Source organism: Terrimonas pollutisoli, assembly GCF_029360765.1.
Taxonomy (GTDB): Bacteria; Bacteroidota; Bacteroidia; order Chitinophagales; family Chitinophagaceae; genus Terrimonas_B; species Terrimonas_B pollutisoli.
In genome coordinates, this window is the sequence record NZ_JARKNA010000004.1 from 346,028 (window position 1) to 403,698 (window position 57,671).

Sequence of the window (57,671 nt, forward strand, 5' to 3'; positions counted from 1 at the left end):
AAGAAGGTGGTTTTTGGTTGTACCAGATGGTAGGGCCGGACGGCACCGGTTCCTGGTGCCGGGCTGATTTCAAAAAAATTGACGCACCGGATAGTTTTTTAGCTGTCGACAATTTTTGTGATGAGAGCGGAAAAGTAGACGCCAATTTCCCGTCGATGTATTGGACAAATGTGTTCAGCAAGACCGCTGATGGAACAACGGTAAAGGTGGAGATCAGCTTTGATACTGAAGCCGGTCTTGAAAAGATACTTGAGCTTGGCTTTGAAGAAGGATTTACCGCAGCCCTGGGTAACCTTGATGAGTTGTTGGCGAAATAATTGTTGAATAAATGATGACCCTGCGGAGGACGATTGATCGTTCCTGTGGGGTTATTTAAAGCCGATAATAAGATTCGCACATTGGGAACGAAAAACTGATCTGGAAAGAGTGAAAGAGATAAATTTTCCAGATGTTCGAATCTTTCTTGGGTATATAAAGGAAGAGTTTTTCGACCACTTAAACAATGCTATGATTGAAGTTCAAAATTGTATACCTAATCTTTCTTTCAAATCTTTAGGAATAAGTCTTAAAAGAGACGTTGCAGATATCGAGAGAAGCGATCAATACAAAGACTATAGCTTATATATACGCAATGGAGTTCAATCCTTGACTTATTATTCACCCTTTTTAGATAATGATATTTTTTCCAAAAAAGTATTTGAGCTAAAAGAGCTAATGCTAAAAAGCATGAAACAGCTTGATCGAGAAGGTTGGAAGGAAAGATACAATTCGCCATTTGACACTAAATCATTTGACTGGAACTATGATGAAATAAATGATAGGTAACATTGAGCTTTGCGTTATTTGGGCTGACGGAATATCCCATCAGCTTCATGCAGGCGGATGAACATTCGTCCCGGCTGCTCGAATGACAAATGAACTACATAACCCATCTTCATCTTTTGTAATTTTATTCAGCAAACATACGGGCTGAACGCTTTCCAAATTCCCAAATAAACGCAAAGCTCTGCCCGTCGGCGGTCATTGTGGAGCGACACCGCAACTAATCAAAGGCAAATAAAAAGCAAACTATGAGAAAGCTAATTGCAGCAATAAATATGACACTTGACGGATTTTGCGACCATACAGTAATAATCCCGGATGAAGAAATACATCAACACTACGCTGAACTGTTAGATAACGCAGATGTTGTTCTATATGGACGGACAACCTATCAACTCATGCAATTTTGGCAAACGCTGCTAAAAAATCCTTCAGGAGAAAAGACAATGGACGACTTTGCTGCAGCGATAGACAAAATTCCAAAAATTGTTTTTTCGCATACGCTGAAAAATACAGACCCGATAGCTATCGGGTGGGACAGTGCTAAATTGTCAAATCAACCACTTGAAGAAGTAGCTTTAGAACTAAAACAACAACCGGGTAAAGACATTTTAGTTGGCAGCCGGAGTTTAATTATACAGCTAATGGAACTTAATTTGATTGATGAATACCAATTTTGTGTTCACCCGGTCGTTGCAGGAAGCGGTTTGCCATTATTTGAAAATATAAGCGACAGGACTATTTTTAAACTCATAAAGACTAAAACCTTTATCAGTGGTGCAGTAACGCTTTACTATGAACCGACAAACAAAAAAAACAACGAACCGCTAACATAGGAGTCTTGTGTATATAGGCGATAGAGAAGTATAGGATCATTTATTATTTCTTTTGAAAATAAAAGATAGAGGAAGGGTTTAGTTTCGCTTATCTCCGCTGATAGCGCCATAAAACGAAGCATAGCTGTGTTCAAATGCTCTTCAACTAAATCATTGTGGCTTACCCGGCAATTTCTTTTTAATATAAGAACTCCAGGCGCCAAATCGCTTCATTGTGTTTAACCAGTAATTGATATCGGAATCTACATCAGTAAAGGGCTTTCCATCATAGATCTCTGCGGTAATGTCCACGAGGCTCCAGTCGAGTTCGTTGAAATGCCATTTGAAAGCATGCGAAGCATTTTTGTTGAAGCCTCCATCACCGGGAACAAGGTTCCCAAAAACAATTTGTCTTTCACTCACGGGCAAGGCCAACTGGGCATCGGCTTGTTGAATTAATTGTTGATTTTTGGTGCGGACAACAAAGCCAGTGTCCCGCCAGTTGGCATGGTCGCTGTTAAAGCCAACCAGGTAATAGGTGTAGCTGTCGTCGTTGTTTTCTTTTTCCTTTTTGCAGGAGATAATTAGTAAGACTGTCAGCAGGAGGGCAGGTAAGAAATACATTTTGTTCATAGCAGGCGATTATAAAAGGAATGACAACTGTTGTATGAAATACGTTGCAGGTGGTCAATCTTTTGCTCCCGGCTCAAAACATTTCTCCGAACAGGCTGAGATGTTTATTAAATGCAGGGTAGTGAAAAAAATTATTGTAATCACAGGGATCATTGATAGAGGATTATTCTTTATCTTTTTGGCTCAATCCATTCGTTCAATGACTTTATTCATCGTTCTCCTTGCATTAATTGCATTGGTAGTTCTTATCGCTGTTTTCAAAGTAAATCCCTTTCTTGCTTTTCTTGTAGTTTGTGTTATTGCAGGTTTATGCCTCGGCATTCCTCTTACCGGCATCACCAAATCTGTAGAAACAGGGATAGGAGCTATTCTTGCGGATACGCTCATCATCATTGTTATCGGTGCCATGCTTGGCAAACTGATAGCAGCAAGCGGAGCTGCTCAGCAGATCGCTACCACGATCATGAAAGGGATGGGATTAAAAAATATTCATTGGGCGCTGGCACTAATTGGTCTTGTTATCGGCATACCGCTGTTTTATAATACCGGCTTTGTTTTAATGATCCCCCTGATCTTTTCTATCGTTTACCAATATAAGCTTCCTGCTGTTGCCACTGGTATATCATTGCTCGCCGCATTGTCAGTAGCGCATGGTTTTTTGCCGCCGCATCCTTCGCCTGCAACATTGGTGGGGCAATTTAAAGCGGACCTGGGAGAAACCATGCTATACGGAATCGTCATAGCGATTCCAACTATCATTGTCGCCGGTCCCATATTTTCCCGAACACTCAAGAACATTGAATCGAAACCTCTTGAAACTTTCAAACCTCCTGATCTGAAACAGCAGGAGCTTCCAGGTGTTATGAATAGTTTTCTCACGGCACTGCTTCCGGTAATCCTGTTTGCAGTTATGACCATGCTTCCTATGATCACCGATTCGAAATATGAAGATGTTATTTTTTTCTTTTCCCGTGCGCCTATTGTAATGCTGATTGCTTTGATCGTAGCCACATTTACTTTAGGAATAGGACGTGGCAAGAAAATGCAGGCCATAATGAATATTTACAGTGATTCAGTTAAAGATATTGCACTGATCCTTCTCATCATTGCAGGTGCTGGTATTTTTAAACAAGTACTTGTTGATAGCAAAGTGGCGCATGAAATTGCAGGGTTGCTTAGTAACAGTTCATTATCTCCATTGGTGCTTGGCTGGCTCATAGCAGCATTGATCCGGGTGGCTGTTGGATCGGCGACGGTTGCGGGTATTACGGCTGCCGGTATTGTAGAGCAATTAGTAAAGGATACAAATACAAGTCCCAGCTTAATGGTGTTATCCATCGGCGCGGGCAGCCTGATGTTTTCCCATGTCAACGATGCAGGCTTCTGGCTTTTCAAAGAGTATTTTAATCTCAGCATAAAAGATACCATCCGTTCATGGTCTATCATGGAAACCATCGTTTCTGTTTTGGGGCTGCTTGGCGTGTTGCTTCTTGACATTTTTATTTAGATCTTATCCTGTCAAATTCAATGCTGAACAATAAGGAATTGGGGTGTAGTGTTCAACTATTTATGACTGTTAGTTTTTAACATTCAAAAAAGTTGCCGATAAAAAAACAAGCTGAATAGTTATCTTTATTTCTAACTCTGGTTAAAACTGCTAATAACTGTGATGAGAAGTGAAGGCGATCTGATATTGTGGCGTTCTTTTAAAATGGGCGACTGGGACGCTTATGGCCGTCTCTACGACTCTTATTTCAGTTTATTGAATAATTACGGTTACAGGTTTACTAACGAAAAGGAATTGATAGAGGACGCAGTGCATGATCTGTTTGTAAGATTGTGGACAAGCCGGGAACGTTTAAGCATACCTGCTTCGGTCAAGAATTACCTGTTTAAGTCACTGCGCAATATCCTGCTGCGCAAAATGAAAAGCGAAGAAAAATATACCGATATAGACGGGCAGGAGTACCCTGTTTCATTTACAATAGTATACGATAACGAAGCGCTGAAACGCATTGAGCATATTGAGCTGCAGGCTAAGATCAAAACATTTATCCAGGCCTTGCCGGCCCGCCAGCAAGAAATAATTTACCTGCGGTTTTATGAAGGGCTTTCTTACGAAGAGATCGCCGATGTAATGTCCATCAGTGTCAATTCATCTTATAAGCTTTTATACAAGGCGCTGGAACGGTTGCAAGCCACGTTAGGCGCTCCCTCTTCACTTTCAATTTTGCTTTGCCTGAAATTTTTTTCTGCCTCAAAGGGATAATTTTTACTAGTCCCGGTGTAATAGGTAGAAAATACCTGTTTAATGAGCCCTGTTAATTACGCTGAATTTCAAGTAAAGGATTTTCTCGAAGATGATTTTTTTGTGCAATGGGTGATCAATCCCAATGTAAACACCGATTCATTCTGGCAATCGTTTATAGAAAATAACCCGCATAAAAGGGAGACCGTGGAGCAGGCGGCTGAAATGATAAAGATCTACCGCAGGCAGGCTTTTTTGGGAAACGAGCAAAACAAAGATCTTGTATGGCAGCGCATCTCAGAATCGGTAAACCATGTTGAAAAAAGGAAAAAAGTATTCCGTTTGCCGGTTTTCATTCGTGCTGCAGCGGCTATTATCATTGTTGCGGCGGCGGCGCTTTGGCTTGCTAATTATTATAAGTCTGATAAAACCGTTACCATCGCCACTACCGCGGGCGAAGTAAAAACTATAACGCTGCCCGACCATTCAAAGGTTACATTAAACGGGAATACTACACTATCCTATAGCAGGAGCTGGGATAATGAAATGCGGCGGGAAGTTTGGATCAGTGGGGAAGGTTATTTTGACGTAAAACACCTCAACAAAGACACCCTGCACATCAATCCTTCGGACAGGTTTATTGTGCACTGCGACGATGTGAATATAGAAGTGCTCGGAACCACTTTCAATGTGAAGGCCCGCAGCGGCAAGACCAATGTGGCACTGCTTACGGGTAAGATCAGGATTGATTATGTGAACAAAACAAATAATTCGCTGATCATGGCGCCGGGCGACTATGTGGAATACGCCGGTAAAGAATTATTGGTAAATAAGAAACTGTCCAAACCTGCACAGGTTACTGCATGGACCAATGCGAATGAAATTTCATTTACCGATGCTACGCTGCGGGAGATAACAGAGACGCTGGAAAACAGGTTTGGCTACACGGTAAATGCACAGGATACTGCCCTGTACAGTTTGAAAATAGAAGGGGATATAACTGTAAGCAATGTAGCCGACCTGTTGGATGTAGTGGCTACTACCTTAGACGTAGCGATAGAACAAACCGCCAATAAGCATATAACCATTTCGAAATAATATCAATAACTGCCAAAAAATAAGCTGCTTTTATGAGTACCAGAACCAAACTGCTGATTCCACTCTTTTTTCTTTGCGGGATGAATATTTATTTCAATTCTTCTGCACAGGAATTCGCCAGGTTAAATTATAAACGATCCGATTCCGACTCACCGCCTGATCAGCATCCTAATTCAATTTCATTGAAAGATGCTGTTAACGAGGTAAAAAAAATCTATAAAATAAAAATCGCTTACCGTGAGGGCTTGCTGGATGGTAAAATCGTTCCTGCTTCTCTTATCAATGAAATAAAAACCTATGATGTTGAGTCTGGTTTAAAACTATTGTTAACCAATTATCAGCTTAATTATAAAAAAACAGGCAATAACCAGTTCTCGTTATTTGAAATTGTTAGTTCGGGTAATAGTAACGGTGTGTCTGCTACGTATGTGATACCTGTTACCGGTAAAGTGACTTCCTCAAAAGACGGGGTTACCTTACCCATGGCTACTATTTCTATAAAAGGAAATCCCGCCATTGCCACTACATCAGATGAAAATGGAAATTTTAAACTCAGTCTCCCGGATGAGTATAAAGATAAAACGATCATACTTGTAATATCTTCCGTAGGCTATGCAGCCAGGGAGGTCACGATTACGGAACAAATGCAGGGTTTGCTGATACAGTTAGATGAAGCCAACAGGAACCTGGATGAAGTGGTGGTTACAGCGCTGGGTATTAAGAGAACAAGCAAATCACTTACTTATTCTGTCACGGAAGTAAAAGGCGAAGAGTTTACGCAAGCCAGGGAAAATAATATAGCCAATGCGCTGACAGGTAAAATAGCAGGTGTGAATGCTACAGGGTTATCAACCGGGCCAGGTGGCTCCAGTCGTGTTATTATCAGGGGCAACGGTTCGATTTCAAGCGAAAGCCAACCCTTGTATGTGATCAATGGTATGCCCATAGATAATAGCGTACCTGGTGGAAGTTCAAGGCCCAATGGCTTTGGCTTGACAGAAGGTACAGACCGTGGTGATGGTATTGCTGCTATCAATCCGGATGATATCGAATCTATCACAGTATTGAAAGGTGGGACGGCTGCAGCTCTTTATGGTTCAAGAGGAGCGAATGGTGTAATCTTAATTACTACTAAAAAAGGGAAAGCGCAAAAAGGAATAGGTGTTGAATATAATTCTACGCTTACAATGGAGAACGTTTCTGTTTTTCCCGATTATCAATATGAATATGGACAGGGTGATGGAGGAGTAATGCCCACAACGCTTCAAGATGCACAGGCCACAGGTCGGCGTTCTTTCGGCGCAAAGATTGACGGATCTACGAATTACATGGCAGCCGATGGAAAGAATCATCCTTACTCGGCTCAAAAAGATAACCTGAAACATTTTTATGAAACAGGCACTACGTTCACTAACACCATAGCATTTTCAGGAGGAACTGAAGCGCTTGTCTACCGGTTATCATTATCTGATCTGAATGCAAAAAGTATTTTACCCAGTAATAAATATAATCGCAAAACAGCCAATCTGAACATCAGTGCTAAACTCAGCAATCGTTTAAGAATCGAGTCGGTGATTCAGTATAACCTGGAAAAAGGTAATAACCGTCCGATAGCCGGCGATGCGTTGGGTAATCCTAACTGGACGCCTTATGAAGTGGCTAATACAGTTGATGTACGCTGGTTGAGCCCAGGCTATGATGCCAATGGAAATGAAATTGTTTGGAATGATGCGGGCATTGTAACCAATAGTTATTTTATCGCTAATAAATTTAAACAAACAGATACCAAGAACCGGTTTATCGGGCAAGCTTCCGTGTCTTATGATGTATTAAAAAATTTAACGGTGAAGGGCATAGTGACAAGAGATTTTTATAATTACAATTTCACAAGCATTTTACCAACCGGTACTCAATACGTACCTAATGGAGAGTATGCCGGTATTAAATCTGATGTGTCTGAAACCAACGGCATGATAACGGGCACTTATAAAACGAAGTTTATTGATAAAATAGGGCTTTCAATACTCGCTGGGGCCAACAGCCGCCGGTTTAAAAACAATCAACTTAATTTGACCGGGCAGTCATATACAACACCTTATTTTTATAGTTTTTCAAATTTATCAACTTCTTCTACCAGACCAGTCACCAGTAATATCGCCACCAATTCCATATTCGGATCAATTGATATAGATTATAAAAATTTACTTTTTTTAACAGCAACGGGACGCCAGGATTGGTTTTCTACGCTCAGCCCTGAGGATAACAGTATTTTCTATCCAAGTTTTGGTGCCAGTTTTGTATTATCTGATGCGATTAAATTGCCAGATGTTTTTAACCTTGTCAGGCTAAGAGCTTCCTGGGCGCAGGTTGGCGGCGGCGGACCGACCCCTTATGCTATCAATCTTACTTACAGCAGTGTACCCAGTGCCAGCTCAGTTCCACTGCAAAATGTTACTTCTTCTTCTATTAGCAATGCTAAGTTGAAACCATTTACATCTACCACTTCGGAAATAGGCTTAAATATGCAACTGATGAGAAGTCGGCTAAACATAGACCTTGCGTTTTATGATCGTAAAACAGACGATGATATAGTTGACATTGGCATATCTAATACTTCCGGCTATACCGGCGTCTTTTTAAATTCAGGTGAACTAAGTAATAAAGGCGTGGAAGTATTAATAACAGCGATACCTGTTAAAGCCAAACATTTCAGTTGGACTACCAGTTATAATTTCGCTTATAATAAAAGTGAAGTGCTGAGGCTGGCCGATGGTATTAGTACATACCCACTGGGTAATTCAGCCAACGGTAATGCTTATATCAAAGCTAATGTCGGCCGCACATTTGGCGCCATCTATGGTTTCCGCAAGCTCAGAGATGCAAGTGGTAATATCGTCTTTGATATAAATTCCAACCTTCCGCTCCAGACAGATAATAACCAGGAATTAGGAAAAGGTGTGCCCCCGCTTACGATGGGTTTCGGTAACGAGTTCAGGTACAAAAATTTTTCATTGGACATTTTGGTAGATGGAAAATTTGGCAACAGCATATTTTCGGTGATGGAAGTATATGCCACACGCTTAGGACTAATGAAGAGCACCCTGGAGGGTAGAGAAAATGGCCTGCTATTAACCGGAGTAACTAAAACAGGAGATAAATATAGTTATACTGTTCCGGTAGCCAGTCTTCGCCCTGCTTATTATAACGCCCAAAACAGGTATACAGAGTTGTTTGTGCATGATGGCAGCTTTGTAAAATTGCGCCAGGTAATTTTATCTTATCGCTTGCCGGTGTCTAAAATGGGTTTCTTAAAAAATAATGTACAGTCCGCAAGCATTGCTTTTGTTGGTCGCAATCTGCTTACGCTTTACAAAAACACAGACACCTTCGATCCGGAACAAAGTTTAACCAACGGCGCTGCCCAGGGTATTGAATCTATTGGATTACCCCGTACCCGCTCTTATGGCGTAAACCTTCTGCTCAAATTTTAATCTTTAAAACCGACAATGATGAAACTGCTTAAACAAAAATATACCAGCCTTTTATCGTTAGCACTTTGTATGCTGTTGATACAATCCTGCGATAAAGATTTTAAAGAGATCAATACCAATCCTGATGCGGTTTCAACCCCGACGCCGCAATATATTTTCAGTAAGGCATTATATGATGGTGCAAGATTCAGCGGTAATACGGAAACCTTGCTTTTAGGTACCATGCAATACACCACAAGCTATAATGATGTGGAAGGTTTTGGTTCTAAATATGTAGCTGCGCGGCTTGATCTGACCATGGGTATTTTTAATAACGCTTATCCAAACCAGATCAATGAAATTGGTGAGGTGATCAAAGTGGTGAAAGATGATCCTGCTAAAATAAACCTATACGCTGTAGCCCGTATCTGGAAAGTATTTTGTTTCAGCCGCATCACCGACCTATATGGAGATGTTCCTTATACCCAGGCAGCACAAGGGTATAACGAATCTCTTTATCAACCCGCCTATGACGCACAAAAAGATATTTATACCGATATGCTGAAAGAGCTGGATGAAGCGGCAAAAAGTTTGGATCCGGCCAACACAAACACATTTGGCGCTGCTGATCTTATTTATAATGGTAATACAGCTCAATGGAAAAAATTCGCTTACTCCCTGATGTTGCGTCTTGGTATGCGGATGACTAAAGCAGATGCCGCCGCGGCGCAAACATGGGTAACCAAAGCTATAGCAGGCGGTGTTATTACAGACTATGCGGATATTGCGAAACTGAGTTATGTCGGTTCGGGCCAGGACATTAACAAAAATCCGATAGCCTTAGTAATGATCAATGATAATTATATAAAGGCGGATGGAATTAGTAATAATGAAGGAGGAAAATATCAGCAGGTGTTTATCGACTCTCTCAAAGCAAACAACGATCCAAGGCTGAAAGTTATATCAGTGGTATATGTAAATGGAGTGGCCAGTTCTGAGGAAAGTATTCAAAAGGGAATGCCTTCGAATATCAATGGTACAAAGCCATCCAATTTTGTTACATTCTCAGAGCCTAATCAAAATACTGTTTTGAAGCTGTCCGCTCCTCTATTATTATTTACTACTGCAGAAACTAATTTTTTACTGGCTGAAGCAGCATTAAAAAACTGGTACGCTGCGGAAACGGCAAGCTCTTTATATGAAAAAGGTATAAGGGCAGCTATGAAGCACTGGGATCTGATCAGCGGCACCACGGGTACAATAGACGCCGGCAGGATTGATTCTTATGTAGCTGCTCATACTTTAAATACCAGTGGCACTGTTGCCCAACAAATGGAACAGATCTACAACCAGTTTTGGGTCGGTATTTTTCCTGACGCACAGGAAGTGTATGCCAATTATCGCAGAACCGGTTATCCCGCACTTGTTCCTAATAATTATCCGGGTAATGCTACAGGTGGTAAAATTTTCAGAAGACTTTTATATCCTAGTTCCGAACAAACCCTGAACAGGGCATCATACAATGAAGCCGTTAGCAGGCAGGGTGCTGATGACCTGATGACAAGAGTATGGTGGGATAAGCCGTAGTGAGATGCTGAACAGCATCTTGTTTATTCTTATAGTTTTTTGGCATCAAATAAAAACTGCTTTGGGGTTAATAAAACAGTGATACACTATAATTCATTATTGCCTGTGAAAACTGCTACAAATTACTTTATGTCTTGCCCTTCTCCCGGCGGGGAAGGGCAAGACATTTTGAATGGCAAAGTTTATAATTATTTAAAAAAATAAGCATGAAGCCGAGCATGATATTTTTTTTCCACACAAGGCAGGATTGTTTGCGAGGTTCCATCTGACCAAAAAAAAATAAAATATATACAAATGAAAACACAACGAAGATCAGCGCTGAAAAAATTGTTTGCTTCTGTTGCCGGCACTGTGGGATTAGGGTTTTTGGCAAATGCCAAACCAACCATGGATAAGGACTCAGATGAAAAAGAAGTATTTAATGTAACAACAACGGGTCAGGAAAAAATCCCCTTGTTTTCCGGCTCTACCAAATTCAAACAGCTTGTTTTTATAGCGGGCAAAGGGGCGCATTTTGAAGGCGATATAAAAGCACATACCGATCATGTACTGAAGGAACTTGAAAAGGAATTGATCAGTGCAGGGTCTTCAATGGAAAAGGTGCTGAAGGTAACCGTGTTTTTAAATGATATAGCGGACTATAAAGCAATGAACGAAGTGTACCAGGGCCGCTTTGGAAAAAAACCTCCTGTTCGCACTACCGTAGCGGTTGCCAAAGGTGGTGTGCCGGGAAATTCTTTGGTTGAAATGGATTGCATCGCACATACCTGAAGAGAAAGGATGTCGGATGTAGGAGGTGGGATGTCAGAGGAGAACTTGACAATAAAGCCGCTCCAATTTTAGAGTGAGCGTACTTCTGACTTCAAACCTCTGACATCGTACATAATCGTTTATTAAAACTTAACTAAGAAAGATGCAACGAAGAGAACTTTTAAAATATTTATCACTTACTCCATTAGCAGCAGGAGTAACAGGATTGCCGCAATCTGTATCTGCAGCCCCAGCTCCGCCTGGGGCAAAGAGAGACCTTTTCAAAGAGTTAGGTGTGCGTACTTTTATTAATGCTGCAGGCACCCTCACGATGATGACCGGTTCATTAATGCATGATTATGTGCTGGAAGCTATTAATAACGGCGCAAAGGAATTTTGCATGTTAGATGAACTACAGGATAAGGTTGGCGAAAAGATTGCCGCATTAGTTCATTCAGAAGCGGCTGTTGTTACATCAGGCGCATTCTCCGCTATGACGTTGGGCTTGGCAGGAATTCTGACAGGGATGGATCAGAAGAAAATAGAACAGCTTCCACACCTGGAAGCAACCGGCATGAAATCGGAAGTGATCTGTCAAAAAGCACATGAGATCGTATACAATCATGCACTGAAGAATACCGGTTGTCAAATAATTTATATAGAAACAGTGGAAGAGTTAGAGAAAGCCATTAATGATAAAACAGCATTATTGCATTTTTTAAATATTGAAGCAGACAAAGGAAAAATAATGCATGAAGAATGGGTAGCTATTGGAAAGAAACATGGCATCCCAACTTCTATTGACATAGCAGCGGATGTACCGCCTGTATCCAATCTCTGGAAGTTTAATGATATGGGCTTCAGTTTTGTAGCAATATCCGGCGGTAAAGCTATGCGCGGCCCACAAAGCGCAGGACTTTTAATGGGCAAAAAAGATATTGTATCCGCCGCCCGTTTACACATGCCTCCCCGTGGTTTTAATGTTGGCCGTGGTATGAAGGTGAATAAGGAGGAAATATTAGGAATGTATGTAGCGCTGGAAAAATATATCAACCAGGACCACGATAAAGAATGGAAACAATGGGAAGCAGCTACAGCCAAAATTGAAAATAGTGTTAAGGCTGTAAATGGAGTTGCAACTAAAGTAACTGTTCCTGCTTTAGGTAATACTACTCCAACATTGGAAATCAGCTGGGATGATACCAAAGTAAAGCTTACCGGCAAAGAGCTGCAGCAAAAATTACGCAATGCTTCCCCTTCCATTGAAATCGGTAATGTGCAGGAAAAAAGTATTGCTGTTACAGTGTGGATGCTCAAACCCGGGCAAGAGAAAATAGTAGCAACAAGGATTGCGGAAGAATTATCAAAAGCTTCTGTTTAATAATAAGCTGTTATAAGGTGTTTTGTTTTTATGTACCAGGAAACCGTGTTCTTATCAAGCCCTGTTTATTCCGGCAAGCAAGTATAGTCTGAAAAAATATCAACATTAATGCATGAGAAAAGCAAGTGCTTTATTCTTTTTTATTCTTGTCTTTCATTTTGGAAAAGCACAGCAATATGCAATCGTTATAAAGGGCGGGCATCTCATTGATCCTAAGAACAGCATCAATGAGGTAATGGATATTGCTATTACTGATGGGAAAGTTATAAGCGTAGGCAAAAATATCGATGCCACTAAAGCCATACAGGTTGTTGATGCCAAAGGCCTATACATTAGCCCCGGGCTTATAGATGCCCATGTACATGTTTTTTATGGAACCAATCCCGATCGAAAATACAGTAATGGAACATCATCCATTCTGCCGGATGGTTTTACTTTCAGAACAGGTGTTACAACGGTAGTAGATGCGGGTTGTTCCGGCTGGCGCAATTTTCCCCTTTTTAAACAGCAGATAATAGATAACTCCAAAACCCGTGTATTGGCATTGCTCAATATTGTAGGAGAAGGTATGAGTGGCGAAATCAATGAGCAAAATACCAATGACATGGATAGTAAGATGACGGCACTGATGGCACGTCGTTATAAAGATTATGTTGTTGGCGTTAAAGTGGCCCATTTTGTGGGTAATGAGTGGACACCGGTAGATGAAGCCGTGAAAGCCGCAACCATGGCAAACATCCCGGTGATGATAGACTTTGGTGATAGCGATCCGCCGCTGTCTATAGAAGAATTGTTTATGAAGCATCTTCGTGCCGGAGATATTTTTACACATTGCTTTGGCCAGCTTAGCAATAGAGAACCAATCGTAGACGTAAACACAAAAAAAATAAAACCATTTGTGTTCGATGCGCAAAAGAAAGGGATTGTTTTCGATGTAGGATATGGGCAAATCAGTTTTGCTTTTTCGCAGGCGATACCTGCTGTTAAAAGCGGCTTTTATCCAAACTCCATCAGCACCGATATTCATGTTGGAAGCATGAACAATTCGATGAAAGATATTCTGAATATCATGTCAAAATTCATGGCAATGGGAATGAGTATTGAAGATGTAATCAAAACGGTTACCTGGAATCCGGCAAAAGAAATCAAACATGAAGAGTTGGGAAACCTTTCAGTGGGAGCGATTGCAGATATAGCCATTCTTTCTGTACGGGAAGGGAAGTTTGGTTTTTATGATTATACCGGGTATAAAATAGAAGGCAAACAAAAACTCGAATGTGAAATGACGATTAAAGGGGGAAAAATTGTTTATGATTTGAATGGTATGGCTGTGCCGGTTGTAGTGAAGGGGAGCAGATAGTAGTGCTATGTTAAGTTTATTATGTCGCAAACAGTTCCTACGAAGGCGCCAGGAACACTAAAGTACTTTGTGGGATATACGTCGGCATATGATTACCATAACACTAGTGATAAGCCGGTATGTGAAACATCTCTGTGCCTCTGTGTCTTCGTGGCGTTGTGTTCCATAATTTTCTAATGACAAAGATTTGGTTTGAACCCACCGGGGCACAGAGGCACTGAGACACAGGGAGAAAAGATAATTCAATAGTTTTTCTGGTGGTGACATAGCAGACGACCTATCCTTAACAAGACGACATTAATTCGATATTCACAATTCACTATTGACAAATGAAACATAGGCTTATTTTAATCGTAGTACTGCATCTGCTTTGCAATTGTTGCTGCCCCCTTCATGCGCAAACAATTTCCAAAGAGGAATTGATCTTTTTAACTGCTGAATGGAAGGGAGAACGATTTAATGATGGGCGTCCTAAAATACCAGATGACCTGGTAAAGAGGGCGAAAAAAATCGCCATTGAAGATGCCTGGACAATTTTAAATAATGAAGGATATAGCTGCCAGTATGAAGGAAACTGGAAAATGGTGAATGAGGATACACCTGTAGTTGGCCGTGCATTCACGGCTTGCTTTATGCCCAGTCGCCCGGACCTGGAAAACAATATTAAAGAACGTGGCAAAAAGCAGGGACGTAGTGGGAACACCAATTCATGGCCGATTGATATGCTGACAAAGGGCGACGTGTATGTGGCCGATGGCTTTGGTAAGATTGCAAATGGCACGCTGATCGGCAGCAACCTCGGCAATTCTATTTTTGCCAAAACTGGTAATGGTGTGGTGTTTGATGCAGCGGCCCGTGATTTGGAGGGGCTGACAGAGATAAAAGGCTTTAACGCTTACGTAAGAGACTGGCACCCTTCATACCTTAAGGATGAAGTTTTAATGGGTATCAACACAGCTGTTCGCATCGGGCATGCCATTGTATTACCCGGCGATCTTGTTATTGCAAAAAAAGGAGGTGTCATTTTCATTCCTTCACAGCTGGCGGAAAAAGTAATAGTTACAGCAGAGTTTATTATCCTGAAAGATAAGTTTGGTATCAGTATGTTGAAAGAAGGCCGCTATACGACCGGGCAGATAGATAGTCAATGGACAGATAAAATAAAGGAAGATTTTCTGCAGTGGCTCAACAAACATCCGGAAGAAGTGCCAATGACAAGAACCCAGTTAGATGAATACATGAAAAACAGAACATGGTAATTCAATAGACAATAGGCAATAGACAATTTGCAATAAGCAAGTGTTTGCTAATTGCTTATTATTTATTGCCAGGAAATATTTAAAAAAAAATGGAACAGAATAAAATACTTAACAACCTACAGGCATCAGGAATTGAGTTTGACAACCTGCCAAAACCCGGCGGATCTTATGTTGCTGTAAACATCAGGGGTAACATTGCTTATGTCGCTATCCAGTTTCCAATAAAAGATGGTAGGTTCTTTTTTACAGGACGATTTGGAGAAAATGTAACAACAGAAGAAGGTTACCAGGCTGCAAGGCTTGCTGCAATGAATGTTTTAGGACAGATAAATAAGTTTGTTGGTTTTGATAATATCATCGGTCTTAACCATGCTGACATCTATTACCGGGCAAGCGAAGACTGGGACGATGGACCTCGTGTGGCAAACGGTGCATCTGATTTGTTTTTGGAGGTTTTAGGAGACCAGGGAAAACATACCAGGGCGATATTTGGCGTTGATAAATTGCCCAGCAATTTTAGTGTTGCTCTCACCACTTCATTTACAATTAAAGATAAATGAAGACTATGTTCAGCTATTCCTTTCCGGACTTTTTGATATTACGACTTTTTGTAAAAGTAATAGTGATTGTTTTAATAGTCGCAGGCCTTAGCCGGTGTGCCAGCCCTGCAACAAGCTTGCCACCAGGCGACCCCGGTAACGGGGGACTTTTTCTGCCGGGAAATTTTGAAGCGGTTGTAGTTGCAGACAGCATAGGTAGAGCAAGGCATATTACGGTTAATGACAATGGTGATGTATATGTGAAATTATCTTTTAATGACGCCATGCATGGATGGGGAGGAACTGTTGGCCTTCGTGATAACAACAATGATGGTAAAGCTGATGTTATCGCCTATTTTGGTGAGTACAAAGATGAGGGCGGTTTACCGGTTGGTATAATGGTACATGATGGATACCTGTATTTCTCTACGGTAAAAAATGTTTTAAGAAGCAAATTAACTCCCGGACAATTAATTCCTGAAAGCAGAACTGAAGTCATACTCAATGATGATGATGAAAACCTGGGAAGAAAATGGCATACAGCAAAACCTTTTGCATTTGATAATGCAGGTAATATGTATGTTCCTTTTGGGGCGCCAACCGATGCTGCCCAGGACGTCGCTAAAGCAGGGCCGGCCGGTATTCCGGGTGGTAAGGGATTAGACCCTGCTCCCGATCTTGAAAAACATGCCGGCATCTGGAGGTTTGATGCTGATAAAAAAGGCCAAACGCAAAAGGACGGATATAAATATGCTACCGGCATCCGAAGTGTATTGGGTATTGCATGGAATCCTATGGATAATAGTTTGTATGCGGTAATGAATGGAATGGATAATTTTCATACCAGGTATCCAAATATCTATTCGCCCTGGCAGGCGGCTGTGCTTCCTTCAGAACCTTTATTAAAAGTTACCGAACATTCAAACTTTGGATGGCCATATGCTTATTATGACCAGATACAGAAAAAAAATATTTTACAACCAGGCTATGGCGGCGATGGTAAAATAGCCGGCAGGGCCGCTAAGTTTGATTTACCCGTAATGGCTTTCCCGGGGCATTGGGCCCCGATGGATTTATTATTCTACCAGGGAGATCAATTTCCCGAACGATATAAAAAAGGAGCCTTCGTTGCATTTCATGGTTCTACAGATCGTTCACCCTATCCACAAGCAGGGTATATAGTATGTTTTGTTCCGTTTGAGAATGGTGCGCCAACGGATAAATGGGAGGTTTTTGCTGACGGCTTCACCGGCGTAGACACGGTTGTCAACACAAGTGATGCGCTATACAGGCCAATGGGACTTGCTGTGGGGCCTGATGGTTCTTTATATATTTCTGAATCCAATAAAGGAAAAATTTGGCGGGTGATGTATAAGGGAGATAAAAACAAATTTGGTGACGCACAATTGGCTGGAATGGAAAAAAGAAAATCCAGGTCGTATATAAAAACCCCTGATGAAGTAAAAGATAACCTGGGTATAGGAGGCGAAATGAACGGCCTGATATTGTATAATTCTTATTGCACAAGCTGTCATCAGCGGGATGGGAAGGGTGATAACAACCGCTATCCGCCATTAGCAGGTTCCGATTGGGTAGCTGGGAATAAGGAAAGGTTGATTGGTGTTATTCTGAACGGTTTACAGGGAGAAATTAAAGTAAACGGAAAAACCTATAATGGTGTAATGCCTGCACATGGTGGTTTTTTAGATGATCATGCGGTTGCATCAATTTTGACTTATGTGAAAAAGAAATTTGCTAAAGAGAATACTCCAATTACTTCCGCTGAAGTAAGTAAAATAAGAGATGCTTCGAATAATAAAAAATGACATTAGGTGAAAGTTTTCAGTGCTATACTATTTCTTATATCCATCGTTTTTAGCACTGCCCGTTTGAGTGGACAAACTTATTCAGTAAAAAAAATATCTCCGGGTTCCATCAACATAAATGGTAAAGGGAATGCCATTGCCTGGGCCGGTGCGAATGTTCTTTCCAATTTTATTTATCCCTGGGAATGCGCAACTGCACCGGCTACTTCTTTTGCCGCACTGTGGGATGGACAATGGCTCTATTGTTTATATCATGTAAAAGATGATTCGGTTATTACATACGTAAACAAAAATGATAAACTGGAAGCGGGAGCATCCGACCGGGTAGAAATATTTTTAAAAGCCGATGATAATATGTCGCCCTACTATTGTCTTGAACTGGATGCTTCAGGAAGGGTTTTAGATTATTCCGCAGCCTACTATCGGAAAATGAATTATAACTGGCAATGGCCAAAAGGCCAGCTTATTGTAAGGACATCGCCTACGCAGGATGGATATATTGTTGAAACGGCCATCGGCATACAATCATTGAAAGAACTGGGACTGTTGAAAGGCAATCGCCTGCAGGCTGGTTTGTTCAGGGCAGAGTGTAAAGACATAAAGGATGGTAAAGCCGATTTAAGATGGATTAGTTGGATAAAACCACAGTCTGTTGAACCGGATTTTCATATTCCTTCAGCATTTGGGATATTGATGTTGGAATACAGGTGAATGGCGAATAGTGAATCAATGTGGGTTACTTAAGGAAGTTAGAATTGGACATTGAGCATTGAAAATTGAATATTGAACATTTCTTCAGCAGGAATAAATGTTCAATGCTCAACGCTCAATTTTCAATGTTCAATAAAAAGAGCATAATTATTGAAACATTTTTTAACAAACAATACTTTGAACACGACAACCATTTATAAGATTGCTTTGTGCATTGCTGCTGCATGTTTAATGGCATTTGTTATACTAAGTGCCAATGGGAATACTGTATGGTCTGGCCCTTTCCTGATTGCTTTTTTTACGGCATTAGCTGTTGGTTTCGGGGGCTTTGCTTTGCTGAAAGGTTTTGCCTATACCATTATGATCTTTGCCGCAGTTACTACAGCCCTGTATTATCCTGTTTATTTTACGGAATGGAACGGCTTTAAACTTACTGCATTAATTACTCCGCTGATACAGTTGATTATGTTTGGGATGGGGACAGAGATGGGCGTAAAAGATTTTGCCGGCGTAATTAAAATGCCAAAAGCTGTATTAATAGGCCTTTGTGGTCATTTCACATTTATGCCATTGATGGGTTTTATGCTGGCATCATTATTTGATTTTCCACCCGAAGTTGCAGCCGGCGTGGTATTGACAGGGAGCATGCCCTGTGGTATGGCATCAAACGTGATGTCATACCTTGCTAATGCCAATTTAGCTTTATCCATCACTCTTACAGCTGTGGCTACTTTATTATCACCGTTAATCACTCCTTTATGGATGAAGTTTTTAGGCGGCCAGTTCATTGAAGTGAATGCACTGGCCATGATGTGGGATATTATAAAAATGGTTGTGCTCCCTATTAGCGCCGGACTTGTTTTCAATAAATATTTTAAAGGCAAATTAAGATGGCTTGATAAAGCAATGCCGCTTGTTTCCATGTTTGGGATTGCATTCATTATTGTAATTATTATCGCTTCCGGCAGAAACAGCCTTATACTGATCGGGCCTGCATTAATCGTATGTGCATTGATTCATAATACAACGGGCTATTTGTTTGGATACTGGGTGGGACGTCTGTTCCGGCTAAGTGAACGTGATTCCCGAACCATTGCCATTGAAGTAGGCATGCAAAATGGTGGTCTTGCTTCGGGGCTTGCCAAGGCGATGGGGAAAACTGCCACCATAGGTTTAGCGCCTGCCATCTTTGGACCATTAATGAATATTACCGGTTCCATACTGGCATCATACTGGCATCGTCACCCGCCAGACAAGGAAGCATACGAAGACAAGATCAGTTTAAAAGAAGCTGTATAAAAATAATGACAAACTTTTTTTTCGTAAGTAGTCATAGATGTTAAGCACAAGGGGGTATTTCTATACCCTCTTTTTTACAGTTGAAAAAAATTAAGTAACAAATCATTATTGTCCGGTTAAGTTGGGCTAAAGCCCGGTGGTATTGGTTTTTGAATTTATTACCCCGCCATTAATGGCGGGGCTATGAAACCCTCTTCCACAATGGGCTTTAGCCCAATATCGAAAATTTTAGTCGGCAATAATGGTAACAAATAATAAATGATTATGAATGATAAAAGAGTGCTGGCATGTATCACTTTCACGCTGGTTTATTTTTTCTCTTCAGCGCAGGACGTGGTAAATGATGATGAATCCAGCAGCTATAACCTGAATAAACCGGAACGTGAAGAATGGCTGCGCAATACCAACAACGGGATGTTTATTCATTTCAGCGTGGATGCGCCATTAGGCATTGTGATCAGTCATTCATTGGTAGGAGCGTCAGATGATTATGTTCAGCGATATTTTGCTGAATTGCCACAAACGTTCAACCCGAAAAAATTTGATCCCGATGAGATTGCCACACTGGCAAAATTAGCGGGCATGAAGTATATCATGTTTACCACGAAACATCATTCGGGGTTTTGTACGTGGGATACAAAAACCACTGATTTCAATATTACGAATTCAACTTATAAAAAAGACCTGCTGAAAGAAATGGTAGAAGCTACAAGACGTGCGGGGCTGCAGGTGGGTTTTTATTTTTCCCCGGAGGATTTTAGTTTTCTTTATAAACATGATATGCCTATCAGTCGCGATAATGTGGTGATGAATGATGCAGTCAAAAAAGAATTCAATGATTTTACAAAAAAACAATGCGAAGAATTAATGACCAACTATGGTAAAATTGATCTGCTATTCATAGACGGTGAACCCAAAGAAATAGTAAAAGAAACCTGTTGGAAATTGCAGCCGGATATTTTGATAACAAGAGGTGCATTAAAGACACCCGAACAAATGCTTCCCGGAGTAACCATTAATGAGCCCTGGCTTTCCTGTATTACGATGGGTACAGCCTGGCAATATCAGCCAACGAATGACAGATATAAAACAGGAACAAAATTGATTGAATTATTGATTGAGGCAAGAAGCAAAGGCGGTTCGTTGCTGTTAAACATTGGCCCAAAACCCAATGGTGAAATGGCCGGAGAGCAGGAAGATCGTTTGCGGGAAATGGCTGCCTGGTATTTTATTAACAGGGAGGCCGTGGACAGTGTAAGACCGTGGGTGATCACAAATGAAAAGAATACATGGTTCACTTCATCTATTGATAAAAAAACGGTGTATGCCTTTGTAACGGATGCTGCCGCATGGAAAGAAGGAGACAGAAGGCCGTTTACTTTCCATTCCATAAAAGGAAATGCAGCAACTAAAATAAGTGTGCTCGGTCAAAGCAGTCTGATACAGGAATATAAACCCGGCAAGGATGTAAGCTGTAAACTGATGCAAACAGATACAGGGTTGGTTGTTTCAGTAGTGAAGGCACAACGAATCTACGATGATCATCGCTGGCCCAATCCTGTTGTAATCAAAATGGAGAATGTGGAGCCAGCTATCCATCCGCTGCAGGTAGGTACCATTGATGCGAAGCCATCTGCGGCGAATGCTTTATTAACAGGTCAAGTATATAATTATAGGACCAGTACTCCAATGAAAGCTTTCTTCCTGTATCGTCCTTACCATGGCCAAACGGAAGATCTGTATGCAGGCTCTTGGATAAAATCAAAAGCGGTTGCCATTGATGCTAATGGAAATTTCAAAGCAAATCTTACCGGTTTAAAGAGAGGGCAACGGTATGAGTACAAAGCAATTGTTGAATATAGCCATATTGAAATAAACGGAGATGAAAAAGTTTGGACACAATGATGTGTGTTTTATTTTTTTTCAAGCAGCAGGCTATTCATCCCCTCCCGGGAGGGGCCGCAGCGTCTTCGGATAAAGAAATTTCAATTGGGGTGGGTTTAGATAAAAGCAATTGCTTTACAAAATATTTTACCTCCGCTTCAATGCTCTTGTTAAGTTTGCAACTGTTATCTCTTTTTACTATTAAAACATATACCCGCATAAATGGAACACATTAACGCTGATCAGAATTTTGAATCATTAAAGTTGACATTGCCACCAGCACCGCCGCTGGGAGGCATTTATAAACCAGCTTTGATCACCGGCAACTATTTATATTTATCCGGTCATGGTCCCATGCTCGAAGACAAAACTTATATCACCGGCAAAGTAGGGCAGGACATAGACCAGGAAAAAGCGAAGCTTGCCGCATTGCAAACCGCGTTAACTATTCTTGCTACGCTTAAAGCAAGCGTTGGCAGTTTTAATAAAATCAAAAGAGTGATCAAAATCCTTGGCATGGTAAACGCTGTTCCCGATTTTGAAAAGCATCCTTATGTCATTAATGGCTGCAGTGAATTGTTTGCAAAAATATGGGGTGAAGAAAATGGTATTGGTGCAAGAAGTGCCGTAGGCATGGGTTCTTTACCGAATAATATGGCTGTGGAAATAGAGGTGATATTTGAGCTGCATTAGCAAGGTTTAAAATGTTCACCAGGTTCAAAGGGTTTAAGAAGTTTAAAAGGTTTAACAGGGTCAAAAGGTTAAACTCAAAACTTCTTAAACAGTTTAAACTCCTGAAACCTTTTAAACCGGTAAGGCTGTTTTATTTTGATAGTATAATCGTCTGTTATGGAAGAATGGTATAAGATCAAAAATATTCACGAAATAGATTCGCCGGCATTGGTAGTGTATCCCGACCGGGTAAAGGAAAATATTGCTTTGATAAAGGCACTGATCGGGGACATAGACCGGTTGCGTCCGCATGTAAAAACACACAAGTCAGCCGACGTGACTTTATTGATGCTGGAAGCAGGTATCAGCAAATTCAAATGTGCAACCATTGCCGAAGCGGAAATGCTGGCAACAGTCAATGCGCCGGATGTGTTGCTGGCTTACCAACCCGTCGGTCCGAAAATTCAGCGATTCATTGCATTAATAAAGCAATATCCGGCAACCAGGTTTTCGTGTCTTGTCGATAACAAAAATGCCGCTCAGCATATTGCTGCAGGCGCATTTGACGCCGGTATAACTATTCCGGTATTTATTGACCTGAATGTGGGAATGAACCGAACCGGCATTTTGCCGGCGAACGCTGTTAACCTGTACGAATTTTGTTTGCAGTTAAAAGGAATGGAGCCTATTGGATTGCATGCATACGATGGTCATATTGTGGATGAGGATCTTGCCACAAGAACAACAAAAGCTGATGAAGCATTTGCATCGGTTGAAAAAATAAAAAGAGAATTATTGCAAAAGGGATACGAGGAGCCGGTAATTGTCGCCGGTGGGTCACCGACATTTCCTGTTCATGTAAAAAGAGAAAACGTAGAATGCAGTCCCGGCACATTTATTTACTGGGATGCGGGTTATGTAAAAAAATATAAAGAACAACCATTTTTGCCTGCGGCATTAGTTATCAGCCGTATCATTTCACTACCGGATGAAACGATTATATGTACTGATCTTGGACATAAATCCATCGCTGCGGAAAATGTGTTGGCTAACCGGGTACAATTTTTAAATGCACCGGGTCTGGAATTCATTGGCCAAAGTGAAGAACACCTGGTGTTAAGAGCTGAGAAAGGGCACAGGTATAAAATTGGCGATGTGCTTTATGGGATGCCAGTTCATGTGTGTCCCACCTGTGCATTATACGAAATGGCATTTACCGTGGAAGGCGGTGTTGTTACCGGCGAATGGAAGATCGCTGCCCGTGACAGGAAAATCAGTCTATAATTAATTGCTGATACAATAAATAAAACCTCAATCAAAATGCTCAATTGAAGAACGTTGATCTCTCTTGAAGATTAATCATTGATCCCGATAGCGTCGGGAGAGCGTTGAACATTTACCAAATATGTTTACAATAGATGCCCATCTCGATCTCAGCATGAATGCACTGGAATGGAACCGTGATTTAAAACGGCCCGTTGCTGAAATCAATGAAAGAGAAAAAGGATTAACGGACAAACCCGACCGCGGCAAGGCAACCGTATCACTACCCGAATTAAGAAAGGGGAATATTGGTTTGGTTGTAGCTACGCAAATAGGAAGATACGTAGCGGCAGGCAATCCATTGCCGGGCTGGCATTCACCCGAACAGGCCTGGGCACAAACACAGGGGCAACTGGCTTGGTATAAAGCGATGGAAGAAGAAGGAGAGATGATACAAATAAACAATGCCGCTTCTTTGGAAAAGCATATTGCCCTTTGGGCAAATCAAAATTCAAATCACGACAAGCCCATTGGGTATATGTTAAGTTTGGAAGGAGCCGATTCAATTGTTACTATACAGCACCTGGAGAAAGCTTTTCAATATGGATTAAGAGCTGTAGGCCCGGCACATTATGGCCCCGGAAGATATGCAAACGGTACCGATGCCATGGGCAAAATGAATGCAAATGGCCTGGCGTTGTTAAAAAGAATGGAAGAGTTGAATATTATTTTGGATGCAACGCATTTATGTGATGATGCTTTCTGGCAGGCAATGGATCATTTTCATGGACCTGTATGGGCAAGTCATAATAATGTAAGGGCATTGGTGGATCATAACCGCCAGCTCAGTGATGAGCAAATTAAAGAATTGATCAACCGTGGTGCCGTAATCGGTGGAGCGTTGGATGCATGGATGATGGTTCCCAATTGGGTAAGAGGCGAATCAACTCCGCAATCAATGAATTGTAATCTTGAAATCATGATTGATCACCTGGATCATATTTGCCAGTTGGCCGGCAATGCTGATCATATTGGAATTGGTTCCGATTTAGACGGAGCATTTGGCAGGGAGCAATGTCCTTATGATTTGGAAACAATAGCCGATCTGCAAAAGCTGCCGGATCTGTTTACAAAAAGAGGTTATTCTGCAAATGACATTGAAAAAATTATGCACGGTAACTGGTTACGGTTTCTGAGAAATACCTGGAAGTAGAGGTTTAGATTTTACTAGTATCATCATCATCTCCTTTAATAATATCTCCCTGTATGTGTGCAGCTATGTTACTCAGTGCATGTGCCAAACCTACATCGATATGCAAGTGGTTGACTACTTTTTTTACTCCTTCAACGCTTCGGGCCAGTTCTTCGGACCTTTGCTTTTCAACCTCCGTATCAATATGGCCTTTTAAAAGCGCTTCGCCATTTGTAACCTCCACCTGGATCCTGCCGCTATCGATGGTCGGGTCATTGAAGAGAAGCTCAGCTATTTTTTGACGGATGATTTCGTCGGATGCTGGTATTTTATTTTCTTCCATAAAAAAACATTGAAAAGCCTGGTAATATCATCTCTTCAAAGTTACATTTTTTTAGTGCCAGCCCGGTTGGTATCTTTCTTGATTGATAGGGAAGAGGTTGAAAAAATCAGGAAATTTATAACTACTCAACAATCAATCCTTTTATTTGGATACGTTAACGCATATTGTCCTGGGATCCTGTATCGGGGAAGTGGTAGCCGGAAAAGTATTAGGCAAAAAAGCCCTGTTGTTGGGTGCCATCGGCCAATCCATTCCTGATGTTGATTTTATTCCTCAAATGTGGTTAGGCACTTCGGATGATTTGCTGGCGCATCGGGGTTTCACTCACTCCATCTTGTTTGGGGTCATCATGACCTTAGTATTATCGGTTGTCTCATGGAAAATATTTCCTAACCGGCCTATATCCCGGGTGCGATGGTTATTTCTTTTTAGTATCAATATATTTTCCCATGTATTTATTGATACTTTCAATGCTTACGGTACAGGTTGGTTCGAGCCATTTAGTCACAATCGTTTTTCTTTTCATGTATTGTATGTAGCCGATCCTTTTTTTTCTGTCGGTGCTTTCTTAGGGTTCGTTTTTTTATTGATAGCGGCATTAACACACAAAAGAAGAAAATGGGCGGCATGGTTAGGAATAAGTTTAGCCGCAGTATACCTGGTGTATGCTTTGGTCAATAAATTATCCGTGGATGAAAAATTAAGAAAGGACCTTGCTGACAAAAATATTCCCGTTGAAAGAGGTAGCTATATTTTAACTCCGTCGCCTTTTAATACCTGGCTTTGGTATACAGTGATAAAAGACAAAAATGGTTTTTGGGTGGGATATCGTTCGGTCTTTGATCATGGGCCGACCTCCCTGACTTATTTTCCAAAGAACGATTCTTTATTGATTAACGTAAACGATAAAGATGAAGTGGAAGACCTGTTGCGCTTTGCCGGCGATTTTTATACGGTTGAAAATAGTCACGATACACTGGTGTTTAATGTTCTTCGCTTTGGCCAGGTGGTTGGTTGGTACGACCCCCACGAAAAATTTACTTTTCATTACTTTCTTGACAAGCCGGGGGCAAATCATTTGATCGTTCAGCGGGGAAGGTTTGAAGGGTGGAACAGGAGGACTTTCCGTTCATTTATTAATCGCATTAAGGGCAATTGAATTCGTTTTTAATGGGGCAAGTATTCCACAATGAGTACAAGCTCTTATAAAACAACCTGATTTCAAAACGGATAGCCGATGCTTTCTATGGTATCAAGTTTGTGGCTCATTTTTATATTTCTAACCATTAAAAAGGAAACTTATGGCAAACCAAATCAAAAGCAACAGGGCGATGACTCCATGGAGAGAGTTTTTTAATGTCGATAATTTTTTTGACAACAACTGGTTGTCAAAATGGGAGAGGGATTTTCCGGCAGTAAATATTTCAGAAAGTGAAACAGCCTATTCTGTTGAAGTGGTGGCGCCTGGTTTTAAGAAGGAGGATTTTAAATTAAAAGTGGACGATGATATTCTTACGATCAGTGCTGAAGCAAAATCAGAAAAGACTGAAACCGGAGACAGGAAAGAATATACCCGTCGAGAGTATAGCTACAGTTCTTTTACACGCAGTTTCCACCTGCCTGATAATGTAAAAGATGATAGCATAGCAGCAACTTATAAAGACGGTATATTAAACCTGGAGTTACCGAAATCAAAAGCCCAGGTCAAAGCGACAAAAGAAATTGCAGTGAGTTAAAGATGGATGGGGTTATAAGAACCCCATCCTTTTTATTTTTTATGGTTTATTCCTGTCTTGTATAGTTTATCAACGCTTCTTCATTAAGAATAAAAATATTTTTTCCAATCACCTTTAGGCTATTTTCTTCGGCAAGTTCATTCATCACCCGGAAAAGTGTTTCGTATGTGGTGCCGGTGTAGGAGGCAAGGTCCTGGCGGCTCAGGATGATATCAATACTACCTTCTGGAGTGACGCCAAATTTTTGTTGCAGGTAAAGAAGGGCATTTGCAATTCTTCCTTTTACCGGCATATGCGCCAGGTTGCGCATTCTTTTCTCCGATTCCTTTAATTCCGCAGCAAAAAACATCATTAGGTGGTATAGATAGCCGGGATTTACTTTCAATGTACTGTCAAAAAAATCAAGATCGATGTAACATACATCGGTCGGCGCCAACGCAGTGCCTGAAACAGGATAGATCGTATCAGCTCCCAATCCCCTGTGGCCGACAATATCACCACTCCTGGCAATGCGCAAGATCAGCTCTTTATCGTCGTTCCACTTTTTGTGCACTTTTACAAGACCGTGATTTACAAAAAACATCCCGGTCATCGCTTCTCCCTCTTTAAAAAGCAATTCGCCTTTTTTAAAATGGAAGCTTTTTCGATTAGCATCGATAGCGGGCAGCCAGTCCTTTACACATTGCCTGCATAATACACAACTATGCAGATCACAGCTTTTTTTATTTTGCTTCATAGCCGTTTTTAAAATTAATGCCGGGCAATATTAGTCTGAAAGGAGCATATTAAAATTATCTCCTGGAAAATTGTGAATGATCGATTTGCTGGTGCAGTTCTTTTTTCAGCAGGGATGGGTGGAGTTGTACCACTTCGCCTACTACGATGATGGCCGGGTTGGTAATGCAGGCAAATTCGGCTTTGAATACTATATCTTTTACAGTACCGGTTATCCACTTTTCATCTTTGGTCGTTCCGTTTTGAATGATAGCGACCGGCGTGTTGGCTTTATTATGTCCTTTAAATATGTCCATAATAGCTTCGAGCTTGCTCATAGCCATCAAAATAATTACCGTTGCCGTGGATTGTGCAGCCAGCCTGATATCATTGGAAATGTCGCCTGATCTTGTAGTACCGGTAGTTACCCAAAAGCTTTCGGCCATGCCCCTGTTAGTGAGAGGTATCATTTGCATGGCAGGCACCGCTAATGCGCTGGATATTCCGGGAATAACCTCAACGTGAATACCTGCCTGCCTGGCAACTTCAATTTCTTCCTGGGCTCTCCCAAAGACAAAAGGGTCTCCGCCTTTTAGCCTCACTATACGATCATGGGAACGGGCATACTCAAGAATTAGCATATTTATTTCATCCTGGGAAAGTGCATGGCAGCCAAATCTCTTCCCAACAAACTTTTTAATGGCATCCGGGCGGGCATAATCCAGCAAAACCTCATTAGCCAACGCATCATATAATATTACATCGGCCTGTTTTATACAACGGATGGCCTTCATTGTAATCAGCTCCGGATCTCCGGGACCGGCTCCTACGAGGGACAATGTGGAAGTAGTCATATATATATTTAATAGTATTTTAAAAATTATTTTGAAGAATGGACTAAAATTAAATAAAAAGTCCTAATTTTATTACATGAGTAATATTTTAATGTGATTTATTTAGTTGTTTTCAGGAAATACATTATATATATTATTTGCTAATACGATTGTTTGCTACCACACTTAAATTTTAAAAGTCTAGCTTATGAAGATAGTGGTAGTAGGAAATGGAATGGTAGGGTACAAGTTTTGTGAAAAACTAGTAGCCCGTGATACTGCCCGGTTGATGGAAATAACCGTGTTTGGAGAAGAGATGAGACCTGCCTATGACCGGGTCCATTTAAGTGAATTTTTTGCAGGAAAGTCAGCCGACGATCTTACGATGGCTCCTGCCGGTTGGTATGCCACCAATAATATCCAGCTATATTTAGGTGATCCCATTCAAAGCATCGACCGCGTCAACAAAACAGTTTACTCTCACCATGGCATTACTGCCCCTTACGACTACCTGATATTAGCAACAGGTTCAGCAGCATTTGTTCCGCCTATCCCCGGTATAGAAAAGGAAGGTGTATTTATCTATAGGACTATAGAAGACCTGGAGTTGATGACAGCCTGGGCGAAAAAATCAAAAAAAGGAGCCGTGATCGGCGGCGGTTTGTTAGGTCTTGAAGCTGCAAAAGCTATGCTCGATCTGGGTATTACCGATACGCAAGTGATAGAATTTGCTCCCCGTTTAATGCCACGTCAAATTGATGAAGCAGGCTCAAAATTATTGCAATCAAAACTCGAGACATTAGGTCTTACTATCCATACTTCTAAAAATACTTCTGCCATTCTCGGTGATGACTGTATAAAAGGAATGAGTTTTTCTGACAACAGTTCAATGGATATAGATATGCTGGTGATTTCTGCCGGGATCAAACCGCGGGATGAGCTGGCAAAAACTTCTGGGTTAGAAACTGGCAACCGCGGTGGTATAGTGGTTAATGACAAATTACAAACTTCTGATCCTGAAATTTTCGCTATTGGAGAGTGTGCTTTGCACAGCGGTATGATCTATGGCCTGGTGGCTCCTGGTTACGAGATGGCCGATGTAGTCGTTGAAAATTTGTTGGGTGGCCATAAGTCTTTCATGGGATTTGATATGAGCACCAAATTAAAACTGATTGGTGTAGATGTGGCCAGTTTTGGTGATCCATTTATCGCTGGCAATGATGTCCGGTCCATTGTGCTTGATGATAGCATGAAAGGTATTTACAAGCGCATCAATATAAGCGGTGATGGCAAGCAACTGCTGGGTGGTATTTTGGTAGGAGAGGCGGAGCAATACAATATGTTGTTGCAGACTTGTAAGAATAAAGTAGTGCTGCCACCCAATCCCGAAGACCTGATATTGGGTGCAAGAGGAGGCGAGGGCGATGCTGGTGCAGGCCTTTTAAGCTTACCTGATGATGCGCTGATCTGCAGTTGCGAGAGTGTAACAAAAGCAGGTATTTGCAGTGCGGTAACAGAAAATAATTGTGACACAGTTGATGCTATAAAAAAATGTACAAAAGCCGGAACAGGTTGCGGTGGATGTGTACCAATGGTAAAAGATCTGATGGTGCACGCCATGAAATCGCAGGGCAAATATGTCCGCAATGTTCTTTGCGAACATTTCAGTCACAGCCGGCAGGAGTTGTTTGACCTTGTAAAAATTCATGACCTCAAAACATATGATGATGTGCTGGATAAATTGGGTACCGGCCATGGTTGTGAAGTATGTAAACCTGCTGTTGCTTCAATACTCGCCAGTTTGTGGAATGAAATGATCCTGAAAAAAGGAAATGCAACGGCGCAAGATAGCAATGACAGGTTCCTGGCCAATATACAAAAAGGCGGCACTTACTCTGTAGTTCCACGTATACCGGGTGGTGAGATCACGCCTGATAAACTGATCGTCATTGGTCAGATCGCTAAAAAATATAATCTCTATACAAAAATCACGGGTGGCCAGCGTATTGATATGTTTGGCGCACACGTGAATGACCTTCCTGAAATATGGGCGGAATTGATTGAAGCAGGTTTTGAAAGTGGCCACGCATACGGTAAAGCTTTGAGAACTGTGAAGAGTTGTGTAGGCAGCACCTGGTGCCGGTTTGGATTGCATGATAGTGTCAGTTACGCTATTCGCATTGAAGAACGTTACCGTGGGTTACGGGCTCCGCATAAAATTAAATCGGCTGTATCCGGTTGTATCAGGGAGTGTGCCGAGGCGCAGAGCAAAGATTTCGGCATCATCGCAACAGAGAAAGGATGGAACTTATATGTATGTGGCAATGGCGGCAGCAAACCACAACACGCCTTATTACTCGCTACTGATGTTGACGATGAAACCTGTATCAAATACATCGATCGTTTTCTCATGTTTTATATAAAAACTGCCGATCCATTGACAAGAACAGCAACCTGGCTCAATAAAATGGACGGCGGTATTAATTACCTGCGCAATGTAGTGATCAATGATAGCCTGGGTATGGCAGAAGAGTGGGAAAAAGAAATGCAGTTATTAGTTGACAGTTATGAATGTGAATGGAAAGCCGCTGTTGAAAGCCCTGAGCTTCGCAAACGGTTCAGCCACTTTATCAATGCACCGGAAGAAAAAGATCCGACCGTACAATTTGACCCGATGCGTGAACAGAAGAGGGCGAAGGAGTGGAAATAATTTGATTTGCCATAATTATCAATAAAGATCCATTCCCTCTGAAAATTTTCCTTCACGATTGTTTGCCAGTTTTCAGGTAAACGATTTCATCATATTAAACGATTGCTGGCTGTATGAAAAGTGCAGCAGACTTCTATTGCTTCTTACTATCCCGGAAACAACAGAAACTGATCATAATTTTTTAAAAAAGGAATCAAACTATGATTGAAGAAAAAACAATGACCTGGTTTTTAGCATGCAGGGTGGATGATATGCCTGCTAACGGCGGCGTATGTGTAAAGTATAAGGATAAACAGATCGCTTTGTTTCATTTCACCCGGATGAATGAATGGTATGCAACCCAAAATGAATGCCCCCATCGGAATCAAATGGCACTGAGCCGTGGCATGATCGGCAGCCAGGGTGATGAACCTAAAGTGGCCTGTCCTTTTCACAAAAGAACATTTTCGTTAAAAACAGGGGAATGCCTGAGCGGCGATGAGTGTTCTATTAAAACGTACGAAGTGAAGGTGGAGAATGGAAAAGTGTTTATCGGAATTCAGGATTAAAAAAATAATAGCTAAATAAAAAATATGGCAGGAAAACCAATTCCTGGCAGTACAAAAAAAGCCCCGGACGAAATGGAAGCTCGAGCCGGGGGAGGATTCTAAATTGTTCACAACTTAAAAACCAAAGCAAATTTATGAAGAAAAAGACAAAAGCACCCAAAGCCATTTTGCTGATTTTCTTTGCGATGATCTCACTTTTCAAAGCAAGCGGTCAGCTTACACTGACGGGACAGGTAAGAACCCGTACAGAGTACAGGAATGGTTTAGGCACTCTGCGGGCTAAAACCAATGACGCCTCATTTTTTACCTCGCAGAGAAGCCGGCTTACTTTCAATTACAAGGCAGGCAGAGTGATACTCCAGACATCTGTACAGGATGTGAGAGTATGGGGCCAGGATGCATCTACAATCAGTAACGCAGATGGCAGCAGGCTGGGTTTGCATGAAGCCTGGGCAGAAATTATTCTTGCTAATAAAAAGGACAGTTCATTTAAAAAATCACCTGTCGATTATTTTGCTTTGAAAGTTGGTCGCCAGGAATTATTGTATGACGACAGCCGTTTGCTGGGAAATCTTGATTGGTTGCAGCAAGCACGCCGTCACGATGCAGCGGTGTTTAAATTTTTAGATAAAGGCTGGCAACTTGATGCAGGTTTTGCCTTTAATCAAAATACAGATGCATTTAATTACAATGGCGTGTATTACACACCCGCCAATGTGCCGGCCACTGTAAAAGACAGTAAAGGATTTTTAGTGGCTACTCCAACCGGCCTTGTACCATTAATGAATGGATCAGGATTGAGCAGTAAAGGAGGGAATCCCTCATTCGTGAATCCTCCTTCTACCAACGGGATGAACCAAAACTACAAATCATTACAGTTTTTATATGCAGCCAAAACATTTAAAAATACCAAAGTAACCGGTCTTGTAGTAGCCGATCATTTTGGAAAATATAAACTGGATTCTGTACAAACATCCAATGTAATCGAACCGGGTTATGTATATGGCCGTCGCTTCAATCAAAAAGGTACATATAGCCGTATCACTTCCGGTGTGCTGCTGAATAGCCCGTTGAATAAAACCAAATCATTGGCAGTAACCGCAGGTTTTTATTACCAGGCAGGAAAAGATAAAGATGGGATTGATCTGAGTGGGTATACCTCAACACTGGCTTTGACGCTTACGAAAAAGAAATTTAGTTATACAGCCGGATGGGATTACGTTTCCGGCAATGATGCTTTTAGCTCCGGTCCTACCAATCATCGTTTTGATCCGTTATATGGCACACCGCACAAATTTTGGGGAACGATGGATTATTTCTATGTAGGTACCGGCTCTCCTGCAGGCGGTTTGAATGATCCTTATTTTAAAATAAAGTATGGCAGCAAGAATAAACGGTTCACTGCAGGGCTCGATTATCACTACTTCCTGCTGGCAAAAGATATGAAGGATGTAAATGGTAATGCGATTGATAAATATCTCGGCAGTGAGTTTGATCTGCTTACCACCTATGCATTAAACAAAACAGTATCGCTGGAATGGGGCTTTAGCCTGATGGCTGCTACCAAAAGCATGGAATATGCAAAAGGTATTACTCCCAATACTGCCAAACTTACAGGTACCTGGAGTTACCTGATGATCAACATCAGACCGGAATTTTTATTTAAGTGATCATTCTTTAAAAACACAACGAAATGAAAAAGATAACTATCAATATATTTTCTGTTTTATTCATTGCTCTGTTTGCACTCGCCACTTTTAGCTCCTGCAACAGCGAAACAAAAGGTGCCCCTGCAGAAGAAAAGAAAGAAACAGCCGCAGCCTATAAACTTGGATTTATTCCGCTCACCGATTGCGCTTCGCTTGTAATGGCCAAAGAGCTTGGCTACTTTGAGCAGGAAGGAGTAAATGTTGAATTGTCGAAAGAAGCGTCCTGGGCCAATATCCGTGATAAAATAATAACAGGTGAGTTGACCGGGGCCCATTGTTTATTCAGCATGCCGTTTTCTGTATATAGCGGTGTTGGCGGTAAAGCTGAAAGTGTAATGAAAATAGCGATGATTATTAATAATAACGGGCAAGCCATTACACTCGCTAATAAATTCGGCGACCTGGTGGGAAATAATGAAACATCGAAAGTAGCTTCTGCGGTTGATAAATTAAATGCCGCTAAACAAGTTCAATTCGCCATGACCTTTCCAGGTGGAACCCATGATATTTGGTTGCGTACCTGGTTGTCAGCAGTGGGAATCGATGCTAACAAAGTAGGGATCAAAACTATTCCTCCTCCGCAAATGGTTGCCAACATGAAAGTAGATAATATGGACGGTTTCTGCGTAGGTGAACCCTGGAACGGTGTAGCGGTAAAAGATGGTATAGGTTTTACGCATATTGCTTCGCAGGAAATATGGAAAAATCATCCGGAAAAAGCGCTGGTGGTAAATGAAAAATTCAGCGCTGACAAAAAAGATGACCTGAAGAAAATCATGAAAGCGGTGATCAGGGCTTCCCAATGGTTGGACACCATGGAGAACAGGAAGAAAGCAGCTGAAATTATCGGGCAACAACAATATGTAAATGCACCGGCAGCGGTAATTGAAGCAAGGCTGATGGGTATCAATAATGTGGGTAACAAGTTTGGTGAAAAAAAGTATACTGACGACTACATGAAGTTTTTTGATGGCGGCAACACCAATTTCCCCCGCAAAAGTTATGGCATGTGGGCTCTGGCGAAATACGTAGAGTGGGGTTTGTTAAAGACTGCGCCTGCCGATTATAAAGCCATTGCTGATAAAATTGTCATGCAGGATCTGTACAATGAAGTGATAGCGGAGATGAAAGTTCCTTCGCCCAACGATGACATGAAGCCGTTTAAACTGGCAATTGAAAACAAAACATTTGATCCGGCAAATATTGCCGCTTATATCAAAAAATAAATCAGGGGCGAAGACTGTTAGGCTCCAAACATTAAAAAAAAGGTTATGATAAAAAAGTTTTTACCAGCCGTTTATTTTGTAATAGGAATTGCCCTGTTGCTGGGCCTGTTTGATATAGCCAGTTGGATTACTGCATCCAATAAAATACCTATTCCGTCGGCTTCAAAAGTTTTGGGCACCTTATATGATCTGTGGAAAGATCCTTTTTATGATAACGGCCCCAATGATAAAGGCATCGGTCACCAATTGTTGAAATCTTTGGTGACAGTGTTTAAAGGATTCCTGTTAGCTACCATGGTAGCACTGCCGGTGGGTTACCTGATTGGTTCCAGTAAAACCATGATGCGGATACTAAATCCCGCTATCCAGGTATTGCGCCCGGTTTCTCCATTAGCATGGTTTCCTTTAGGGCTTGCATTGTTTGAAGCATCTGATAAGGCCGCAGTCTTCGCCGTTTTTATTACCTGTATCTGGCCAACGCTGGTCAATACAGCATTGGGTGTTGCTTCTGTTCCCAACGATCATAAAAACGTGGGCAAAGCTTTTGGATTTTCAAAATGGAAGACCATTATCAAAATTTATTTGCCGTTTAGTCTTCCTTACATTTTTACCGGGCTGAAATTAAGTATCGGTGTAGCCTGGTTGGTGATCGTTGCCGCCGAAATGCTTTCCGGTGGCGCTGGTATCGGCTTTTTTGTATGGGATAGCTGGAATGCTTCGAGCCTTGAAAAAGTGGTGGCAGCTATACTAATAATTGGTGTGATTGGTTTGTTGCTGGACAGAGCATTTTCTGCATTGCAGCACAAATACAGTTATGCATCATAACCATTTTAAAATTTTAAAAAGCGAATCATGGAAACTCCTGTTATAAAAATAGATACCGACTCGATAGCGGAAGAGTTGATTGACTCGGCCATTTATGGCAATGCTATTGAAGTGGATAACCTGACGGTTAGTTTTAAGACGGCCAACGGGATCTATACTGCGATCAAAGAAATCTCCTTATCTGTGAAAAAAGGGGAGATCGTTTCATTGATCGGTCACTCCGGTTGTGGTAAGTCAACGTTGATGAGTGCTATCAGTGGTATGGTAAAACCAACCAGTGGTTCGGTTGTCGCCAATGGAAAAACGGTATCTGGCCCCGGACCTGACAGGGGAATTGTTTTCCAGAATTATTCTTTGCTGCCATGGCTCAGTGTATATAGAAATATTTATGAAGCCGTTGATTCAGCCTTGAAAGATCTGTCAGTTGCTGAAAAGAAAGAACTGGTGGCAAAAAATCTGAAACAGGTAAACTTGTGGGATCATAAAGACAAACTGCCCGGCCAACTATCGGGTGGTATGAAACAGCGGGTGGCCATTGCCCGGGCTTTTGCTATCAATCCGTCTATTTTATTATTGGACGAACCGTTTGGTGCACTTGATGCATTGACGAAAAGTAATATGCATGTAGAGTTGCTGAAACTTTGGAACCTTGATAACAGGGAAAAGACAATTGTAATGGTAACGCATGATATTGAAGAAGCCATTTTTCTTAGCGATCGTGTGGTAGTGTTGAATAATGGTCCTGCCGCAACTATCAAAGAAATCATTGATGTTCCGCTTCCGCGGCCCCGTAATAAAAAAGAGATCGTGCATGACCAGGCTTATATGGCTACACACGACAAACTATTGAACTTATTGATCGATAAATTTTCAATTGACGATATACATTGATTCTGTTAAATATTTAAAACCCGGTTCATGGAACAAAATTCATTGCAGCAGCCATTAAACAAACTCAATATCTTTTCATTGAAAGGTGTACAAATGAAAACCTTTCATATTACCTGGCTTACTTTCTTCTTTTGTTTTTTCGCCTGGTTTGGTATTGCACCGCTGATGCCACTTGTCAGTGAGTCATTGCATTTAACCAAAGCACAAAAGGGAAATGTAGCTATAGCTGCTGTTAGCGCTACTATTATTGCCCGGTTGATCATCGGAAGATTGACAGATAAGTTTGGACCACGTAAGGTATATACCTGGCTACTGGTGATCTGTGCTTTCCCGGTTATGTTGATCGGACTGGCTGATAGTTATATGACGTTCCTGTTATTTCGTTTGGGAATTGGAGTGATCGGGGCTTCGTTTGTATTAACGCAGTTTCACACATCTGTGATGTTTGCACCCAATATCAAAGGTACCGCCAATGCAACCGCCGGTGGTTTTGGAAATACAGGTGGCGGCGCCACACAGATCGTGATGCCGTTGATCGCAGCGGGATTGGTGGGAGCAGGCTGGGTAAGCCAGGCGGACAGTTGGAGATATGCCATGATCATTCCCGGGATATTATTATTGGTAATGGCGTGGCTGTATTGGAAATATACCAAAGACACTCCGGCTGGAAATTTTGATGAGTTACCAGTTGTGGAGACAGGAAAAAAAGAAAATACTTTTTTGGCAGCAGCTAAAGATTATCGTACCTGGGTATTGACCATAGCCTATGCTGCTTGCTTCGGTGTAGAGATCACGGTTGACAACTTTGCCGCTTCCTATTTTCATGATGACTATAAAGCCACGTTGATTTTTGCCGGCTTATTGGCCAGTCTTTTCGGTTGGCTCAATCTTTTTGCCCGTGCACTGGGTGGTATTGTATCGGATAAAGTGGGGAAGAAATTTGGTTTTAATGGTAAGGTAAGCCTGCTGGCAATCCTGTTACTATTGGAAGGCGTTGGCATCATGTTATTTTCAAATGCAGGAGGTTTGGTATTGGCTATCACCATGATGTTCTTTTTTGGTTTGTGTTTAAAAATGGCCAATGGCGCCACTTATAGTATTGTTCCATTTATTAATCCGAAAGCGGTAGGAAGTGTAGCCGGTATCGTTGGTGCGGGAGGTAATGTCGGAGCGATGGTAATTGGCTTTTTATTTAAATCCATGTCCTATTCGGCAGCATTTCTTTATCTCGGCGCTGCGGTATTTGCCGTAGGCGTCGTGGTGCTGGTAGTTCGACTAATGAGTAAAAAGGAAGTAGAAAATAAATTGGCAGAACCAGTGGCGATATCGGAGGCTGCGGCGGCGTAAAGGCCCCCTCTAAATCTCCCCCATAGGGGAGACTTGCAACACACAGCCCTTGCTTTTCAGAGAAGTTGATAGAATAAAGCTCTTCGAAAATGGTGAATAGAGAACAAAAGATGAAGTAGTGATTATTTAGCTTGGATTTGCAATGTAGCACCGTCCTTCTCCCTGGGAGAAGGATAAGAGGATGAGGTTGCTCAGTAGAGAACAAAGGGATGAAGAGTGCGACTTGCCTACCGGCAGGCAGGCGCAACAAAGCCGATAGCAGTACAAAAGCTTGTCAAAAAAAAATAATTAAAAGTTGAGTGATATAAATTCCATAGACGATTTTTCAAAACCTCTCCATAAGGATGGGGAGTATAAAACGACTTGCTGCTATTGTGGAGTAGGCTGCGGTATTGTTGTAAAAAAAGATAAGCTCGGCAGAGTTTCTGTCGAGGGCGATGCATCTCATCCTGTCAATAAGGGAATGCTTTGCAGTAAGGGAATGAACCTTCATCATACGGTGAATGACAAATCTGACAGGTTGCTGTATCCGGAAATGCGTTATAGCCGCAATCAGCCCCGGCAAAGGGTTTCATGGGATGCAGCCCTGGAAAGAACGGCGGCGGTATTCAAAACTTTTATTGATAAATATGGGCCTGACTCGGTAGCGTTCTATGCTTCCGGTCAGTGTCTGACGGAAGAATATTATGTTGTCAATAAACTGATCAAAGGATTTATCGGCAGTAATAATATTGATACCAATTCCCGGCTTTGCATGAGCAGTGCGGTGGTGGGCTACAAAATGAGTTTGGGTGAGGACAGTGTGCCGGTAAGCTATGATGACCTGGAACTGGCTGATTGCATTTTTGTAGCAGGTGCGAATCCTGCCTGGTGTCACCCGATATTATGGCGGAGAGTGGAAGCAGCAAGAGAGAAAAATCCGGCGATTAAAATTATTGTCAGCGATCCACGCAAGACACAAACCTGTTCCATCGCTGATCTTCATTTGCAGCTAAATCCCGGCACTGATATCACCCTGCATCATGCCATTGGCCGTTGTCTTATTGAAGAAGGTGAAATCAATGATGACTTTGTACAAAATCATACCGACGGGTTTGAAAAATATAAAGAAGTTGTTTTTGAAAGATCCATTGCTGAAGCGGCTGCTATATGTGGCGTTGCAGAAAAAGATATCCGGCTGGCAGCTTCTTATATCGGCAATGCAAAAGGGTTTATCACCATGTGGACGATGGGGTTGAATCAAAGTGTGATCGGGGTGAATAAAAATCTTTCGCTGATCAATCTTAATCTAATCACTGGCCACATTGGCAAACCCGGCTCGGGACCATTCTCGTTAACGGGTCAGCCCAATGCGATGGGTGGACGAGAAGTAGGAGGTCTTTCTAACTTACTGCCGGCACATCGGGATCTGTTGAATGAAGCAGACCGGAACGAAGTAGAGAGATTCTGGCAGATACCGTTGGGTACGATCCAACCAAAGCCAGGCCTGACGGCTACAGAAATGTTTGATGCCTTGAACGATGGTAAACTAAAAGCCATCTGGATTCTTTGCACCAATCCGCTGATCAGTTTGCCGGATGTGCGCAAAGCAGAGCAAGGTTTAAAGAAAGCTAAATTCGTTGTAGTGCAGGATGTGACCAGCAAATTGGAGACATTATCGTATGCCGATGTTGTTCTACCCGCAGCTGCATGGGTTGAAAAAGAAGGCACCATGACCAATGCGGGTCGATATATTTCCCTCCTTTCAAAGGTTATAGATGCGCCGGGTGAAGCATTGCCTGATGCAGAGATCATTTGCCGCTTCGCTCAAAAAATGGGCTTTAGTGGATTTGATTTTAAGAATGCCGCGGAGATTTATGCCGAGCATGCGGCATTGACAAAAGGAACATCTATCGATATCAGCGATTTGGATTATAGTATTCTGAAAAAGAAAAGAACAGTTCAATGGCCTTATAGGAAGGAGATCAATGGCCATGGAACTCCCCGTTTATTCACGGATAAAAAATTTTATACCGAATCTCAAAGAGCCATTATTCACTCCTTTGATGATAGTAACCAAAGTGAAGGCGTCAATGAAACACATCCTTTGATTCTCACTACGGGTCGCATCCGGGATCACTGGCATACCATGAGCAAGACGGGTAAAGTGAATAAACTCCGTCAACACATCAGTGAAGCTTTTTTAGAAATTCACCCGGAAGATGCCAGCCGCAGAAACATCAAGGAAAATGACCTGGTTGAAATTTTTAATGACCGCGGCAATGTCAGAGTTAAAGCAAAATTGTCAACGGATATTAAAGAAGGTGTGGTTTTCCTCCCGATGCATTGGGGCAAGGTTTTGAACAGCGATCTGAACAGGGCCAATAATCTCACCAATAATTTGGTAGATGCAAAGAGTAAAGAACCTGATTTTAAATTCAGCGCTGTACAGGTAAGATTACATAAGAAAGCGAGACAAAAAATTATTGTTGTCGGTGCCGGGGCAGGCGCCTGTGGCTTTGTAAAAAGTTACCGGGCATTAAATACGGAAGATGAAATTGAAATATTCAGCAAAGAAGATTTTCCTTTTTACAACCGGGTATTGCTTCCCGATTATATCAGCGGTACGCTACCGTGGAACAGTCTTGTTAAAATGACTGACGAAGAGGAGTATGACTACAATATCAAATTGCATCGCGGCGTAAGCATCGAACACATTGACCGGGAAAAGAAAATCGTAACGGACAATAAAGGAAATGTACACTCCTATGATGTATTGATTATGGCGACCGGCAGCCGCGCAGCAATGCTGCGGGATGTGCCGGCGATGAAGGGCATTTTCACGATGCGCAGCCGGTTAGATGCAGATAATTTTAAAGAGCATGTTGATGCTTCAAAAGGCGGGGTAGTGATCGTTGGTGGTGGTTTGTTGGGTATTGAACTGGCTGCATCCCTGCGTGAGGTAAATGTGGAAGTGACGATCGTTCAACGTATTTCCCGTTTAATGGATCGCCAGCTTGATCCTTTGGGTAGCCAGTTGCTGCATGAAGAACTTACAGATAAAGGCGTCGATATTTATTATAATGATGAAATAGAAAGATTCCTCGGCGATACAACAGTTTCCGGCATTCGTTTGAAAAGTGGTTTGATGATCAATTGCCAGGCTATTGTGATCGCTATTGGTACCGTGCCAAATATTGAAATAGCAAGGGCAAGCCAACTGGAATGTAAACGCGGCGTGGTAGTAAATGAGTACCTGCAAACAAATGATCCTTCCGTTTTTGCTATTGGAGAAATAGCGGAGTTTAAAGGATTCTTATTTGGAATCACTGCTGCTGCTGAACAACAGGCTGACATCGTGGCGAGATATTTAAGCGGAGATATTTCTAAATATTATAGCGGTTCCTTATTGATGAATATCCTGAAAATGCATGGCACGGATCTGTGTTCGTTGGGCGAAGTAGAATGCCCGGATGACCCGGCCTACGAAGAAGTGGTCTTTATTGATAAAGCGAAACGATATTATAAAAAATGTATCATCCACAATGACCGGCTGATTGGCGCTATTTTGATCGGCGATAAAGCGGAATTCCTCGAATACCGCAACCTGATTGAAAACAAGATCGAGTTGAGCGAAAAACGTTTACAGTTACTTCGGTCAGGCAAAGCACCGGAACCCGTCATTGGTAAATTGGTATGCAGTTGTAACAATGTAGGCGAAGGCAATCTTATCAACAAGATCAATGAAGGATGCAGGGATCATTTACAATTGTGCCAGTTGAGTGGTGCAGGCATGGGTTGTGGCAGTTGCCGCCCGGAAGTGAAAGCCATTTTAGAAGCAAACACTAATTCATTACAAGTAAATTTAAAAATAGCATAAAAAAAAGTATCAAAACAATTTTTGCCAAATGAACACAGGAGTCAAAATCAAAAGAACGGATAGTAATGATCCGGATTTTCAGTTGTTGATCACTCACCTCGATCATGAACTCTGGAATGAATTGAACGAAGACCAGGCTACTTACGATCAGTATAATAAGGTGCCTGACATTAAAACCGCTGTTGTATTGTACGCAAATGATAAGCCGGTTGCCATCGGATGTTTCAAAGAGTATAATAAGGTAACGGTTGAGATAAAGAGAATGTTTGTTGTAAAGGATTTTAGGGGACAAGGGCTATCTATTTCGGTACTGGATGAATTGGAGAAGTGGGCGAGAGAACTGGGTTTCCGGTATGCGATTCTGGAGACGAGCATACATTTCCAGGCTGCCAAGGCATTATATACAGGCGCGGGTTATCAAATCATCGAAAATTATGACCAATATAAAGGGCTGGCAGAAAGTGTTTGCATGAAAAAAAAGTTATTTGAGGTAACAATACCTGCTGAATTCAGGGATTTAGACGGAGTCGAATATTTTTCATTTGAAGAAGATTTCGTAGAAAAAAATATCCGCTGTATTCCCATGATTGTAAGATTTAAAATGGATAAAGCAGGGATCAAGTTGAAACTAAGCGAATGGACAAAGTTCACGGTTAGTGAAAGAATCCAATTAGCCAGTATGCCCTGTGAATCGGAAAATGAAGTGAAGCAATACCATGAGTATTTGCGGGGTTTGGTGAAAAAGCATACTAATAAGGATGCAACATTATTGGAGTTGAATGGCTATCCCGAATGGCGTTTACAATACAGCATTCCTATTGAAGTAAGACAAAGGCTGGTGGATGAAAACAGTGATATGAGTGTTGAGCAATGGCGTGATCTGACCAGGCTGCAGCGGTTTGCATTGGTCAAACTAAGCCGGCCCGGCCACGAGAGCAAAAATTTTATTAAAGCAACCAGGGAGTTTGGAATAACCCAATAGACACATGCAAAGCAGGTTTATTATAAAAATAAATTTTCGCGGAGGAATTATTTCCCCCGGTGAATTGTATAATATTTTGGTGGCCGCCTCGAAAGCCGGAATCTATTATGTAAGCTTTGGACTGCGCCAGCAACTGCTGATTGACGTGCCTTCGGAAACAGTTCATCTTTTAACGGAGGAATTAAAACGCCTTGACATACCGTTTGAAAATGAAACGGATGAATTTCCGAATATCATCAGCAGCTATCCGGCGGAAGAGGTTTTTATCAACAATACCTGGCTGAGCGAGGGTGTTTACAAAGACATTTTTGATTCGATAGACTATCAGCCGCGGCTGAAGATAAATGTCTCGGACAGTAACCAAAGTTTCACACCCATGCTTACGGGTAATATCAACTGGGTGGCTTCGGCGACGGATCAGCATTTTTGGCATCTTTTCATCCGCTTTCCTAAGACTAATACGGTTTATGAATGGACTGAAATGGTATACACCAATGATGTACCAAAGCTTTCAAAAGAAATAGAGCAAACTATTTTTAAATACCGTGACGATTTTTATGATAATGCGAAAGCCAAAGGCGAAGAGCTGTTTCAAAAAATAGCTGTCGGGAAATTTATTACTAAAAAAGCCGAAAAGCCTGCAGTGTTGCCGGCATTTAACCTGCCATATTATGAAGGGCTGAACCGTTATAACAATAAATATTGGCTGGGCATATACCGGCGAAATGAATTATATCGTATCGACTTCCTGAAAGAGCTGTGCCTGCTCTGCCTTCATACCAAGATTGGCCAGTTATGTTCTACTCCCTGGAAAACGATCATCATAAAAGGAATCGAGGAGAAAGATAAAGCGGCCTGGAACCGCCTGTTGGAAAAATTTCAGATCAACGTAAGGCATGCAGCCAATGAACTCAATTTCCAGGTAGAAGAAAATTGCAGTGATAGTCTCCAGTTAAAACAATACCTGGTAAAAGAGTTGAATAGTGAAGACATCAGGACATTCGGCGTATGTATCGGGATAAAATCAAAAAAGAAAAGCGAGGTCTTCAGCAGTATTTTGATAAGGCGAAAGGCTCTGTTGCGTTTTTTGGGTGTGGAGTTGTTTTTTGTGTACGATATTTTGTGCGCCCATGATTTTAACCCCAACGAACGCACCGGCTTTGTCTTCAGCCGGAATAATCCTAAGTTTTTACTGGCTGATCAGCTACGGCGGGCCGTGATCGCTTTTTATAATAACCAGGCCAGTAAAATAAAAACAGAAAAGAAACCGGTAGCAAAGAAAGCCGAGCCAAAAACACCTGAAATAGCTTTTGTTCACCAATGTAAGCATTGTCTTACGGTGTATGATCCCGGCACAGGTGAATCGGACAGAGATATCAGCCCCAATACTTCATTCGAGTCGTTGCCGGATGATTATACCTGCGCCTTATGCGATGCTCCGAAAACTGATTTTACAAAAACTGAAAAAGAAAAGCTGGGTTTACAAACCGTTTAGATCAGCATGGGCATTGAAATTTTTAAAATATTTTTTTTGCTCATCAGGCACGGCTATTGATTTTACCTGCAAATGATCCAGCGAGAATTTCATGCTGTATTTTAAGAGCTGCCCTGACTGTAAAAGCGAAAGTATAAATGCTAATCCCCCGGCTTTATAGATTCCACAAAGCGGCTCCGGCTCACCGTCTGTGGTAAAGACAAAGGCTGTATCAATTGAATCTTGCTGGTATAAGGAATATAACTCCTGTAGTAAAGGTGTTTGCATCAATGGCATATCGCAGGCAAGCACAAACAGATCTTCATTCGGAAATTGCAGGTGGCTGCTCAAAACGCCGAGGAGGGGACCCTTCAGTGATAACGTGGTGTTATCCGGAACCAGGTCTGTTTCGGGGAATAATTTTGCGTACTGGTTGAACTGGTCTTTATTAACCGAAATTTTTACAGGAATATTTAGGACGGCCAACTTGTCAACAGCGCTTTGTGTCCACGTAGAAGCAGCTGTTGGTATCAATCCTTTGTCCTGGCCCATCCGGGAACTTTGACCGCCGCATAAAACGATACCTGTCATAATTTCAATTGATCAGTTAGTCGTATGATGTGGTTTTGTATCCGTATGACCAAGGCTCTTGCCGGGAGCTGCGATATCACGAACCAATTGTTTCAGTTCTTTAATCTCCGGGAAACCGCCATATTCTTTCCGGTCAAAGATTTTCGTGCCATTGATAGTGATATGAAAATCACCGTTGACCTCGCTTGGTTGAAGCGTCACAGCTTTTAAGTCATTTTCAAAGGTGGTCAAAAATTCCTGGGCCATATAAGCCGCCCTCAACAGCCAGTGACATTTAGGACAATATTCGATAACAATAGTTGGTTTCATGCCTGCATTTATTTTGCTGAATAGTAAATTGTACAGCACAAGTTAAAAAGAAAAAAGCAACTGGCAGGCCTCTTGATGATACCTGGGGGAATTTATCCCGGATTCGAAAAAATAATCATTCAAGCTATGTTGTGCGTACCTTATTTTGTTACTCTGTCCAATATATTATTGATGCGATTTGCAGACAAAACTGTGTAATGCCATCCACTTTCTCCGCTTGAATTAACATCAATTCTTATTGCCTGTCCCTTTCTTTTGAGTCCAATGGAAAAGCTGGAATTGTCTTTCAGGTTAAATTTGATGCTGCCGGCCTCTGCGAAGTTTTTCATATAGTTTTCATCTTCGACACTGGCCTGATTTAAAGCTGTACAAATCTCCTCAATTGTTGAAGGTTCGGCTATTAAAATATTGTGTTGAACAATGCTTCTAACTCCATTCTTTTCTGTTGGTTGAAGAACAATAGAGGTAACTTGTTGGCTTGTGATGTTTTTGACTTTAACCCTTTCTGCTTTTGTCTTTGAAAGTGAACCGAAGGTAGAAATGGTGATCAAAAACATTCCAATTATTAGCGGAACATAGGCGTTTACTTTCTTCCACCCATAGCGAAAGCAAAAAGCAATTCCGATACCCAAAAAGACTATTCCGATGAAAAGAGGTGTCATATTTACGCCATTGATGTTCGAACTATGTACATTTTCAAATTTAGTTCTAATCGCCAACAACCGGCCTAAGAGCATTTCATTACCATTCAGCCACCTTCCTCAATTCGGTTGTTGGTGTATGTCGTTTACAGCAACGAATTGATCAAAACAGAAACACCAACAACGGCGTAAAAAGCAACCGGCGGGCCTGCTTGTTTATGCTTCGGGGAATTTGTCCCGGCTTTAGAAAAACAATCATTCAAATCCCATATTACGGGCGGCTAACTTACAAGAACAAAAAGACAAAAACGATGCAACGGTAAATATCAATCTTAAGGTAGTCGCAATATGGCAGGTAATGTCAGAGCTTGTTGTGCGCTGTTTTCAGATTTTATATTCCAGAGTGCAATTCACAATCACTTCGGGAGTCCTTAAGTCCTTATTTTTTCTCGGCTCTGTACCGACTACTTTTGCTTTGAACTCATATTTCTGATTGCTATGGTCAGAAGAAATTATTTTGAAAGAAGATGGAATTGCCCAAAATTCTATGAATCTACTATTTGGAAACTCTTTGTTTGGTTTACCACTAATGTGTAAAGTAAAAACATTATTATGGGGATCAAATATTGTGAAAGCTTCATCACCGCCTTCATAACTAAAAGCTATTTTCTTCCCATCAACTATTAATTCAGCTTTTTCAACTATTCCAACGATATCTTGAAGTTCTGCATTGAATAAAGTTCTGCCAGATTCAGATTTACAAACCAGGTAGGCTATACCCGAACCAACAGTTTTGAATGAAGTGGAGGAAAAAAGAATAGATACCAGAAGAAGATATATTCGAATCATAAGAGTTAAATAAAATTGTGTACAACACGCTAATTTATGTTATTACACCGCCGTTCAAAAATTTTTCGATTAGCCCCGCATACCAACAACAGCGTAAAAAGCCCTCCGTAATCACTTTTTTGCGGAGGGTCTTTATAATTCTTGAATAATTTATTTTATGGTACCAGGGTAATAGTATCCACCACAGTTACTTGTCCTAATGTAACAGGTATATTATTGATGGTTTGATCAGCATATCCATTATTACCATCTGCCACTACTTTCCAGGTGCCTGCCGGTACGCCGCGAATCAAATAGTTGCCAGTCACAGCATCAGGTATAGCACTTAATGAATCAGTACCGGCAATCGCATATACGGTAGCTTGTGCTGCTGCGGGCTGTATGTTTCCTTTAATAGCGCCGCTGGTTGCCTCGGTAAAAGTGCGGATCACGGGTTTCAGTTTATAACTATCGTTACCGGTAACAACCACGGAACGGGCTGCATCAAAATCAATCCATAATTTATATTCCACGCCTTCTACCAGGTCTGCATGAATATTAAACTTCAATCCCGATGTTTGCGCCGAGGGCGTTTCTAAGGGTAAAGGCAAGCTGGCGCCATCCACAACGATTGAATTGTGTGATCCCAATATCAATCTTAACTGTGATACTTTACCTGCAGGCAGTTCAACAGACGACAACAAAGTATCCATACCGTTGGTAAATTCGAGCAGGTTATAGATGCCTGCATTCACCGGCAATGTTTGCCATCCGTCATCGCCCTGGTCTGAACTTGTTTTTATCTCCACTTTTGCCACATCTATATAGAGGGCGTCATAACCGGCCGGAGCATCGGTGAGGTAAACGGAAAGACGGCTATTGCTTTTTTCTTTGCTGCAGGAAATGAAATAAAGACATGAGAGTGCAAGGAAAATAAATCCCGAAAGGATACGAGTTGCTTTCATAAGTAGATGATTTTTTATACAGACCCGTTTCTATTCTTCCGGTTTAATTCATTTTCATATTTTTTTTTACTGTGTTTAATCACCTGGAACTGCGCCGGTTTTTTTCGATGTATAGTTGGAAAATGCCCGGGTAGTATTACTAGCTCTAAAAGGAGGATAAATCCCTGGTCCCTAAAAGGGAATAAAAAAGACTCACAGTTGTCCTGGCATTGTTTAATTGTAGCGCCGTTGGTGTTCTATGTGCACTTTCAAATTTAATTCTAATCATCAACAGCCGGACTAAGAACATTTCATTACCATTCAGCCACCTTCCTTAATTCGGTTGTTGGTGTATGTCGTTTACAGCAACGAGTTGTTCAAAACAGAAACACCAACGGCGTAAAAAAGTTACCCCGTGTCATAGAAAGGAGTTATGGCGAAAATGGGAAATTGTGCGGTATGTCTATTCTGGTGTCTGAAGGAGAACTTCCTGTAACTGGGGAACAATTTCTTCAATGGTATTTAAAGGAACATCCCCGATAGAGTCAAACATCGGGAACTCCTTTCTTCTTTCTTCAAAGTTCTTTCTAAGAATGTTGTGTGTTAATTTGATTATGTTTTTTAAGTCATCATCTGTCGCAGGGGTATCTATTTCGGTTACAGTAAAATCTTTTGAACTATGGAATTGATAAATTTCAACGCCTCTAAAGAAAATGTAGTAGTACCACATTGTGTCAAGTTTAGGGTTTTTGTCAATTTCAAATTCAGCAGGTTTTTTAATGTATGGTCTAAAAATTGTCCTGTGTCGAATATGAGTTTTGTCAAACCAACTTAAATCTTCAAAATTTGATGGAGTATGAGAGCTCCCAAAACCATCAGAACTACTTGGTGTAAATTTCATAAAATAAGTGTTTAGTTATTAATGTAAAATGTGTCAAGATAGTAAGAAGCGGAAGCAGACTTGGAAAGAGAGATACCCGTTTTGGTATATGGTGATACCGTATCCTGTATGGGAGCCTCTAATTTTCCTGTTTTCGTGTCTGGTGATTTACGGATTCGTGAAATTGCTATTGCTATTGCTGCCCCAATAATACCGCCCATTATGTATTTTGCTGCTTCTACACACCACCAATATTTTTTCAACCATAAGTCTCTTTTCTGTATTTCATACCCCCGCATTATTGACAACTCTTTTCCGGCCTCTTTTAAATAGAACCCCATTCTATAATCAATAGCCCCCTTGTTGGTCAGTCGTACTTCTCTTTTCATGCTGTCCGAATAAATGTGTATCTCCACCGGGCTTTCTGTTATATGTCCATTAAGAACCAACACCTCTAAAGCATCGTTTACTTCAATCCAATTATATTTCATTCGTTCCGCATCAACCTCTTCAACAGTTACAATTTTATTTTTCAAATAGTTTAATTGGTCTTTGGGGATTTTGTCATCGGTATATTTTTCTGGGTAATTTATTATGTCAACCAATGTCCCAAAGTGTAGCGAAGAATATTGATAATCTCTTTTATAGGCTGGCATTGTCTTGCCAGATAATTTACCCTCACCAACAACAGTAAATGACACCTTAGTATAAAGGGCTTTTAATATTTCGTGTTCGAGTATGTAAACATTGTCTGCCATTCTTTATGTCAACACAAAGATTATCGAAATAAGACGAAATCGCAAATTTCCTTCTCTTTGATAATCACAGCTTCTCTTTTTCGTTTTTTGTATTGCAGATTTCGTCAATCATCCATCCCAATCCTTTCCCCTTGCTTCTACAAACTGCCAAGTGGGCTTTCTATTACCACTAATTTCTCTGTAACCGTTGACGGACAACACCGCCAGTTTTCTGACAAACACAGCACGGGATGGAAGACAGAAATGACGTTACCATAAAAATTGGCAAGCCTATATTCCTGCTGGCAACCAATCTTTTGCTCTTTTCGTTTTGATGCAAAGCCAAAACAATGCCGGTAACAATCAATCAGGGAGAAATTGACCAATACCTGGAGCAAGAGCATATAGATACCTCTATTCTTAAAATACTGGCTTATTTTGATATTTTTCAATACCCGTTGACCAGCGATGAGATCCGGCAGTTTGCAGGCAGAAACATAGGTGAGGCCAGGTTGGAACAGTCCCTGCAGCAATTGCTCCTCGATCGGGTGATTTTTGTCAAAAACGATTTTTTCTCTCTTCACAATAACCCGCTACTTGCTATCAGGCGGAAACAGGGCAACCGCCGGGCTGAAAAATTATTGCCAAAGGCTTTTGCCATCGGTCGCTTCCTTTACGGCTTTCCTTTCGTCAGGGCGGTGGGCATTTCAGGCTCTCTGTCAAAGAACTTTGCAGATGAAAAAGCAGATATCGATTTCTTTATCATTACAAAGGCCAATCGGCTTTGGATCGCCAGGACGATCATGCATCTTTTCAAAAAACTTACTTTCCTGACCGGCCATCAGCATTATTTCTGTATGAATTATTACATTGATGAAGAAGCATTACTGATCGAAGAACAAAATGTCTTTACTGCTGCTGAAATTGCAACCCTTATTCCCGTTAGAGGAGATAAAGCGTTCCATAATTTCTTTACTGTTAATAGTTGGAGTAACCGGTTTATGGCCACACCGGATCATAATAAAAAATCTAATACATACAGATCGGTTGCTCCAGGTAAAAAGGTTATAGAAGCGGTTTTTGATAACAGCATCGGCAACAGGATTGATGATTGGTTGCAAAAAATTACTACCAGCCGCTGGAATAAAAAAGATATCAAAGGCGAGCGGAATAAAAACGGGCTTTCGATGAAATTAATAACCGGGAAACATTTTTCCCGTTCAAACCCGGGTGCTTTCCAGGAAAGGGTGGTGGCTCTATATGAAAAAAAACTTACTGAACTGAAATTAAGGAGCAGGGTTTAGGGTATGGGGTATGGCGAGTGGCAAGTAGGGGGCGGATGGTTTGCAATCGGCAGTTCAAAATTCATAGTGTTTATTGCTCATTGCCTATTGCCTATTGTCCATTGCCTTTTCACTTTTTTCACCTTTCACTTTTTTCTTAGGGTAATAATATAATAATCGCCTATACTTTTCCAGGGCCATTTTGTTTTCCATTTGTCCTCCATTTTAACCAGGCGCCGGTAAAGAGTTGGGTGCTTCTCCGCAAATCCCTGCAAATAGGATGGCGGCACAAGGGTGCACAAACCTTCTAAACTGACAACTTCAAAATTGCTACTGATATTTTTTTTGATAAAAGATGGATTGTAATACCAGCAACGGAAATATTCTCCTTCAATATGCGCTTTTGCGCCCTTGCTGCCGTTAAACCGCCGAAAAGCCGTTTTAAATTTTCCTTTAAAAAGCAGGGAAAATTCCCAAAGACAAAATTTGGGCAATAACACAAGAACCACAAAGCCGCCCGGTTTCAACAGGTCGTCAAAAGAGGACAACACCTTTGACAATTCGTTTGTACAATTTAATCCCGCGAAGTTGGAGAAAGTAAGATCGAACGGCCCCTTGTTGGATAAATCTTCCAATGTGGTATAAGAACATAATTCAGTGCTGACACTCATTTGCAGGCCATTCAACCTTGCTTTTTCTTTTAACATCACCTGCATGACATCTGAAATATCTGTCGCATGCACGGTATGACCCAATTGTGCAAAAAAGATCGCATCGTCGCCGGTGCCTGCATTTAGTTCCAGAATGGAAGAAGAGGGTTTTAAATGAGCTAATACCTGATCCCTCACTCTTTTTCTTTTGTACTGAATAATGGTATCATTGGCATACAACTCGTCAAAAAAACTAGCTTGCTTGCTGAATGCAGCGGCAGCCTTTTTTTCGTTTATGGTGGTTAGTTCACTCATGCCGTCATATTTTCAAGCGAGTCCAATCTTCTCTTATCCAGCCAGGCCGCTGGGGCGTAATAAAAAAAGGATAAAGCTTTCTTTACCGTCGCATAACTGATCATAAAAGGCTTAGTCAATAAATTCCGCAATTGTTGAATAGCGAGATGCTTCCGGTAAGTCTTGTGAACATAACGGTGAAGTTGTTTGTAAAATGCCGGCGCATACGTATTGCGAAATAGTAATGCCAATTCATCAGAGTCGGTCCAGTTTGTCTTTTCTTTCAAATCTTTTTTTACCCGCTCATAAAAGACGGTGCCGGGAAGGGGATAGGATACGGAAATGCCAATCTCATACGGAATAAGTTCATTGATCATCCGGATCGTTTTGGAAATATCCTCCCTGGTTTCACCGGGGTAGCCAAACTGGATAAAGAAAGATGGATGGATATTATTTTTCTTCAGCAATGCCGTGGCCTTGTAGATCTGTTCAACGGTGGTGCCTTTATCCATGGCATCCAGGATTTTTTGCGAACCGCTTTCGGCTCCCATCCATACATTTTCACAACCAGCCCTGGCAAGATCACGAACATAATTTTCCTGCACTAAAAGATCGGCTCTTGCCTGTATCTTAAAACGAAAATGCAGTTTCTCTTTTTCCAATAAATCAGCAAACTCGTGTACCCAACCTGGTTTCAAACCAAAAATATCGTCGCAAAACCAGATATGATCAAACCCAAATTTCTCTTTCAGCATTTTTAATTCTGTAACGACGTTCCGGGGTGATCTTGAATTATACCGGTTACCATAAATAGGCTTGGCACACCAGTTACATTTAAAGGGACAACCCCTTGTGGTAGCCATATTCATAGAGAAGTAGCCTTTGTGCCTCAACCATGTTTTCCGGTATATTTCCAGGTCAATAAGATCCCAGGCCGGAAAGGGAAGGCTGTCAAGATCTTTCATTACATTTCTTTTTGCCGTTTTTACTACAGCCTCTTTTTCCTTATAAGCAAGCCCTGCAATGGACAGAAAATCCGTTTGCTGCTGGTTGATCATGCTAACCAGTTCCAACAACGTTTGCTCAGCCTCCCCCAATAATATAAAATCGGCGCCTTCCTGCAAATATTGTTCATAGTGATCTGTTGAGTCGGAACTTGAAATAATGACCGTGCAATTATTTTCTTTAGCCAGCTTTATCATCTTAAAGGCTGCTTCACGCATATTGGTCAGGCACATCTTGGTGAGATAATTGAAGCCATCGTCATATAAAACAAGAAAGGCCGGTTGATGATTAGCTAAAGACGGGAGGATGTCTCCGGGACCATGCGCAAACATTGTATCAAAGAAAGAAATGTTGTATCCCTGTTGCCTCATCAGCGCCGCTGCATACAAACTGCCAATAGGCGCATAGGGCTGGCCCGTGGCCCATTGCTTAGGGTCAAACCGGAGAAAATAGGAATGGGAGAAAAGAATGTTTGTTGATCCGCTGATACGCATAAATTAACAAGTTGTGATTTAAATAACCAATCGTAAATGCGAAAATTGGGGTTGCTTTTAACTTCATCTAAGGAACAGCAGAAGACAAAAATTGAAATGATTGTTTCATGAATTTAAGTTTTAAGATGGTTTGGTTGGTTTAGTTCTATAGAAAGAAGGTTTTTATACCGTTTGGTAAAAAGTATAATAAACACCAGGTAATAAGATATATTGAACCGGTCGCTAAGATCGGGGAACAAAATAAATTTTAATAGGATGAGCACTCCTAATAAAAGGGACAGTTGTTGATCAAATGTAAATTTCCCAAAACGAGAATCAGAAGGGAGCAGGAGGAATAACAAAAAAAGAAGGAACAGTGGGACGTTAAAATGTAATAGCGAAGTAATAAGCCGGGAGTATAGCAACTCCAGGTAGCCGGCTAACGAAAAATGGGAATACTCAACTCCCGAAAGGTTGAGGTGTCGTATAAATGTTGGGTAATAAAATACATTCCAGCCAAAAGGCTTAAGTGTTGCGGTTGTAATTCCAAAATAGAATACAATAAAGGCGGACAACATTATGATATAAGACTTGAGTTGCATTTTTTTTTGCCAGTTCTTAGATAAAAACAAAAAAGAAAGGATACAAACGCAAGGAATAATATTGTCAAGGCGGGTAAATATGGATAATGTCATGAATAAAAATATCCACTTTAAAGAAGACTTTTCGATAATAAAATAAAAACTAAATAGCAATAAAAGCGCCGACAAAGAATCCGGAGTTGATAATCTTGCGAGAGATATCATTGGCTCGGAATACATAATGAATAAACTCACTAAAAAGGCGAATAAAATTTTCAAATATTTCGCCAGCCAATAAAATACAAGAAATCCAATTAAAATGTAAGCTAATATCGATGGTAAAACTGTTGAGATGGGTAATGAAAACCCCATCTTATAAGCTAAATTCACCAGCTCAACATACGCCGGTTTGATTGCATAAAAAGGGAGAATGCTATAAAACTCATTAGGGTATGTCGCCCATCTTTTTCTACGTTCATTACCTGCTATTTGTAAGGTATAATTTGTTTCAGGTACCACGTCCTTAACGCTGCTATAAGTTTTTTGATGTATTTCATTTACGTCCTTATGAGTCTTTTGAATAACCAGGGCAATATATCCCAGCATATCCCAATTGTAAAGTGGTCGCCTGTAAGCATAAGTAGCTATCAGCAAAAGACAGAAAGAATAAAGGCAAATAAAAAGAGCGGCTATTATACTGTCTTTCTTGTAGTATTTGAGGAGGAAAGCATTCATTTGACAGATAATAGTTATTGATTTATCGGTGAAGAGTAAACTGACAATAATTTATTTTCATAGTTTCCTTAGGTTCGTCCCTGGTTTCAAATTCAAATAGCACACACATTTTTTGCAGGTGGCATTTTTATCGATATCAAGTGTTTTTCTGAAATCAATCGCATGCCCGCTGTTAAGAATTGTATGCAGTTCCCCTCGGTGGATATTTCCTATTGGGTCATGAAAAAAACAAGGCCTCACCGTACCATCGGCTTCTACTACCGCGGACACCCATGGCGCATTGCATTTTTTATAAGGGAATGGATTCAATCCGTAAAAAGCGGCATAGTAACTATAAATGTTGCGCAGTTTGGCAGGGCTTTCCGCTATAAAGTGATGCGCCAAATCAATTTCATGCTTTTGAATAATTGTTTCAATAATGTTATGTAGTTCAGAGAGTTCATTTTCGGAAATCAAAATTTCATGTTGCCGCTGATTGCTCCACAATATTTCACGATTGAAAGCATGACTGCTGACATCGGCGGGTAAAAAGCTGATCCTGTTCAGCCCAATCTCTTTGGCTGTTTCAATAATAGCGGGCCAGTAGCGGAAGTTGAGCCGGTGAATGACCGTCCTTCCGGAGATTGAAAAACTGGGCGCCAGGTTTTTTACACTGCGCACTCCTTCTTTTAGTTTTTGAAAGGCGCCGGGTATATTGCGTATCGTGTTGTGCACTTCTTCATTGCCATCTAATGAAACGATGATTTCATCTACCCATCTTACCAGTTGTTCGGCATTTTTTTTAAGTGTAAGTCCTGTTGAAAGCAATGATATTTTTATCCCGTGATTTCCCAATATTTCACAAAAGCGGAAAAAATTCGGATTCAGGAGTGCTTCTCCGCCCGACATCAACACTTGCTGAGTACCTAATTTTTTTAAAGAAACAAGGAGCCTGGTTATGTCGTTTTCTGTAAGCTGTTTCAGGTTGCTATTATCTTTCCAGATGTCGCACATGATGCACCGGCAGTTGCAAGCACTATGCGGCATCAGGATTACAATAGGCAGGCTCGTTATTACATTTGTCTGCAAACTGCGGTAACGCTTATAGGTATCATATATGGACTGAGTAAACATCTAAGGGTGGTTTGACTGAATGCAGATCCAATGAAATGGATTTTTATTACCAGGTAATTTATTGAGCAGGCTTTTAGGATCGGAGAGGACGGAATAATTATATCCCTGCAATTCATCCAGGCTATGATGAAAATAAAAATCAGTCATTTGGCTAAAGCCGGCTGACTCATAATAATGCCGTGAACGCTGTTGTGCTGCCAGCACCTCTGAAAGCGGATAAAAGGGTGAGTCGATAATATGGATTTCGCCTCCGGGTTTTAAGAGCGGAATAGTGTTCCTGATCGTTTCATCGATTGAAGCGAAATACTGAATGGAGGCTGCAAAAATGATAGAATCAAATCTTTTTTCTTTGAATACTCCGGGTTCCAGGTACACATACATGAAATGGAGATTAGGTATGTGCTGAAAAACCCGTGCAGCCTGTTGTATTTCTGTAAAATTGATATCAGTGCCTATTACTCTGCTGCCAGGGATAAAAGAAAGCCGGTGGGATAGCCACCCGTTTCCACAGCCTGGTTCCAATATGTCAAGTGGTTTCTTTTTTCTTTTTAGATAGGAAATAAGTTTTTGGGAAGAATGTTTGCGAAGCTGCCACTCTTTATAGTGTGGATGTGTAGTTTGAATATTGGGCAGGTTGATCAACTCTTCGTCGCTGTAAATACGTCCTTCCTGGCGGCGCAGACGAATATATAATGTTTCAAAATCAGGTTTGGCAATATGATAACCGGTTTGGGTCATTTTGTTTTGGTGATCGTAAAAATGAAATTTTTTTCCAATATATTTTTAACGGAATGCACACATTGCAAATGATAGCCGTGGTGAGCAGCTTTGCTATGTATCATGTTCATATCACATCCGTCGAAAAGAACCATATAGCACCCTGTGTTGTTATGCACGTAATCGCCGAGCCGGGCAAACAGATTTTCAAAATATTCGCCGTTTTCACCGCAGCACCAGGCGTAATCTTTAAATGTTTGCGGCTGTTTTTTATAGTAGGGCGGATTGATAGCAATGACGTCGAATGACTGAATGGGGATGTTTAAAAAAAGATCAGATTCAATGATGGTTAGCGATTGCCGGTTTTCCTGGCTGTTTTTTTGTAAACACTCAATGGCAATCGGGTTAATATCCGTGGCAGTGACAATGGCTCCCTTTTTTGCGGCATGGATCGAGATTAGACCGCTACCGGCACCCAGTTCCAAAAATCGTTTTCCCTGTAATGCAATGCCTTCGATATATTGTAACAATAACTGAGTGCTAAAAAAGAAAGCGGGGTGGAATACTTCCGGCGGTATTTCAAGACAAATATCGCCATGACGATATTGCCTTGTTTTGGAAAGATATCTTACCAGCAGGGGTTTATAAGTCTTCCCGACAATATGTTTGATGACGCTTTTCAATGTTCGATTAAATGGTTTACTGCGTTAATGCGTTTAATTATTCCTGACAGGTTGGTTTAATTTTAAATTTTTAACCATATTCCGTCTGACATTGCTGTCTTTAAACAGTCTGTTAACCTTAATAGAATAATGTTTTATTTGAGCATTGATCTTATTAGCTTATTTGACAGAACTTCTTAAAAGGGTGCAATAAGGTAATAAGGTTGAATCAGTAAAATTGGTTTTTCTACTAAGGTTTATCTTAATAGATCATAATAATCAGTGTTATCAGCGTTCTATTTTTACATTTTTAAACAACTTCTTAGATGGTTTAATGCTGTTCATGATTTTAACCTTATTTCTGTCTCTGTTCTTGCCGTTAAGGACAGTCTGTTAACCTTAGTAGAAAAATGATTCATTTGAACAATGACCTTATTTTGATCGAAGCTCTGCAAACAATACAATAAGGTAATAAGGTTGAATCAGCAATTTGGTTTTTCTACTAAGGTTATCTTAAGACAAAGAATCTCGTGTTATAAAATCGGTTTCAGTCAGCAACTCTAAAAGCAATGTTCTTTCAAAATCCTTCAATTTCAGGTTGACGATATTTCCAAAGCAGCTGTAAGGCTTTTAATTCATAGGGTTTGGCGAAGAAACCTGTTTTATAACGTATAGAAGAAACTGTCCGCAATAGGTTTCTTTTTAACGACGTCAGCTTCATGTCCGAAATGGTGGGATAGTAGCCATTCAGTACTGTTTCAAAATCCTTTATTTTATTGATCATCTCGGGTGTAAGCCAGGGAGTCAGCGGATTTTTGCGCAGATCAAAACTTTCCCATTGCGGGCTTATCCAGTCTTCCAATTTTTCAGGGAAATGAAAGCCGCTTTGCAATACCTTTTTATACATCTCACTTCCTTCAGTGGGTACGGGGCTATACACATAAATGATGATCTCAGTTTTGGAATTGATTTCTTTAATTTCTTTGATGAAAGCGATATCCTGGTCAATTTGTTTCATCACCTGTTCGGGGGTATCAGCAGGTGTACCTAACACAAATGAATATTCGGGAATGATATCAAACTTCGCCATTCTTGCGGCGAAACTTCTTATTTCAGCTGCGGATTGGGTACCTCCCTTATCCATTTTTTTCAGGATTTCATCATTGCCTGTTTCAGCGCCGAAAAAGATCATTTTACAACCGCTTTCCCGCATCAGTGCTAA

The 57,671-nt window shown here is 41.1% G+C and carries 51 protein-coding genes (2 of these 51 running past the window's edge); 33 read left to right on the forward strand and 18 right to left on the reverse strand.

From position 1 onward, the window contains the following. From P2W73_RS10065 to P2W73_RS10075, 3 genes are all read left to right on the forward strand, one after another. On the forward strand, positions 1-317 hold the 3' portion of the coding sequence (locus tag P2W73_RS10065) for an SRPBCC family protein (RefSeq protein WP_276501900.1). It extends 178 nt beyond the left edge of the window; the window shows 317 of its 495 coding nt (coding positions 179-495); its start codon lies off the left edge, out of view; its stop codon occupies positions 315-317. 109 nt (positions 318-426) lie between these two features. Then, positions 427-825 (forward strand): hypothetical protein, encoded by a 399-nt coding sequence (locus P2W73_RS10070; RefSeq protein ID WP_276501901.1) that lies wholly within the window; start codon positions 427-429, stop codon positions 823-825. Positions 826-1,070: 245 nt separating this feature from the next. Continuing rightward, positions 1,071-1,658 (forward strand): dihydrofolate reductase family protein, encoded by a 588-nt coding sequence (locus P2W73_RS10075; protein WP_276501902.1) that lies wholly within the window; start codon positions 1,071-1,073, stop codon positions 1,656-1,658. A gap of 150 nt (positions 1,659-1,808) precedes the next feature. Here the strand turns inward: P2W73_RS10075 and P2W73_RS10080 are convergent, their stop codons facing one another. After that, on the reverse strand, positions 1,809-2,270 hold the full coding sequence (locus P2W73_RS10080; protein WP_276501903.1) for a BP74-related protein: 462 nt from the start codon (positions 2,268-2,270) through the stop codon (positions 1,809-1,811). 34 nt (positions 2,271-2,304) lie between these two features. On the opposite strand from P2W73_RS10080, the gene P2W73_RS10085 reads away from it, so the two are divergent. From P2W73_RS10085 to P2W73_RS10165, 17 genes are all read left to right on the forward strand, one after another. Further along, on the forward strand, positions 2,305-3,777 hold the full coding sequence (locus P2W73_RS10085) for a gluconate:H+ symporter (protein ID WP_276501904.1): 1,473 nt from the start codon (positions 2,305-2,307) through the stop codon (positions 3,775-3,777). A 162-nt stretch (positions 3,778-3,939) separates the two neighbouring features. Next, entirely contained in the window at positions 3,940-4,539 is a 600-nt protein-coding gene (locus P2W73_RS10090; protein WP_276501984.1) for an RNA polymerase sigma factor, read from the forward strand. 42 nt (positions 4,540-4,581) lie between these two features. Further along, positions 4,582-5,616 carry a FecR family protein gene (locus P2W73_RS10095; protein ID WP_276501905.1) on the forward strand — a complete coding sequence of 345 codons (1,035 nt, stop codon included), beginning with the start codon at positions 4,582-4,584 and terminating at the stop codon, positions 5,614-5,616. Positions 5,617-5,648: 32 nt separating this feature from the next. Then, entirely contained in the window at positions 5,649-9,107 is a 3,459-nt protein-coding gene (locus P2W73_RS10100; RefSeq protein ID WP_276501906.1) for a SusC/RagA family TonB-linked outer membrane protein, read from the forward strand. A gap of 18 nt (positions 9,108-9,125) precedes the next feature. Then, the gene (locus P2W73_RS10105) at positions 9,126-10,673 is read left to right on the forward strand and encodes a SusD/RagB family nutrient-binding outer membrane lipoprotein (protein ID WP_276501907.1); all 1,548 of its coding nucleotides are present in this window, start codon (positions 9,126-9,128) and stop codon (positions 10,671-10,673) included. 294 nt (positions 10,674-10,967) lie between these two features. After that, entirely contained in the window at positions 10,968-11,444 is a 477-nt protein-coding gene (locus tag P2W73_RS10110; RefSeq protein ID WP_276501908.1) for a RidA family protein, read from the forward strand. 142 nt (positions 11,445-11,586) lie between these two features. Further along, positions 11,587-12,804: an aminotransferase class V-fold PLP-dependent enzyme gene (locus P2W73_RS10115; protein ID WP_276501909.1), complete on the forward strand. Its 1,218-nt coding sequence runs from the start codon at positions 11,587-11,589 to the stop codon at positions 12,802-12,804. A gap of 112 nt (positions 12,805-12,916) precedes the next feature. Next, positions 12,917-14,164 (forward strand): amidohydrolase/deacetylase family metallohydrolase, encoded by a 1,248-nt coding sequence (locus tag P2W73_RS10120; protein ID WP_276501910.1) that lies wholly within the window; start codon positions 12,917-12,919, stop codon positions 14,162-14,164. A gap of 329 nt (positions 14,165-14,493) precedes the next feature. Next, positions 14,494-15,423, forward strand: coding sequence for an RraA family protein (locus tag P2W73_RS10125; RefSeq protein WP_276501911.1), 930 nt, complete (start codon positions 14,494-14,496; stop codon positions 15,421-15,423). 89 nt (positions 15,424-15,512) lie between these two features. Beyond that, entirely contained in the window at positions 15,513-15,983 is a 471-nt protein-coding gene (locus P2W73_RS10130; protein ID WP_276501912.1) for a RidA family protein, read from the forward strand. After that, positions 15,980-17,788 (forward strand): PQQ-dependent sugar dehydrogenase, encoded by a 1,809-nt coding sequence (locus P2W73_RS10135; RefSeq protein WP_276501913.1) that lies wholly within the window; start codon positions 15,980-15,982, stop codon positions 17,786-17,788. The genes P2W73_RS10130 and P2W73_RS10135 overlap by 4 nt, the downstream gene beginning before the upstream one ends. A gap of 6 nt (positions 17,789-17,794) precedes the next feature. Further along, complete coding sequence (locus tag P2W73_RS10140) at positions 17,795-18,499, forward strand: carbohydrate-binding family 9-like protein (protein WP_276501914.1); 705 nt, start codon at positions 17,795-17,797, stop codon at positions 18,497-18,499. Positions 18,500-18,676: 177 nt separating this feature from the next. Next, complete coding sequence (locus P2W73_RS10145) at positions 18,677-19,798, forward strand: bile acid:sodium symporter family protein (protein ID WP_276501915.1); 1,122 nt, start codon at positions 18,677-18,679, stop codon at positions 19,796-19,798. A gap of 264 nt (positions 19,799-20,062) precedes the next feature. Continuing rightward, entirely contained in the window at positions 20,063-21,703 is a 1,641-nt protein-coding gene (locus tag P2W73_RS10150; protein WP_276501916.1) for an alpha-L-fucosidase, read from the forward strand. Positions 21,704-21,904: 201 nt separating this feature from the next. Continuing rightward, complete coding sequence (locus tag P2W73_RS10155; protein WP_276501917.1) at positions 21,905-22,375, forward strand: RidA family protein; 471 nt, start codon at positions 21,905-21,907, stop codon at positions 22,373-22,375. A gap of 156 nt (positions 22,376-22,531) precedes the next feature. Continuing rightward, on the forward strand, positions 22,532-23,638 hold the full coding sequence (locus P2W73_RS10160) for a D-TA family PLP-dependent enzyme (protein ID WP_276501918.1): 1,107 nt from the start codon (positions 22,532-22,534) through the stop codon (positions 23,636-23,638). Between the two features lie 121 nt (positions 23,639-23,759). Further along, positions 23,760-24,830 carry a dipeptidase gene (locus tag P2W73_RS10165; RefSeq protein ID WP_276501919.1) on the forward strand — a complete coding sequence of 357 codons (1,071 nt, stop codon included), beginning with the start codon at positions 23,760-23,762 and terminating at the stop codon, positions 24,828-24,830. Positions 24,831-24,834: 4 nt separating this feature from the next. On the opposite strand, the gene P2W73_RS10170 is transcribed toward P2W73_RS10165, so the two are convergent. Beyond that, complete coding sequence (locus P2W73_RS10170) at positions 24,835-25,152, reverse strand: BON domain-containing protein (RefSeq protein ID WP_276501920.1); 318 nt, start codon at positions 25,150-25,152, stop codon at positions 24,835-24,837. Positions 25,153-25,297: 145 nt separating this feature from the next. Between P2W73_RS10170 and P2W73_RS10175 the strand changes: the two genes are divergently transcribed. Next, complete coding sequence (locus P2W73_RS10175) at positions 25,298-26,311, forward strand: metal-dependent hydrolase (RefSeq protein WP_276501921.1); 1,014 nt, start codon at positions 25,298-25,300, stop codon at positions 26,309-26,311. A gap of 142 nt (positions 26,312-26,453) precedes the next feature. Beyond that, complete coding sequence (locus P2W73_RS10180; protein ID WP_276501922.1) at positions 26,454-26,888, forward strand: Hsp20/alpha crystallin family protein; 435 nt, start codon at positions 26,454-26,456, stop codon at positions 26,886-26,888. A gap of 46 nt (positions 26,889-26,934) precedes the next feature. Here the strand turns inward: P2W73_RS10180 and P2W73_RS10185 are convergent, their stop codons facing one another. Both P2W73_RS10185 and cobA read right to left on the reverse strand, forming a co-directional pair. Further along, a complete protein-coding gene (locus P2W73_RS10185; RefSeq protein WP_276501923.1) occupies positions 26,935-27,624 on the reverse strand; it encodes a Crp/Fnr family transcriptional regulator in 690 nt (229 codons plus the stop codon). Between the two features lie 55 nt (positions 27,625-27,679). After that, positions 27,680-28,456 (reverse strand): uroporphyrinogen-III C-methyltransferase, encoded by a 777-nt coding sequence (gene cobA, locus P2W73_RS10190; protein WP_276501924.1) that lies wholly within the window; start codon positions 28,454-28,456, stop codon positions 27,680-27,682. Positions 28,457-28,643: 187 nt separating this feature from the next. Here cobA and nirB point away from each other — a divergent pair, with 187 nt between their 5' ends. The 10 genes from nirB (at position 28,644) to P2W73_RS10240 (ending at position 44,027) form a co-directional block, all read left to right on the forward strand. Then, positions 28,644-31,145, forward strand: a complete 2,502-nt coding sequence (gene nirB / locus P2W73_RS10195; RefSeq protein ID WP_276501925.1) for a nitrite reductase large subunit NirB — start codon at positions 28,644-28,646, stop codon at positions 31,143-31,145. 200 nt (positions 31,146-31,345) lie between these two features. Continuing rightward, positions 31,346-31,693 carry a nitrite reductase small subunit NirD gene (nirD, locus tag P2W73_RS10200; protein WP_276501926.1) on the forward strand — a complete coding sequence of 116 codons (348 nt, stop codon included), beginning with the start codon at positions 31,346-31,348 and terminating at the stop codon, positions 31,691-31,693. Positions 31,694-31,827: 134 nt separating this feature from the next. Further along, positions 31,828-33,363, forward strand: a complete 1,536-nt coding sequence (locus tag P2W73_RS10205) for an alginate export family protein (RefSeq protein WP_276501927.1) — start codon at positions 31,828-31,830, stop codon at positions 33,361-33,363. Between the two features lie 23 nt (positions 33,364-33,386). Further along, positions 33,387-34,628 (forward strand): CmpA/NrtA family ABC transporter substrate-binding protein, encoded by a 1,242-nt coding sequence (locus P2W73_RS10210; protein WP_276501928.1) that lies wholly within the window; start codon positions 33,387-33,389, stop codon positions 34,626-34,628. A gap of 45 nt (positions 34,629-34,673) precedes the next feature. Continuing rightward, positions 34,674-35,453, forward strand: coding sequence for a nitrate ABC transporter permease (gene ntrB / locus P2W73_RS10215; protein ID WP_276501929.1), 780 nt, complete (start codon positions 34,674-34,676; stop codon positions 35,451-35,453). A gap of 27 nt (positions 35,454-35,480) precedes the next feature. Next, positions 35,481-36,344 carry an ABC transporter ATP-binding protein gene (locus P2W73_RS10220; protein ID WP_276501930.1) on the forward strand — a complete coding sequence of 288 codons (864 nt, stop codon included), beginning with the start codon at positions 35,481-35,483 and terminating at the stop codon, positions 36,342-36,344. Between the two features lie 27 nt (positions 36,345-36,371). Further along, on the forward strand, positions 36,372-37,691 hold the full coding sequence (locus P2W73_RS10225) for an MFS transporter (protein ID WP_276501931.1): 1,320 nt from the start codon (positions 36,372-36,374) through the stop codon (positions 37,689-37,691). 295 nt (positions 37,692-37,986) lie between these two features. Beyond that, entirely contained in the window at positions 37,987-41,550 is a 3,564-nt protein-coding gene (locus P2W73_RS10230; RefSeq protein WP_276501932.1) for a nitrate reductase, read from the forward strand. 28 nt (positions 41,551-41,578) lie between these two features. Continuing rightward, positions 41,579-42,532 carry a nitrate reductase associated protein gene (locus P2W73_RS10235; protein WP_276501933.1) on the forward strand — a complete coding sequence of 318 codons (954 nt, stop codon included), beginning with the start codon at positions 41,579-41,581 and terminating at the stop codon, positions 42,530-42,532. A gap of 4 nt (positions 42,533-42,536) precedes the next feature. After that, positions 42,537-44,027, forward strand: a complete 1,491-nt coding sequence (locus P2W73_RS10240) for a rubredoxin (protein ID WP_276501934.1) — start codon at positions 42,537-42,539, stop codon at positions 44,025-44,027. Here P2W73_RS10240 and mobA read toward each other — a convergent pair. From mobA to P2W73_RS10275, 7 genes are all read right to left on the reverse strand, one after another. Next, positions 44,013-44,597, reverse strand: a complete 585-nt coding sequence (gene mobA / locus P2W73_RS10245; RefSeq protein ID WP_276501935.1) for a molybdenum cofactor guanylyltransferase — start codon at positions 44,595-44,597, stop codon at positions 44,013-44,015. The genes P2W73_RS10240 and mobA overlap by 15 nt on opposite strands. Positions 44,598-44,609: 12 nt before the next feature. Continuing rightward, positions 44,610-44,906: an Rdx family protein gene (locus tag P2W73_RS10250; RefSeq protein WP_276501936.1), complete on the reverse strand. Its 297-nt coding sequence runs from the start codon at positions 44,904-44,906 to the stop codon at positions 44,610-44,612. A 140-nt stretch (positions 44,907-45,046) separates the two neighbouring features. Next, complete coding sequence (locus P2W73_RS10255; protein ID WP_276501937.1) at positions 45,047-45,463, reverse strand: hypothetical protein; 417 nt, start codon at positions 45,461-45,463, stop codon at positions 45,047-45,049. A 468-nt stretch (positions 45,464-45,931) separates the two neighbouring features. Next, on the reverse strand, positions 45,932-46,396 hold the full coding sequence (locus P2W73_RS10260; protein ID WP_276501938.1) for a hypothetical protein: 465 nt from the start codon (positions 46,394-46,396) through the stop codon (positions 45,932-45,934). 155 nt (positions 46,397-46,551) lie between these two features. After that, a complete protein-coding gene (locus tag P2W73_RS10265; RefSeq protein WP_276501939.1) occupies positions 46,552-47,340 on the reverse strand; it encodes a DUF4382 domain-containing protein in 789 nt (262 codons plus the stop codon). A 442-nt stretch (positions 47,341-47,782) separates the two neighbouring features. Further along, positions 47,783-48,220 (reverse strand): hypothetical protein, encoded by a 438-nt coding sequence (locus P2W73_RS10270; RefSeq protein WP_276501940.1) that lies wholly within the window; start codon positions 48,218-48,220, stop codon positions 47,783-47,785. A gap of 11 nt (positions 48,221-48,231) precedes the next feature. Further along, a complete protein-coding gene (locus P2W73_RS10275; RefSeq protein WP_276501941.1) occupies positions 48,232-48,957 on the reverse strand; it encodes a hypothetical protein in 726 nt (241 codons plus the stop codon). Between the two features lie 329 nt (positions 48,958-49,286). Here P2W73_RS10275 and P2W73_RS10280 point away from each other — a divergent pair, with 329 nt between their 5' ends. After that, positions 49,287-50,240, forward strand: a complete 954-nt coding sequence (locus tag P2W73_RS10280; protein WP_276501942.1) for a hypothetical protein — start codon at positions 49,287-49,289, stop codon at positions 50,238-50,240. A gap of 125 nt (positions 50,241-50,365) precedes the next feature. On the opposite strand, the gene P2W73_RS10285 is transcribed toward P2W73_RS10280, so the two are convergent. The 7 genes from P2W73_RS10285 to P2W73_RS10315 all read right to left on the reverse strand — a co-directional run. Then, positions 50,366-51,184 carry a class I SAM-dependent methyltransferase gene (locus P2W73_RS10285; protein WP_276501943.1) on the reverse strand — a complete coding sequence of 273 codons (819 nt, stop codon included), beginning with the start codon at positions 51,182-51,184 and terminating at the stop codon, positions 50,366-50,368. Continuing rightward, complete coding sequence (locus P2W73_RS10290) at positions 51,181-52,662, reverse strand: B12-binding domain-containing radical SAM protein (RefSeq protein ID WP_276501944.1); 1,482 nt, start codon at positions 52,660-52,662, stop codon at positions 51,181-51,183. The genes P2W73_RS10285 and P2W73_RS10290 overlap by 4 nt, the downstream gene beginning before the upstream one ends. Before the next feature lie 113 nt (positions 52,663-52,775). Next, a complete protein-coding gene (locus P2W73_RS10295) occupies positions 52,776-53,957 on the reverse strand; it encodes a hypothetical protein (protein ID WP_276501945.1) in 1,182 nt (393 codons plus the stop codon). Between the two features lie 57 nt (positions 53,958-54,014). After that, a complete protein-coding gene (locus P2W73_RS10300; protein ID WP_276501946.1) occupies positions 54,015-55,070 on the reverse strand; it encodes a radical SAM protein in 1,056 nt (351 codons plus the stop codon). Further along, a complete protein-coding gene (locus P2W73_RS10305) occupies positions 55,071-55,808 on the reverse strand; it encodes a class I SAM-dependent methyltransferase (RefSeq protein WP_276501947.1) in 738 nt (245 codons plus the stop codon). It abuts the gene before it with no gap. Further along, entirely contained in the window at positions 55,805-56,470 is a 666-nt protein-coding gene (locus P2W73_RS10310) for a methyltransferase (protein ID WP_276501948.1), read from the reverse strand. Before P2W73_RS10310 ends, P2W73_RS10305 begins: the two co-directional genes overlap by 4 nt. A 556-nt stretch (positions 56,471-57,026) precedes the next feature. Next, a protein-coding gene (locus P2W73_RS10315; protein WP_276501949.1) for a B12-binding domain-containing radical SAM protein crosses the window boundary here: on the reverse strand, positions 57,027-57,671 show its end. Its footprint extends 855 nt past the window's final position; only the last 645 of its 1,500 coding nucleotides appear in the window; its start codon lies off the right edge, out of view; the stop codon is at positions 57,027-57,029.

What these genes read in the sequence shown, in the direction of transcription:
- P2W73_RS10075 (WP_276501902.1), top strand. Translation starts at nt 1,071, where the DNA reads ATGAGAAAGCTAATTGCAGCAATAAATATGACACTTGACGGATTTTGC.
- P2W73_RS10080 (WP_276501903.1), bottom strand. Translation starts at nt 2,270, where the DNA reads ATGAACAAAATGTATTTCTTACCTGCCCTCCTGCTGACAGTCTTACTA.
- P2W73_RS10085 (WP_276501904.1), top strand. Translation starts at nt 2,305, where the DNA reads ATGAAATACGTTGCAGGTGGTCAATCTTTTGCTCCCGGCTCAAAACAT.
- P2W73_RS10090 (WP_276501984.1), top strand. Translation starts at nt 3,940, where the DNA reads ATGAGAAGTGAAGGCGATCTGATATTGTGGCGTTCTTTTAAAATGGGC.
- P2W73_RS10095 (WP_276501905.1), top strand. Translation starts at nt 4,582, where the DNA reads ATGAGCCCTGTTAATTACGCTGAATTTCAAGTAAAGGATTTTCTCGAA.
- P2W73_RS10100 (WP_276501906.1), top strand. Translation starts at nt 5,649, where the DNA reads ATGAGTACCAGAACCAAACTGCTGATTCCACTCTTTTTTCTTTGCGGG.
- P2W73_RS10105 (WP_276501907.1), top strand. Translation starts at nt 9,126, where the DNA reads ATGAAACTGCTTAAACAAAAATATACCAGCCTTTTATCGTTAGCACTT.
- P2W73_RS10110 (WP_276501908.1), top strand. Translation starts at nt 10,968, where the DNA reads ATGAAAACACAACGAAGATCAGCGCTGAAAAAATTGTTTGCTTCTGTT.
- P2W73_RS10115 (WP_276501909.1), top strand. Translation starts at nt 11,587, where the DNA reads ATGCAACGAAGAGAACTTTTAAAATATTTATCACTTACTCCATTAGCA.
- P2W73_RS10120 (WP_276501910.1), top strand. Translation starts at nt 12,917, where the DNA reads ATGAGAAAAGCAAGTGCTTTATTCTTTTTTATTCTTGTCTTTCATTTT.
- P2W73_RS10125 (WP_276501911.1), top strand. Translation starts at nt 14,494, where the DNA reads ATGAAACATAGGCTTATTTTAATCGTAGTACTGCATCTGCTTTGCAAT.
- P2W73_RS10130 (WP_276501912.1), top strand. Translation starts at nt 15,513, where the DNA reads ATGGAACAGAATAAAATACTTAACAACCTACAGGCATCAGGAATTGAG.
- P2W73_RS10135 (WP_276501913.1), top strand. Translation starts at nt 15,980, where the DNA reads ATGAAGACTATGTTCAGCTATTCCTTTCCGGACTTTTTGATATTACGA.
- P2W73_RS10150 (WP_276501916.1), top strand. Translation starts at nt 20,063, where the DNA reads ATGAATGATAAAAGAGTGCTGGCATGTATCACTTTCACGCTGGTTTAT.
- P2W73_RS10155 (WP_276501917.1), top strand. Translation starts at nt 21,905, where the DNA reads ATGGAACACATTAACGCTGATCAGAATTTTGAATCATTAAAGTTGACA.
- P2W73_RS10160 (WP_276501918.1), top strand. Translation starts at nt 22,532, where the DNA reads ATGGAAGAATGGTATAAGATCAAAAATATTCACGAAATAGATTCGCCG.
- P2W73_RS10165 (WP_276501919.1), top strand. Translation starts at nt 23,760, where the DNA reads ATGTTTACAATAGATGCCCATCTCGATCTCAGCATGAATGCACTGGAA.
- P2W73_RS10170 (WP_276501920.1), bottom strand. Translation starts at nt 25,152, where the DNA reads ATGGAAGAAAATAAAATACCAGCATCCGACGAAATCATCCGTCAAAAA.
- P2W73_RS10180 (WP_276501922.1), top strand. Translation starts at nt 26,454, where the DNA reads ATGGCAAACCAAATCAAAAGCAACAGGGCGATGACTCCATGGAGAGAG.
- P2W73_RS10185 (WP_276501923.1), bottom strand. Translation starts at nt 27,624, where the DNA reads ATGAAGCAAAATAAAAAAAGCTGTGATCTGCATAGTTGTGTATTATGC.
- cobA (WP_276501924.1), bottom strand. Translation starts at nt 28,456, where the DNA reads ATGACTACTTCCACATTGTCCCTCGTAGGAGCCGGTCCCGGAGATCCG.
- nirB (WP_276501925.1), top strand. Translation starts at nt 28,644, where the DNA reads ATGAAGATAGTGGTAGTAGGAAATGGAATGGTAGGGTACAAGTTTTGT.
- nirD (WP_276501926.1), top strand. Translation starts at nt 31,346, where the DNA reads ATGATTGAAGAAAAAACAATGACCTGGTTTTTAGCATGCAGGGTGGAT.
- P2W73_RS10205 (WP_276501927.1), top strand. Translation starts at nt 31,828, where the DNA reads ATGAAGAAAAAGACAAAAGCACCCAAAGCCATTTTGCTGATTTTCTTT.
- P2W73_RS10210 (WP_276501928.1), top strand. Translation starts at nt 33,387, where the DNA reads ATGAAAAAGATAACTATCAATATATTTTCTGTTTTATTCATTGCTCTG.
- ntrB (WP_276501929.1), top strand. Translation starts at nt 34,674, where the DNA reads ATGATAAAAAAGTTTTTACCAGCCGTTTATTTTGTAATAGGAATTGCC.
- P2W73_RS10220 (WP_276501930.1), top strand. Translation starts at nt 35,481, where the DNA reads ATGGAAACTCCTGTTATAAAAATAGATACCGACTCGATAGCGGAAGAG.
- P2W73_RS10225 (WP_276501931.1), top strand. Translation starts at nt 36,372, where the DNA reads ATGGAACAAAATTCATTGCAGCAGCCATTAAACAAACTCAATATCTTT.
- P2W73_RS10235 (WP_276501933.1), top strand. Translation starts at nt 41,579, where the DNA reads ATGAACACAGGAGTCAAAATCAAAAGAACGGATAGTAATGATCCGGAT.
- P2W73_RS10240 (WP_276501934.1), top strand. Translation starts at nt 42,537, where the DNA reads ATGCAAAGCAGGTTTATTATAAAAATAAATTTTCGCGGAGGAATTATT.
- mobA (WP_276501935.1), bottom strand. Translation starts at nt 44,597, where the DNA reads ATGACAGGTATCGTTTTATGCGGCGGTCAAAGTTCCCGGATGGGCCAG.
- P2W73_RS10250 (WP_276501936.1), bottom strand. Translation starts at nt 44,906, where the DNA reads ATGAAACCAACTATTGTTATCGAATATTGTCCTAAATGTCACTGGCTG.
- P2W73_RS10255 (WP_276501937.1), bottom strand. Translation starts at nt 45,463, where the DNA reads ATGTTTTTGATCACCATTTCTACCTTCGGTTCACTTTCAAAGACAAAA.
- P2W73_RS10260 (WP_276501938.1), bottom strand. Translation starts at nt 46,396, where the DNA reads ATGATTCGAATATATCTTCTTCTGGTATCTATTCTTTTTTCCTCCACT.
- P2W73_RS10265 (WP_276501939.1), bottom strand. Translation starts at nt 47,340, where the DNA reads ATGAAAGCAACTCGTATCCTTTCGGGATTTATTTTCCTTGCACTCTCA.
- P2W73_RS10270 (WP_276501940.1), bottom strand. Translation starts at nt 48,220, where the DNA reads ATGAAATTTACACCAAGTAGTTCTGATGGTTTTGGGAGCTCTCATACT.
- P2W73_RS10275 (WP_276501941.1), bottom strand. Translation starts at nt 48,957, where the DNA reads ATGGCAGACAATGTTTACATACTCGAACACGAAATATTAAAAGCCCTT.
- P2W73_RS10280 (WP_276501942.1), top strand. Translation starts at nt 49,287, where the DNA reads ATGCCGGTAACAATCAATCAGGGAGAAATTGACCAATACCTGGAGCAA.
- P2W73_RS10285 (WP_276501943.1), bottom strand. Translation starts at nt 51,184, where the DNA reads ATGAGTGAACTAACCACCATAAACGAAAAAAAGGCTGCCGCTGCATTC.
- P2W73_RS10290 (WP_276501944.1), bottom strand. Translation starts at nt 52,662, where the DNA reads ATGCGTATCAGCGGATCAACAAACATTCTTTTCTCCCATTCCTATTTT.
- P2W73_RS10295 (WP_276501945.1), bottom strand. Translation starts at nt 53,957, where the DNA reads ATGAATGCTTTCCTCCTCAAATACTACAAGAAAGACAGTATAATAGCC.
- P2W73_RS10300 (WP_276501946.1), bottom strand. Translation starts at nt 55,070, where the DNA reads ATGTTTACTCAGTCCATATATGATACCTATAAGCGTTACCGCAGTTTG.
- P2W73_RS10305 (WP_276501947.1), bottom strand. Translation starts at nt 55,808, where the DNA reads ATGACCCAAACCGGTTATCATATTGCCAAACCTGATTTTGAAACATTA.